This window comes from Falsigemmobacter faecalis (genome assembly GCF_003863335.1).
Taxonomy (GTDB): Bacteria; Pseudomonadota; Alphaproteobacteria; order Rhodobacterales; family Rhodobacteraceae; genus Wagnerdoeblera; species Wagnerdoeblera faecalis.
On record NZ_RRAZ01000002.1, the window covers coordinates 1 to 56,780 of the forward strand.

General features: G+C 65.1%; 49 protein-coding genes (1 of these 49 running past the window's edge). 22 read left to right on the plus strand and 27 right to left on the minus strand.

The window, feature by feature from the left end:
• Window positions 1-112: 112 nt before the first annotated feature.
• From EG244_RS01230 to EG244_RS01285, 11 genes are all read right to left on the minus strand, one after another.
• On the minus strand, window positions 113-3,202 hold the full coding sequence (locus EG244_RS01230) for a multidrug efflux RND transporter permease subunit (RefSeq protein WP_124963190.1): 3,090 nt from the start codon (window positions 3,200-3,202) through the stop codon (window positions 113-115).
• A gap of 4 nt (window positions 3,203-3,206) precedes the next feature.
• On the minus strand, window positions 3,207-4,364 hold the full coding sequence (locus EG244_RS01235) for an efflux RND transporter periplasmic adaptor subunit (protein ID WP_124963191.1): 1,158 nt from the start codon (window positions 4,362-4,364) through the stop codon (window positions 3,207-3,209).
• 103 nt (window positions 4,365-4,467) lie between these two features.
• Window positions 4,468-5,202 carry a MaoC family dehydratase gene (locus tag EG244_RS20795; RefSeq protein WP_233588880.1) on the minus strand — a complete coding sequence of 245 codons (735 nt, stop codon included), beginning with the start codon at window positions 5,200-5,202 and terminating at the stop codon, window positions 4,468-4,470.
• Window positions 5,199-6,644, minus strand: a complete 1,446-nt coding sequence (locus EG244_RS01250; RefSeq protein ID WP_124963192.1) for a class I adenylate-forming enzyme family protein — start codon at window positions 6,642-6,644, stop codon at window positions 5,199-5,201. Before EG244_RS01250 ends, EG244_RS20795 begins: the two co-directional genes overlap by 4 nt.
• A 35-nt stretch (window positions 6,645-6,679) precedes the next feature.
• Window positions 6,680-7,267 (minus strand): TetR/AcrR family transcriptional regulator, encoded by a 588-nt coding sequence (locus EG244_RS01255; protein WP_124963193.1) that lies wholly within the window; start codon window positions 7,265-7,267, stop codon window positions 6,680-6,682.
• Window positions 7,264-8,010, minus strand: a complete 747-nt coding sequence (locus tag EG244_RS01260) for an alpha/beta fold hydrolase (RefSeq protein ID WP_124963194.1) — start codon at window positions 8,008-8,010, stop codon at window positions 7,264-7,266. Before EG244_RS01260 ends, EG244_RS01255 begins: the two co-directional genes overlap by 4 nt.
• Complete coding sequence (locus tag EG244_RS01265) at window positions 8,007-9,062, minus strand: branched-chain amino acid ABC transporter permease (RefSeq protein WP_124963195.1); 1,056 nt, start codon at window positions 9,060-9,062, stop codon at window positions 8,007-8,009. Before EG244_RS01265 ends, EG244_RS01260 begins: the two co-directional genes overlap by 4 nt.
• A 2-nt stretch (window positions 9,063-9,064) precedes the next feature.
• Entirely contained in the window at window positions 9,065-10,093 is a 1,029-nt protein-coding gene (locus tag EG244_RS01270; protein WP_124963196.1) for a branched-chain amino acid ABC transporter permease, read from the minus strand.
• Window positions 10,090-10,815 (minus strand): ABC transporter ATP-binding protein, encoded by a 726-nt coding sequence (locus EG244_RS01275; RefSeq protein WP_124963197.1) that lies wholly within the window; start codon window positions 10,813-10,815, stop codon window positions 10,090-10,092. The genes EG244_RS01270 and EG244_RS01275 overlap by 4 nt, the downstream gene beginning before the upstream one ends.
• On the minus strand, window positions 10,808-11,569 hold the full coding sequence (locus EG244_RS01280) for an ABC transporter ATP-binding protein (protein ID WP_124963198.1): 762 nt from the start codon (window positions 11,567-11,569) through the stop codon (window positions 10,808-10,810). The genes EG244_RS01275 and EG244_RS01280 overlap by 8 nt, the downstream gene beginning before the upstream one ends.
• Before the next feature lie 80 nt (window positions 11,570-11,649).
• Entirely contained in the window at window positions 11,650-12,828 is a 1,179-nt protein-coding gene (locus EG244_RS01285) for a substrate-binding domain-containing protein (RefSeq protein ID WP_124963199.1), read from the minus strand.
• Window positions 12,829-13,006: 178 nt separating this feature from the next.
• Here EG244_RS01285 and EG244_RS01290 point away from each other — a divergent pair, with 178 nt between their 5' ends.
• From EG244_RS01290 to EG244_RS01310, 5 genes are all read left to right on the plus strand, one after another.
• Window positions 13,007-13,624, plus strand: a complete 618-nt coding sequence (locus EG244_RS01290; protein ID WP_124963200.1) for a glutathione S-transferase family protein — start codon at window positions 13,007-13,009, stop codon at window positions 13,622-13,624.
• Between the two features lie 9 nt (window positions 13,625-13,633).
• On the plus strand, window positions 13,634-15,157 hold the full coding sequence (locus EG244_RS01295) for a VOC family protein (protein ID WP_124963201.1): 1,524 nt from the start codon (window positions 13,634-13,636) through the stop codon (window positions 15,155-15,157).
• 138 nt (window positions 15,158-15,295) lie between these two features.
• Window positions 15,296-16,270 carry a tripartite tricarboxylate transporter substrate-binding protein gene (locus EG244_RS01300; RefSeq protein WP_124963202.1) on the plus strand — a complete coding sequence of 325 codons (975 nt, stop codon included), beginning with the start codon at window positions 15,296-15,298 and terminating at the stop codon, window positions 16,268-16,270.
• A gap of 47 nt (window positions 16,271-16,317) precedes the next feature.
• Window positions 16,318-16,779 (plus strand): tripartite tricarboxylate transporter TctB family protein, encoded by a 462-nt coding sequence (locus EG244_RS01305; protein ID WP_124963203.1) that lies wholly within the window; start codon window positions 16,318-16,320, stop codon window positions 16,777-16,779.
• Window positions 16,780-16,788: 9 nt separating this feature from the next.
• Window positions 16,789-18,297, plus strand: a complete 1,509-nt coding sequence (locus EG244_RS01310; protein WP_124963204.1) for a tripartite tricarboxylate transporter permease — start codon at window positions 16,789-16,791, stop codon at window positions 18,295-18,297.
• A gap of 68 nt (window positions 18,298-18,365) precedes the next feature.
• Here the strand turns inward: EG244_RS01310 and EG244_RS01315 are convergent, their stop codons facing one another.
• Both EG244_RS01315 and EG244_RS01320 read right to left on the minus strand, forming a co-directional pair.
• Entirely contained in the window at window positions 18,366-19,772 is a 1,407-nt protein-coding gene (locus EG244_RS01315) for an FAD-binding oxidoreductase (RefSeq protein ID WP_124963205.1), read from the minus strand.
• Complete coding sequence (locus EG244_RS01320; RefSeq protein WP_407644023.1) at window positions 19,769-21,463, minus strand: thiamine pyrophosphate-binding protein; 1,695 nt, start codon at window positions 21,461-21,463, stop codon at window positions 19,769-19,771. The genes EG244_RS01315 and EG244_RS01320 overlap by 4 nt, the downstream gene beginning before the upstream one ends.
• A 181-nt stretch (window positions 21,464-21,644) precedes the next feature.
• On the opposite strand from EG244_RS01320, the gene EG244_RS01325 reads away from it, so the two are divergent.
• From EG244_RS01325 to EG244_RS01340, 4 genes are read left to right on the plus strand one after another with little or no spacing between them, the layout of a single operon-like run.
• Complete coding sequence (locus tag EG244_RS01325; protein ID WP_158617214.1) at window positions 21,645-22,217, plus strand: TetR/AcrR family transcriptional regulator; 573 nt, start codon at window positions 21,645-21,647, stop codon at window positions 22,215-22,217.
• Window positions 22,214-23,278 carry an efflux RND transporter periplasmic adaptor subunit gene (locus EG244_RS01330; RefSeq protein WP_124963207.1) on the plus strand — a complete coding sequence of 355 codons (1,065 nt, stop codon included), beginning with the start codon at window positions 22,214-22,216 and terminating at the stop codon, window positions 23,276-23,278. The genes EG244_RS01325 and EG244_RS01330 overlap by 4 nt, the downstream gene beginning before the upstream one ends.
• Window positions 23,279-23,284: 6 nt before the next feature.
• Entirely contained in the window at window positions 23,285-24,394 is a 1,110-nt protein-coding gene (locus EG244_RS01335; RefSeq protein ID WP_124963208.1) for an efflux RND transporter periplasmic adaptor subunit, read from the plus strand.
• Between the two features lies 1 nt (window position 24,395).
• Complete coding sequence (locus EG244_RS01340) at window positions 24,396-27,446, plus strand: efflux RND transporter permease subunit (RefSeq protein WP_124963209.1); 3,051 nt, start codon at window positions 24,396-24,398, stop codon at window positions 27,444-27,446.
• Here EG244_RS01340 and modC read toward each other — a convergent pair.
• Entirely contained in the window at window positions 27,443-28,504 is a 1,062-nt protein-coding gene (gene modC / locus EG244_RS01345; protein ID WP_124963210.1) for a molybdenum ABC transporter ATP-binding protein, read from the minus strand. The genes EG244_RS01340 and modC overlap by 4 nt on opposite strands.
• Window positions 28,501-29,199, minus strand: coding sequence for a molybdate ABC transporter permease subunit (gene modB / locus EG244_RS01350; protein WP_124963211.1), 699 nt, complete (start codon window positions 29,197-29,199; stop codon window positions 28,501-28,503). Before modB ends, modC begins: the two co-directional genes overlap by 4 nt.
• A 199-nt stretch (window positions 29,200-29,398) precedes the next feature.
• On the opposite strand from modB, the gene EG244_RS01355 reads away from it, so the two are divergent.
• Window positions 29,399-30,163 carry a TSUP family transporter gene (locus tag EG244_RS01355; protein ID WP_124963212.1) on the plus strand — a complete coding sequence of 255 codons (765 nt, stop codon included), beginning with the start codon at window positions 29,399-29,401 and terminating at the stop codon, window positions 30,161-30,163.
• Here EG244_RS01355 and EG244_RS01360 read toward each other — a convergent pair.
• Both EG244_RS01360 and EG244_RS01365 read right to left on the minus strand, forming a co-directional pair.
• The gene (locus EG244_RS01360) at window positions 30,160-30,984 is read right to left on the minus strand and encodes a sugar phosphate isomerase/epimerase family protein (protein WP_124963213.1); all 825 of its coding nucleotides are present in this window, start codon (window positions 30,982-30,984) and stop codon (window positions 30,160-30,162) included. The two genes, EG244_RS01355 and EG244_RS01360, sit on opposite strands and share 4 nt — an antisense overlap.
• A 123-nt stretch (window positions 30,985-31,107) precedes the next feature.
• Window positions 31,108-31,668 carry a cytochrome b gene (locus tag EG244_RS01365; RefSeq protein ID WP_124963214.1) on the minus strand — a complete coding sequence of 187 codons (561 nt, stop codon included), beginning with the start codon at window positions 31,666-31,668 and terminating at the stop codon, window positions 31,108-31,110.
• Between the two features lie 139 nt (window positions 31,669-31,807).
• Here EG244_RS01365 and EG244_RS01370 point away from each other — a divergent pair, with 139 nt between their 5' ends.
• The 3 genes from EG244_RS01370 to EG244_RS01380 are packed head-to-tail and all read left to right on the plus strand — an operon-like array spanning window position 31,808 to window position 37,546.
• Window positions 31,808-33,439 carry a (2,3-dihydroxybenzoyl)adenylate synthase gene (locus tag EG244_RS01370; protein ID WP_124963215.1) on the plus strand — a complete coding sequence of 544 codons (1,632 nt, stop codon included), beginning with the start codon at window positions 31,808-31,810 and terminating at the stop codon, window positions 33,437-33,439.
• 2 nt (window positions 33,440-33,441) lie between these two features.
• A complete protein-coding gene (locus EG244_RS01375; protein ID WP_124963216.1) occupies window positions 33,442-33,678 on the plus strand; it encodes a phosphopantetheine-binding protein in 237 nt (78 codons plus the stop codon).
• A gap of 7 nt (window positions 33,679-33,685) precedes the next feature.
• Window positions 33,686-37,546, plus strand: a complete 3,861-nt coding sequence (locus EG244_RS01380) for a non-ribosomal peptide synthetase (protein WP_233588881.1) — start codon at window positions 33,686-33,688, stop codon at window positions 37,544-37,546.
• Between the two features lie 17 nt (window positions 37,547-37,563).
• On the opposite strand, the gene EG244_RS01385 is transcribed toward EG244_RS01380, so the two are convergent.
• Window positions 37,564-38,400: an alpha/beta hydrolase gene (locus EG244_RS01385; RefSeq protein WP_124963218.1), complete on the minus strand. Its 837-nt coding sequence runs from the start codon at window positions 38,398-38,400 to the stop codon at window positions 37,564-37,566.
• Between the two features lie 103 nt (window positions 38,401-38,503).
• Between EG244_RS01385 and EG244_RS01390 the strand changes: the two genes are divergently transcribed.
• The 7 genes from EG244_RS01390 (at window position 38,504) to EG244_RS01420 (ending at window position 45,679) form a co-directional block, all read left to right on the plus strand.
• Window positions 38,504-39,916 carry a YncE family protein gene (locus tag EG244_RS01390; protein WP_124963219.1) on the plus strand — a complete coding sequence of 471 codons (1,413 nt, stop codon included), beginning with the start codon at window positions 38,504-38,506 and terminating at the stop codon, window positions 39,914-39,916.
• A gap of 79 nt (window positions 39,917-39,995) precedes the next feature.
• Window positions 39,996-41,099: an ABC transporter substrate-binding protein gene (locus tag EG244_RS01395; protein WP_233588890.1), complete on the plus strand. Its 1,104-nt coding sequence runs from the start codon at window positions 39,996-39,998 to the stop codon at window positions 41,097-41,099.
• Window positions 41,092-42,132, plus strand: coding sequence for a FecCD family ABC transporter permease (locus EG244_RS01400; protein WP_124963220.1), 1,041 nt, complete (start codon window positions 41,092-41,094; stop codon window positions 42,130-42,132). The genes EG244_RS01395 and EG244_RS01400 overlap by 8 nt, the downstream gene beginning before the upstream one ends.
• Window positions 42,129-42,908, plus strand: coding sequence for an ABC transporter ATP-binding protein (locus EG244_RS01405; RefSeq protein WP_124963221.1), 780 nt, complete (start codon window positions 42,129-42,131; stop codon window positions 42,906-42,908). The genes EG244_RS01400 and EG244_RS01405 overlap by 4 nt, the downstream gene beginning before the upstream one ends.
• Window positions 42,908-43,432, plus strand: a complete 525-nt coding sequence (locus EG244_RS01410) for a TRAP transporter small permease (RefSeq protein ID WP_124963222.1) — start codon at window positions 42,908-42,910, stop codon at window positions 43,430-43,432. Before EG244_RS01405 ends, EG244_RS01410 begins: the two co-directional genes overlap by 1 nt.
• Window positions 43,429-44,685 (plus strand): TRAP transporter large permease, encoded by a 1,257-nt coding sequence (locus tag EG244_RS01415; RefSeq protein WP_124963223.1) that lies wholly within the window; start codon window positions 43,429-43,431, stop codon window positions 44,683-44,685. Before EG244_RS01410 ends, EG244_RS01415 begins: the two co-directional genes overlap by 4 nt.
• Window positions 44,686-44,698: 13 nt before the next feature.
• A complete protein-coding gene (locus tag EG244_RS01420) occupies window positions 44,699-45,679 on the plus strand; it encodes a TRAP transporter substrate-binding protein (RefSeq protein WP_124963224.1) in 981 nt (326 codons plus the stop codon).
• Between the two features lie 89 nt (window positions 45,680-45,768).
• Here the strand turns inward: EG244_RS01420 and EG244_RS01425 are convergent, their stop codons facing one another.
• The 3 genes from EG244_RS01425 to EG244_RS01435 all read right to left on the minus strand — a co-directional run bounded on the left by EG244_RS01425 (window position 45,769) and on the right by EG244_RS01435 (window position 49,624).
• Window positions 45,769-46,788: an LLM class flavin-dependent oxidoreductase gene (locus EG244_RS01425; RefSeq protein WP_124963225.1), complete on the minus strand. Its 1,020-nt coding sequence runs from the start codon at window positions 46,786-46,788 to the stop codon at window positions 45,769-45,771.
• 121 nt (window positions 46,789-46,909) lie between these two features.
• Window positions 46,910-48,544: an FMN-binding glutamate synthase family protein gene (locus tag EG244_RS01430; protein ID WP_124963373.1), complete on the minus strand. Its 1,635-nt coding sequence runs from the start codon at window positions 48,542-48,544 to the stop codon at window positions 46,910-46,912.
• 117 nt (window positions 48,545-48,661) lie between these two features.
• Window positions 48,662-49,624 (minus strand): D-2-hydroxyacid dehydrogenase, encoded by a 963-nt coding sequence (locus EG244_RS01435; RefSeq protein ID WP_124963226.1) that lies wholly within the window; start codon window positions 49,622-49,624, stop codon window positions 48,662-48,664.
• 422 nt (window positions 49,625-50,046) lie between these two features.
• Between EG244_RS01435 and EG244_RS01440 the strand changes: the two genes are divergently transcribed.
• Together EG244_RS01440 and EG244_RS01445 are read left to right on the plus strand one after the other, a co-directional pair.
• Window positions 50,047-51,030, plus strand: a complete 984-nt coding sequence (locus tag EG244_RS01440) for an MsnO8 family LLM class oxidoreductase (protein ID WP_124963227.1) — start codon at window positions 50,047-50,049, stop codon at window positions 51,028-51,030.
• Window positions 51,031-51,050: 20 nt separating this feature from the next.
• On the plus strand, window positions 51,051-52,385 hold the full coding sequence (locus tag EG244_RS01445; protein ID WP_124963228.1) for an LLM class flavin-dependent oxidoreductase: 1,335 nt from the start codon (window positions 51,051-51,053) through the stop codon (window positions 52,383-52,385).
• A gap of 27 nt (window positions 52,386-52,412) precedes the next feature.
• Here the strand turns inward: EG244_RS01445 and EG244_RS01450 are convergent, their stop codons facing one another.
• The 6 genes in view from EG244_RS01450 to EG244_RS01475 are tightly spaced (at most 10 nt apart) and all read right to left on the minus strand, a layout consistent with a single transcriptional unit that may run on beyond the window.
• On the minus strand, window positions 52,413-53,198 hold the full coding sequence (locus EG244_RS01450) for a hydroxyethylthiazole kinase (RefSeq protein ID WP_124963229.1): 786 nt from the start codon (window positions 53,196-53,198) through the stop codon (window positions 52,413-52,415).
• A gap of 10 nt (window positions 53,199-53,208) precedes the next feature.
• Window positions 53,209-53,589 (minus strand): Rid family hydrolase, encoded by a 381-nt coding sequence (locus tag EG244_RS01455; RefSeq protein ID WP_124963230.1) that lies wholly within the window; start codon window positions 53,587-53,589, stop codon window positions 53,209-53,211.
• 1 nt (window position 53,590) lies between these two features.
• The gene (locus tag EG244_RS01460; RefSeq protein ID WP_158617215.1) at window positions 53,591-54,274 is read right to left on the minus strand and encodes an HAD family hydrolase; all 684 of its coding nucleotides are present in this window, start codon (window positions 54,272-54,274) and stop codon (window positions 53,591-53,593) included.
• Window positions 54,271-55,662 carry an amidase gene (locus EG244_RS01465; RefSeq protein WP_158617216.1) on the minus strand — a complete coding sequence of 464 codons (1,392 nt, stop codon included), beginning with the start codon at window positions 55,660-55,662 and terminating at the stop codon, window positions 54,271-54,273. Before EG244_RS01465 ends, EG244_RS01460 begins: the two co-directional genes overlap by 4 nt.
• Window position 55,663: 1 nt before the next feature.
• Window positions 55,664-56,518: a sulfurtransferase gene (locus EG244_RS01470; protein ID WP_124963233.1), complete on the minus strand. Its 855-nt coding sequence runs from the start codon at window positions 56,516-56,518 to the stop codon at window positions 55,664-55,666.
• Window positions 56,519-56,521: 3 nt separating this feature from the next.
• Window positions 56,522-56,780, minus strand: partial view of an LLM class flavin-dependent oxidoreductase gene (locus tag EG244_RS01475; RefSeq protein WP_124963234.1) — the 3' portion only. It continues 1,091 nt past the right edge of the window; only the last 259 of its 1,350 coding nucleotides appear in the window; the start codon falls outside the window, past its right edge; its stop codon occupies window positions 56,522-56,524.

The following is a 56,780-nucleotide window of genomic DNA, read 5'->3' on the forward strand; positions in this document are numbered from 1 at the left end:
CGTCGGGTGGGCGCGCGGCAGCCCAATAACCCGACCTTTTTCATGATGAGAGGCTGCGAAACAGCAAAAGGTCCCGCGCGGGGGCGGGGCCTTTGCCGTCTTTGGGGTTTTGTCAGGCGCGGCGGGTCATCCGCATCACCAGCACATAAAGCGCGGGCACCATGAAGATCGCGATGACCGTGGTGAAGATCATGCCGCCCAGAACCCCGATCCCGATGGCATGCTGCGCGGCAGAGCCCGCCCCGGTCGCAATGGCCAGCGGCAGAACCCCAAGCGCAAAGGCAAAGGAGGTCATGAGGATCGGGCGCAGACGCAGGGTCGCCGCCTTCATCGCCGCGTCGCGCAGCGCCATGCCCCCCGCCCTCAGGCTTTCGGCGAATTCGACGATCAGAATGGCGTTTCGCGAGGCCAGACCAATCGTCGTCAGCAGGCCCACCTTGAAGTAAACGTCATTCGACTGCCCGAACCACCAGGCCGCGACCAGCGCGCCAAGGATCCCCACCGGAGCCGCGAGCAGCACCGAGAAGGGCACCGACCAGCTTTCATAAAGCGCCGCAAGGCAAAGGAACACCACCAGCGCCGAAAGCGCAAAGAGCATCGGGGCCTGGTTTCCGGCCTCTTTCTCCTGATAGGAAAGCCCGATCCAGCCCACGCCATAGCCGCCCGGCAGCTCTGCCACCAGCCGCTCGATGGTCTCCATGGCCTCGCCGGTGGAAACACCGGGGGTGGGCGAGGCGTTGATCGAAATCGCCCGCGTGCCGCCAAAGCGGTTCAGACTGGGTGAATTCTCGGTCCAGACCTGGTTGATGAAGCTCGAAAACGGCACCATCTCACCCGAGCGGTTGCGGGCATGCCACATCTCAATATCGCCCGGCTGCATCCGCCATTCGGCGGCGCCCTGGACCACCACCGGGCGCAGTTCCGCGCCAAGCTGGAAGTCATTCACCTCGCGGCCCGAGAAGATCACTGACAGCATATTGTTCACTTCGCTGACGGTCAGCCCCATGGCGCGGGCCTTGCGCTGGTCGATCTCCAGCTTCAGGGCCGGGCGCTGGCTCGGCTCATGGCCGCGGAAACCCGTGATCTGTCCGGTGGCTTCGGCCTGACGGGCGATCTCCTGGGCGGCGGCTTCAAGGGCGGACTGACCGTTCCCGGCCTGGTCGATCATATAATAGGAAATCCCCGAACCTGAGCCGAGGCCCTGGATCGCGGGGGGCTGCATGAAGATGATATTGCCCGCGCGATGCCCGGCGAAGCGCTTTTGCCCCTCGGCCTGGATCATCGCGGCTGAGATGCCCGGACGCGCATCAAAGGGCTTCAGCTTGACGTAAAGCAGCGCCCGGTTCTGGCCTGCATTGCCGCCAAAGGCAAAGCCAAGCGCGGTCATCACCGAATCCACCGCTTCAGAATTGTCCTCCAGCAGCCAGTCCTGGACCTCATTGGAAATGGCCTGGGTCTGCGCGCTGGTTGAGCCTTCGGCGAGGTTCAGAATGATCATCAACACGCCCTGATCTTCCTGCGGCACGAAGGACGACGGCAGCTCCTGGAACATCCGGAAGGCCCCGCCGCTGATCCCCAGCAGCACCATCAGCACGAGGAAGGGCACCCGCATAACACCCCAGGTGACTTTGCCATAGCCGCGGGTCAGGCGGTCAAAGTTGCGGTTGAAGAGCCGTGAGAACATATTGCCGCCGCCCGGCTTATGCGGGCGCAGCAGCACCGCACACATCGCCGGCGTCAGGATCAGCGCCACCCCCAGCGACAGGATCATCGCGGTGATGATCGTCACCGAGAACTGCCGGTAAATCACCCCCGTTGAGCCCGACATAAAGGCCATCGGCAAAAACACCGCCGAGAGCACCATCACAATGCCCACCAGCGCCGAGGAGATCTCGGTCATGGATTTGCGCGTGGCCTCCACCGGGCCGATATGCTCTTCGGCCATCACGCGCTCGACGTTTTCCACCACCACGATGGCGTCATCGACCAGCAGGCCAATGGCCAGCACCATGGCGAACATGGTCAGCGTATTGATCGAATAGCCCAGGGTCAGCAGCACCCCGAAGGTGCCCAAAAGCACCACCGGAATCGCGATCACCGGAATGATCGTCGCGCGCCAGGACTGCAGGAAGATCAGGATGACCATGAACACCAGGATCACCGCCTCGATCAGGGTTTTGTAAACCGTGCCGATCGACTGCTCAATAAAGGGCGAGGTGTCATAGGGATAGGCCACCTCAACCCCGTCGGGCAGGGCAGGCTCAATCGAAGACAGAAGGTCCCGCACCCGCCGCGCGGTCTCTACCGCATTGGCCCCGGTGGCCAGCGTCACCGAGAAGCCGGCCGAATTCTGGCCGTTCATAAAGGAGGTGCTGCCGTAGCTTTCCTGGCCGATCTCAACCTTCGCCACATCCGAGAGCACCACTTCAGAGCCATCGGCCTCAACACGCAGCAGGATCTGGGCAAACTGATCGACCCCGGTCATCTGCGTCTGCGCCGAAAGCGGCACCGTCAGCTGCTGCCCCGGCACCACCGGCTGCCCGCCCAGCGAGCCCACCGAGACGGTGGAGTTCTGCTCGGCAATGGCGGAAGTGACCTCCTGGGCGGTGATCTGAAACTCCGCCATCCGCACCGGATCCAGCCAGACCCGCATCGCATAGCCGGGGGTAAAGACGTCAATGCCGCCCACGCCCTCGACGCGCTGAACGGAATCCTCGACCAGCTGTGCGGCCAGATCGCCAAGCTCGACCGAGGTGTAGCGCCCGTCGCGGCTGACCAGCGCGCCGACCAGCAGCGAGCTGTCGCCGGTGCGGCGCACTACAACGCCGCGCTGGCGCACGACCTCGGGCAGCGCCGCCTCAACACGGGCGACCCGGTTCTGCACCTGGATCTGTGCCATATCGCGGTCGACGCTGTCGTCAAAGGTCAGCGAGATCGTCGCGCGGCCGGTGGCCGAAGAGGTCGCGTTCATGAACAAAAGGCCATCCAGCCCGGTCATGGCATCCTCAACCACCGAGGTGACCGAGTTCTCCGTTACCTCTGCTGAGGCACCGGGGTAGGTGGCGACCACATCGACCCTCGTGGGCGCGATATCGGGATATTGCTCAATCGGCAGCCGCGCCATGGAAAAGGCGCCAAAGAGCATGACAACAATGGCCAGCACCCAGGCGAAGACGGGCCGCGTAATAAAATACTGCGCCATGGCCTCAGTTCCCGACCGGGGCAGGCGTGCCGTCGCGCACCACACCGGCTTCGTCGATGGTGGCGGGGGTCAGCTCCAGGGCCTGGCCGTCGCGGATCTGCGCAATGCCGTCGACCAGCAGCCATTCGCCGGCCTCAACCCCGCCGGTGATGACCCAGTGGTTCTTCCAGGTGCCGTTTTCCTCAACCGGGCGGCGGCTGGCCTTGCCGTCCATGGCAATCCAGGCCGTGAGAGATCCGTCGCGCTGGCGCACGGCGGCGCGCTGCGGCACGAGGATCGCCTCGGTGCGGCCAAGGGTCAGCTCGCCCTGCACGAACATCCCCGGTGAAACCCGCCCGGAGGGGTTTTCCATCTCAAAGCGCAGACGGCGGGTGCCGGTGGTGGCCGAAACCGTGGCCCCGGTGCTCAGCAGCTTCGCCTTGCCCTCAATCCGGCTGCCGTCGTTCAGCACAAGCGTCAGGCGCGGGTCTTCCAGCTGCACCCGGCCCTCGGCGGCGGCGGTCTCAAGGCGCAGGCGCGCGGGATAAGGCTCTGTCAGATCGACGAGAATGGGGTCGGTCTGCACAATTTCCGTCAGCGCGGTCTGCGAGGCGGAGACCAGATCCCCCACCGCCACGCTGGAAATCCCGGCAATCCCCGAGGCGGGCGCACGGATCGTCGTCCATTCCAGCTCTGCCTTCGCCAGCGACAGCCGCGCTTCGCTTTCAGCGAGTGAGGCGCGGGCTTTCAGCAGCGTGGTCTCAACGGTTTCAAAAGTCGCGCGACTGGTCGCCTGCTGGCCCTGCAGCTTTTCGGCGCGGTCAAAGGCCGACTGTGCGGTCGAGAGATCGGCCCTGGCCCGTTCAACATTGGCCTCTGCCACCCGCAGAGCGATGTCATAGGTCAGCGGATCAATGGCAAAAAGCGGTGCACCGGCTTCGACATAAGTGCCGGGCGTGTAAAGAATTTCGCGGATCATGCCACTGACCCGGGGACGGATCTGGGCGGTATTGACGGCCACCGCACGCCCGGTCAGGGCCATGCTGACCGGCACCTCAGCGCGCTCCAGCGTCATATATCCGGCTTTGGCGGGCGGACGCTCAGGGGTCTGCGCAACAGCGGCTCCCGCCAGCAGCGGAAGGGCGAGCAGCAGGCTCAGCAGGGGGCGGCCAGGCTTGGTCATGGAGTTCCAGTCGTCGTTTCGGCGTTCCGGGTCTGACAGGCCGGGCCTGCCGGGGCTTACTCATACCTCTTACGCACGGGGGTGCAACTTCCGTCGCAGATTTTTACGGCTCTGAGGAAAACAGCAAGCGATCCCCTGGCGCAAGCAGCATGAGCGCTGATCCGGTGCAGATCATCCGGTCATTTTGCCCGATACAAAGGCATTCAAGGTCCGCAAGCCGCTTTTCCGGCCGGATCCGGCTTAAGCGGACGCTTGCATAAAGCGGCTCATTCACGCGGGCTTTCGCGTGAAAGTGAAGTCGCTGGCGCAACCATCCGGTGCCAGGACCGGGCAGGCGGCTGCCCAGCAGACAGGAGAAAAGCGCCCCGATCAGCGGCTCGGGAACCCCCTCCAGGGCGGGTGCTGCGCCACTCAGCGCGGCGAAGGCGGCGATGTCCGCGGGGCTCAGGCTGCGGCGGATCTCTGCGCTTTGCGGCAAGGCGGGCGGCGGGACCTGGGGGACGGGCTCCTCCCAGCGGATCTCACAAACGGCGGTGCCATCGCTGCGGGTGGCGCGGGCGCTGTCGCGGCTGAGGCTGAGGTCCAGGGGCTCTTTGGCATAGGCCGGGGCGGGGAATTGAAGCGTCAGAGCCGGGGGCAGCGTCACCCCGGCGCTTTTGGTCAGGGCGTGGAGCCTGGCCCAGATCAGCATCCCATGCGAGACCCGCGCCCCAAAGGGATGGCGCGCGGCGTAATCCGCATCGATATGGATCGGATTGTCATCGCCCGAAAGGGCGGCGAAGGCGTCAAACTCGCTTTGCTGTGGCGTCCAGTGGTGCCCGGCCAGGATCCCGCTCACAGGGGGCCAAGCGCCGATTTGCGGATCTTGCCCGAGGGGCTGCGCGGCAGATCGGCGGCAAAGCGAAAGTCGCGGGGCACTTTAAAGGCGGCCAGCCGCTCGCGGCAAAAGCGGGTCAGCGCCTCGGGCTCGGGGGCGGGGCCGGAGGGGATGAGAAAGGCCAGCCCCGCTTCGCCCCAGCGGGCATCGGGCACAGCGATCACCGCCGCCTCGCGCACGCCGGGATGGGCCTGGAGAACCGCCTCAACCTCGGCGGGCCAGACATTTTCGCCGCCCGAGATATACATTTCCTTCACCCGCCCGATGATACGGTAACCCCCCTCGGGGCTGAGCTGCGCCAGATCCCCGGTGCGCAGCCAGCCATCTGCGGTGAAAGCCGCTGCCGTGGCCTCAGGGTTGCGGAAATAGCCGGGGGTGATTGTCTCCCCCGCCATCTGCAATTCACCCAAAGTCCCGCCCTCGATCCGCGCGCGGGTGTGCATCTGTGGCCGCCCGACCGAGACCGGATCGCGCAGCGCCGTGGCGCGGTCGGCCAGAAAGCCGGTCGGCCCGCTTTCGGTCATGCCATAGCCGTTTTGCACCACCACCCCCGCCGCCTGAAGGCTGCGCGCCAGCCCCTCCGGGAAGGGCGCACCGCCCGAGGCACAGCCGCGCAGGTCCGCCAGCGCGCGCAGGGTCTGGCCGCCCTGATCGTGCAGATCCTGCCAGATGGTGGGCACGGCGAAGAGCTGGCTCAGCGCGCCGCTGTGCAGCAGTTCCGCCAGCTTTTCGGGGTCATATTTCGGCAAAATATGGCTCTGCCCGCCCCAGAGAAACAGCGGCAGCGTGAAGAGGTTGATCCCCCCGGTGTGGCACAGCGGCAGATAGCAGACCGAGCGGTCCTCCCGGTTCAGCCCGACCCCTTGGGCGATATTCACCGCCACCGCCTGCGCCATCCGCGCGGTCTGGATCACCGCTCGTGGCGCCCCGGTGCTGCCGGAGGTGAAGAGCAGCGAAAGCGGCTCGCCCGGATCCGCCGGGGCTGCGCGGAAATCCGCGGCGGGGGACAGATCGCCAAAGCCGCCCCCGGCGGCCATCAGGCGGATCTGCGGCCCGAGGGCGCGGGCGGTCTCCAGATGGGCTTCGTCGCAGATCAGGACCGGGGGCGTGGTCAGATCCAGCTGGCCGCGCAACTCCTGCACCGGGGCGCGCCAGTTCAGCGGCACGAAGATCTGGCCCGCTTTTTGCGCGGCAAAAAGGGTGATGAAACTTTCGGCCCGGTTGAAAGCCAGATGCGCAATCCTTGCGCCCCGGCCAAAGCGGCTCAGATCGGCGGCGAGGGTCTCGGCTGCGGCATTGACGGCCGCAAAGCTCCAGATCCGCCCGGTGCTGTGGTCGTGAAAGGCCGGATCATCGCCGGACAAACCGGCGCGGAGGGCAGCAAAATCGGCGGGATCTCTCATCTCGTCGGTCCGTGGCGATGCAGGGCGCAGGCTCGTCAGGGACGCAGGCCCCGTTCCAGCATATCAAACACTTCGGCGACGACGCGGTCGCGGTCCGCCTCAGGGTTGCGCTGACCGTAGCGCTCGCCAAGCGTTACGGCCAGCCCCATCAGCGCCCAGGCGCGGATTTCTGCATCGCCCGCCCGGATCGTGCCCTCGCGCACCGCCGCCTCAAGGTTGCGGGTATAGGCGCGGGCAAAGCCGGTGAAATAGGCGTCATAGGCCTCGGGTGCGACGAAGCGGGCTTCCTCGACGATATTGTAAAGCAAAGGCCGGGTGGCGGCGATCTCAAGGAAGGCGCGCAGGCCCAGCCGCTCGGCCTCCAGCCGGTCCTTTGCGCCCGCCGTCGCCTCTGAGAGGGAGCGGCGGGTGAAGCGGCCCATCTCCTCGACCAGGGTGCGGAAGACCGCCTCTTTGCTGTCGAAATAGATGTAGAAGGTGCCCTGGGCGATGCCAGCGGCGCGGGTGATATCAACGATCGCGGCGCCGCTGTAGCCGCGCCCGCCGATCACCTCTTCGGCGGCGCGCAAAATGGCGTCACGGGTCCGGCGGCCACGGGGGGTGAGGGGGGCAGATTCAGTCATCGCAGCGGCAGGGCCTCCAGAGCGGTCAGAATGGCGGCGGCGGTGTCGGAGGGGGCCTCCAGATGCGGGGCATGGCCGACGCCGGGCAGGATAACCCCTTGCCCCGCGGGGGATTTCTGCGCAAGCCACATCGCGCATGCGGCCGGGCAGACCTGGCTTTGCGCGCCGTGAATGAAGATCTGCGGCACGGTTATGCGGGACATATCCTCACGCAGGTCCTGGGCCAGGATCTCAAGCCAGAGCGCGGCCATGACCGGCCCGCTTTGCGCGGCGATCAGGGGCAGCACCTCTGCGGCCCGCGCGGCAGCCCCCGGCGCAAAGATGCCCTGCGCAATGGCCGGAGCGGCGCTTTGCCAATGGCTGCGGTAGCGCGCGGCGCGCGACAAAAGCGGCCCGGGCTCTGCGCCCATGGCGAAACCCCAGCCGGGTGCGGGCAGCGGCCGCGGGCTCATGTCCAGGCTGATCATCGCCGTGACCGGGGCCTGCGGATGCCGTGCGAGATAGCGCCAGCCGATCAGCGCCCCCATCGACCAGCCGACCAGCACCCGCGGGGCGCCATCGCGCAGCAGATCCCCCAGCATCGCCTCTGCACCATCGAGGGTCGGGGGGTAGTCACCCGGACCATGGCCGGGCAGATCGGGGCACTCTGCCACGCCATGCCCGGCCAGGCGGTCCGCCAGCGGGGCCATGGCCTCCCCCCTGAGCGACCAGCCATGCAGCAGCAAAAAGCGCCGCTCGCTCATTTCACCGCCTTCAGGCGGCCCACGATTCCGGTGGGGAAGAAATAGACCGACAGGATGAACAAAAGCCCCAGCCACAAGAGCCAGCGATCCGGGTTCAGCAGATCCGGGATCAGCGGCAGCGCGGCGGTGGCCGCGGCCCCCTGCGCCATCAGCACCTGCAGATAGCTTTGCGCCAGCACAAAGATCGCCGCCCCCAGCACCGCCCCCCAAAGCGTGCCCATACCGCCGATCACCACCATCAGCAGAATATCAATCATCAGCTCTGCCGAAAGCGTGGTATCGGGGCCAACATAGCGCAGCCAGATCGCAAAAAGCGCCCCCGCCAGCGCCGCAATGGCCGCCGAAAGACAGGTGGCCACGGTGCGGTAGACCACCACGCGGTAGCCAATGGCCTCAGCGCGGAAGGGGTTCTCGCGGATCGCCTGCAAAACGCGGCCAAAGGGTGATGAGACCACCCGCAGCATCAGCAAAAACAGCGCAAAGGCGGAGAAGAACACCAGATAATAATTCAGCACCCGCCCGGTGATCTTGGTGCCGAAAATCTCAAGATCCATGCGGAAAGCCGGGGTCAGCTCGCGCGGGATTTTGATGTTCATCCCGTCCTCGCCCCCGGTGAGCCAGGAAAGTTGCGACACCAGCACCGCAATGGCTGAAGCCACCGCCATAGTGATCATAGCAAAGAAGATCGCCCGGACCCGCAGCGAAAACATCGCCACCCCAAAGGCCAGCACCACCGAAAGCGCAACGCCCCCAAGGGTGCCAAGCGCCAGCGCATCCCAGCCGCTGCCCATGCGCTGCGTGGCCAGCGCCACGCCATAAGCGCCAAAGCCGAAAAAGACGGTATGGGCAAAGCTGACGATGCCGGTATAGCCCAGCAGCAGATCATAGCTCGCCACCAGCACGATGAAGATGGCGATCTTTGCGCCGGTCTCCATCGCCCGGGTGCCCGAGAAGAGAAAGGGCGTCAGCGCAAGGCCGAGGAACACGATCAGCGCCAGCACGATCAGCAGTTTTGACCCCGGTCCGCTGCCGGAAAAGACGGATTTCAGCATCTTTATACCCTGATGACCGGAGACATGCCCTGCGGACGCCACATCAGGATGGCAACCATCAGGCCGATATTGGAAATGAGCGCGGCCTTGGGTTCCAGAAAGGCCACGTAGTTCTGCAAAAGCCCCACCATCAGCGCCCCGATGAAGGCCCCCTCGACGGAGCCAAGGCCCCCGATGATGACGACGATAAAGACCAGGACCATGATTTCATTGCCCATATGGGCGGTGATCATCTCCTGATAAAGCGCCCACATCACGCCGCCGAGGCCCGCAAGCGCCGAGCCTGCGATAAAGACGGCGATGAAAACGCGGTTGATGCGGTAGCCCATGGCCTGAACCATCTCGCGGTTCTCAACGCCCGCGCGCACGATCAGCCCGATCCTGGTGCCGCGCAGCACCGCGCGCATGGCGAGAAAGACCACCAGTCCGGTGGCCACGGCCACGAGGCGGTATTTCTCCAGCGTGGCGCCCATTACGGTGACTGCGCCCTTCAGCATCTCGGGCCGCGCGATATGGATCTCGCGCGGACCCCAGATCACCTGGATGAGTTGCTCGGCCACGATCAGCCCGCCCATGGTGACCAGGATCTGTTTCAGGTGAGAGCCATAGACCGGGCGGATGATCACCCGCTCAAAGCCCCAGCCAAGCGCGCCGGTGAAGGCCATGGCGGCCAGAACCGCCGCCAGCAATGCCAGCAGGTTCAGCAGAAGGGAAGGTGCGCCGGTCAGGGCAGAAAGCCAGATCAGCACCGAGACCCCCGCAAAGGCCCCGAAAGAGATAAAGGCGCCATGGCCGAAGTTGATGATATCCATCAGCCCGAAAATCAGCGTCATCCCTGAGGCGATGACAAAGATCATCATCCCCATGGCCAGCCCCGAGATTGTCAGCGTGAGCCAGCTGGAGGCGGAGGGAATGGCAAGCCAGCCCGCGAGGACCAGAAGCGGCAGCAGCAAAACCGGCAGCCATGGCTCAAGGCGCAGGGCAAGGGGCGGGCGGGTCATGACCGGGGTGTGATCGGGGGCGGCGCTCATGTGTGATCCTCAAGGCTCAGGCCCATCAGGCGCGATTGCAGATCCGGGGCGGAGGCGAGGTCGGCCATAGCGCCGCTCCAGATCACGCGGCCATTGTCCATGACGGCGGCGCGGTCGCCGAGGGCTTTGGCAAGGCGGAAGTTCTGCTCGACCATCAGGATGGTGGCGCCTTCGGATTTCAGCTCGCGCAGCGCTTTGGCGAGGGTGGAGACGATGGCGGGGGCGAGGCCCTTGGAGGGCTCATCGATCAGATAAAGTCTGCGCTCAGAGATCATGGCGCGGGCGACGGAGAGCATCTGTTTCTGCCCGCCCGACAGCGTGCCCGCGCGGCCCTTCCAGAAGGTGCGCAGCGCCGGAAAAGCGGTGAAAATCCGCTCAAGCCTTTTGGGATCGGGGGGGCCGTCCAGCGAGGCGAGGGTGAGATTTTCCTCCACCGTGAGATTGGCGAAAATGCCCATATCTTCGGGCACCAGCGCCACGCCCTGGCGCGCGATCAGGGCAGAGTTGAGACCGGTCACCGCGCGGCCATCGAGGGTGACCGCGCCGCGGTGCGGCGGCAGGATCCCCATGATGGAGCGCAAAGTGGTGGTCTTGCCCGCGCCATTGCGGCCCAGCAGCATGGTGACCTGGCCCCTTGGCACCTCCAGGTCCACGCCGTGCAGGATGTGATACTGGCCGATGTCGGTGTGAAGGTCGCGGAGTTTCAGAAGGAGGTCAGACATCTTCGATCTCCCGGCCCATATAGGCCTCGCGCACCACATCGCTGGCCATGACGGGGCCGGGCGGGCCATCGGCCACGAGGGTGCCGTTGTGCAGCACCACGATGCGGTCGGCGAGCGCGCGGATCACGTCCATCTTATGCTCAACGAGCAGCACCGTGGCGGCGGGGTCTTTGCGGATATCGGCGATGAGCGAGAGGATCACCGGGGCCTCATCCATGCTCATCCCGGCGGTGGGCTCATCGAACATGAAGATTTTCGGTCTGAGTGCGAGCAGAAGGGCGACTTCGACCTTGCGCTGATCGCCATGCGGCAGGGTGCGCACCTCGGCGCGGGCCTGTGCGGTGAGGCGGGTGCGGGTCAGGATCTCTTCGGTCTCAAGGATCAGATCCCTGCGGCTGTCGGCCATGCGAAAGAGGCTGAGACCGGCTTTGCGCCTGGCCTGCACGGTGAGGCGGATGTTTTCAAAGACGCTGAGCGCGGGGAAGAGATTGGTCAGCTGAAAGGCGCGGCCAAGCCCTGCATGGGCGCGGGCAGAGGCGCTGAGCGTGCTGATGTCGCGGCCTTCAAGCAGCACCTTGCCGGAACTGGCGCGGATCTGGCCGGAGATCAGATTGAACCAGGTGGTTTTTCCGGCCCCATTGGGGCCGACGATGGCGGTGAGCGCGCCGGGGTGGAAGGCGCAGCTGACCGCATTGACGGCGATATGGCCGCCGAAACGGACTGTGAGGTCGCGGGTCTCAAGCGATGGGGTCATGGGAGAGGCCGTGCGGTCTGGCAGGAAGCCGGGGGGCGCTGCCCCCCGGACCCCCCGGAGTATTTTGAAAAAGCCAAAGATCAGCGGGTGTTGCGCAGCGGGATCTTCATCTCTTCGGCCGGGATGACGCGGACGAGTTCGGGGATGCCCCAGTCGACGGCCGGGTCCACTTTGATTTTGAAGTGATACATTTCCTGCAGCGCCTGGTGGTCTTCGGGGCGGAAGGTCATGGTGCCTTTGGGGGTTTCAAAGGACATGCCTTCCATGGCGGTGATCAGGGCCTCGGTCTCGGTGGAACCGGCTTTTTTGATCGCCTCGACGGCGGCGATGCCGGCGGACATGCCGCCTGCGGTGAAGAAATCCGGCGGCATATTGTAGCGCGCGAGATGTTCTTTGACGAACCACTGGTTCACCGGGTTCTGCGGGATTTCATAATAGTAATAGGCCGAGCCTTCGAGGCCGGGGAATTCTTTATAGGCTTTCAGCGCCTCAAGAATATTGCCACCGGTGGCGAGTTCAATGCCGTAGCGGCCAGGGTCCATGGCCTGCAGCTTGGACATTGGGTTATTGGCGCCGGCCCAGATGATGAAGATGCGCTTTTCGCCGTCCTGGTCTTTCAGCGCGTTGAACATCCGCTCGGCATAGGCCGTGAAATCGGTGGTGTCGGTCGGGGCATATTCTTCGGCCACCAGCTCGGCTTTGGTGTCGGAAAGCGCTTCTTTGAAGGCGGCAATGCCGTCGCGGCCAAAAGCATAGTCCTGGGCGAAGGTGACGATTTTCACGCCTTCGCGGCCCAGAGCCACGGCGTTGGAGATCGCATCCTGCGAGGAGTTGCGTCCGGTGCGGAAGATATAGCGGTTCCAGGCCGCACCGGTGATGGTATCGGCCACCGCAGGCTCTACGATCAGGATTTTTTCGAATTCTTCCGCGACCGGCAGCATGGCGAGTGCCACGCCCGAGCCGGTGCCGCCGATGGCGAGATCCGCTTCATCATCGCCGAAGGCCTCGGCGAGCATGGCGCGGCCGATATCGGGTTTGAGCTGGCTGTCTTTTTCGATCACGGTGATTTTCTCGCCGTTGATCTCCATGGTGCCGCCGGTGGCATATTCCAGACCCATCATCAGGCCGATCTGGCTTTGGCGGGCATAGGCTTCAAGGCCGCCCGATTTGTCATAGACATGGGCAATTTTGATATCGGCGGCGGCGGGAAGTGCCCAGCCGCAAAGCGCCGTCAGCGCGACGGTCAGTCTGGTCTTCATACTATCCTCCCTCGGAACATGACGTATGATTCATGTCTCAGTAATATGGCTAGCCTGCGGATTTTTGCCGGTCAATCGTTATCTGCTGCGATGGGGGAGGGGATCTGCGCGGGCGCAGGGTGCTTTTGGCGCAAAGCCGGGTTAGTGTCGCGCAAAGCCAGACCGGAAGGACCAGAGCATGACAACACTTTATTATTCACCGGGCGCCTGTTCGCTTGCGGTTCACATCGCGCTGGAGTGGATCGGTGCGCCTTATGAGGCGGTGAAATCGCAGATCGGCTCGGAGGAGCTGAAGGCGGTGAACCCCAATGGCTCGGTGCCGGTGCTGCAGGAAGACGATGGCTGGGTGCTGACCCAGGCGGGGGCGATCCTTGATTATCTGGCGCAGAAGCATCCGGAGGCGGGGCTGAGCGGCGGGGGCAGTCTGCGCCAGAAGGCAGAGGCGCATCGCTGGTCGTCGTTCTTCACTTCGGATGTGCATGCGGCTTTCTGGCCGGTTTTTATGCCGTTCCGCTATACCACCGATGAAAGCGCTGAGGCGCGGGCCAGGGTGAAAGAGGCCGGTCAGGTGATTGCGGGCAAGCAGTTTGCCGCGCTGAACGCGCATCTGAAGGGGCGTGAGTGGATCCTTGAGAGCCGCTCTGTTATCGACGCCTATGCCTTCCCGATGATCCGCTGGGCCCGGGCCATGCTGCCGGGGGGGCTCGCGGATTTCCCGGAAGTTCAGCGTCTTTATGATAAACTCGCCGCGGATCCGGCGGTGCAGAAAGTTCTTGCCCGTGAGGGTGGAAAGTAAGGAGCAGCCATGACGAGCGGCATCCATCACGTCACCTCGATTACGGCCGGTGTTCAGGCCAATGTCGATTTTTATGCGGGCTTTCTGGGTCTGCGGCTGGTCAAACAGACCGGCGGTTATGAGGATGCCGAGCAGCTGCATCTGTTTTACGGCGATGCCGGGGGCAACCCCGGCACGCTTTTAAGCTTTCTGGTCTGGGAGGCGGCCGGGCGCGGGCGCACCGGGCTGGGCCAGGTCTCAGAAGTGGCGCTGTCGGTGCCGCCTGCGCAGATCGGCACCTGGCTGACAAAGGCGCTGCAGGCGGGGATTCCGGCTGAGGGTCCGACCCAGGAATTTGGCGAGCCGGTGCTGCGGCTGAAAGATCCCGACGGCATGATCGTCAAGCTGGTCGGGCATGAGGATGTGACGTCGGATCCGATTGCGGGTGCGCCGATCCGCATCCGGGGGGTCACGCTGCTGACCGATCAGGCCGAAGAGACGGCCGCGTTTATCACCCGTTTCGGCTATGCCCGGGGCGCGCGCTCGGGCGCAGTTGAGCGCATGGTCTCGGAGACGGATGTCGTGGATATCCGGGCTGTGGGCGGCTTTGTGCCGTCGATCCCGGGTGCCGGGGTGCCCGATCATGTGGCGTTCCGCGCTGCGGATATTGATGCGGTGCGCAAAATGCGGCTGTCGCTGCGTGGCTTTGGCGATACGCCGGTGCATGACCGCAAATATTTCGTCTCGCTTTATGTCCGCGAGCCGGGCGGGGCGCTGATCGAATATGCCACCGATGCGCCGGGGATGACGGTGGATGAGGATGCAGAGCACCTCGGCCGTACGCTGATGATCCCGCCCGGTGATGTGGCGCGGGCGGATGATCTGCGGCTGATCCTGCCGCAGTTCGTGATGCCGGACGAAGAGCGCTTTCCGCCGCGCGATCTGCCCTTCATTCACCGCTTTCACCGCCCCGCAGAGGAAGATGGCTCCACGCTGATCCTTTTGCATGGCTCGGGCGGCAATGAGGCGGATCTGATGCCGATCGCGCATCGCATCGCGCCAAAGGCGGCACTTCTCGGTCTGCGGGGGCGCTCTTCGGAAGAGGGGGTGAACCGCTGGTTCCGTCGCCTTGATGCGAACCGGTTTGACCAGGCCGACATCCGCTCAGAGGCAGAGGCCTTTGTGGGCTTTGTCGAAGGGGCAATCCGGGGCTATGGGCTGGATGCCTCAAAGATCACCTTCGCGGGGTTCTCGAACGGCGCGAACCTGCTGGGCGCGGTGATGCAGCTATATCCCGGCGTCGTGCAGCGCGCGATCCTGCTGCGCGCGGTGCAGGTGCTGGATGAGCCGCCGCACCCGGACCTGAGCGCCACCTCGGTGCTGGTGATTGAGGGCGAAAAAGACCCCTGGGGTCTGCGCGCGCCGGCTCTGCTGGAGGCTCTGCGCGCGGGGGGCGCGGATCTGCGGGCAGAGACCCTGGCGGGTGAGGGGCATGAACTCGGCCAGCAGGACCTGAACCTTGCCCGCGACTGGTATAGCGGCGCTGTTGCATAATTCCCGCACCGGGCGTGAGGGGGGCGGTTTTCCGCCCCCCTTCTCTATTTAACGCTTTGTCGAAGCCCCGGGGGGCTGTTTGCTGTCCTCAAGCCGGTCCGGGGAGGGCGGGCAATAAGGTGTTTCGGGAGGACGACGATGCGTTTTAAGACATTGATCGCGGCCATTGGCGCGGCAACGGCACTCTCTTCAGCAGCATTCGCCCAAGGCTATCCTGAGCGGCAGATCACCATGGTGGTGCCCTTCTCGGCCGGGGGGCCGACCGATACCGTGGCCCGCCTTGTGGCCGAGCGGATGTCGGCGGATCTCGGCCAGCAGATCATCGTGGAAAACGTCGGCGGCGCGGGCGGCACCCTCGGTGCGGGCCAGGTCGCCAAGGCGGAGGCCGATGGCTATACCATTCTTCTGCATCACATCGGCATGGCAACGGCGGCGACGCTTTATCGCCAGCTGGCCTATGACACGCTCAATGCCTTTGAATATGTCGGTCTGGTGACCGAAGTGCCGATGGTGATGGTGGCGCGAAAAGACTTTGAAGCCACGGATTTTAAAGACTTTATTGAGAAGGTGAAGGCGCAGAAAGACACCATCAATATGGCCAATGCCGGGATCGGTGCGGCCTCGCATCTGTGCGGGATGCTGTTTCAGTCTTCGATCGACACGCAGTTCACCACCGTGCCTTACAAAGGCACCGGGCCTGCGATGACCGATCTTCTGGGCGGTCAGGTCGATTTTATGTGCGACCAGACCACCAATACCACCCAGCAGATCAAAGGCGGCACAATCAAAGCCTATGCCGCCACCTCGCCCGAGCGGCTGGCGATTTTCCCCGATCTTGAGACGGTGACCGAGGGCGGTCTGCCGCAGATGACGGTGGGGATCTGGCACGGCATCTATGCGCCGAAAGGCACCCCGGCAGAGGCGACCGAGCGGCTGTCGAAAGCGCTGCAGGGGGCGCTGGCGGATGCAAAAATCGCCACGGCTTTCGGGGATCTGGGCACCTCGCCGTCTTCGGCGCAGGAAGCAACCCCCGCCGCGCTGAAAGAGAAGCTTGAGAGCGAGATCGCCCGCTGGAAGCCGGTGATTGAGGCCGCAGGCGTTTATGCCGACTGAACGGGACGGGGCGGGCTATCCCGCCCCGCTTTTCTTAAGGCATTCAGATGACTGATAAAAACAACACTGATATTCTTTGCGGCCTTGCCCTTCTGGCGGTGGCAGGCCTTTTTGGCTGGCAGGTCTTCAGCCTGCCGATCGGCACGGCGACCCGGATGGGTCCGGGGTATTTCCCCATGGTGCTTTCGGCGCTTCTGGCGCTTCTGGGGGTGATTATCCTCTTCAAAGCGCTGCGCAGCCCTGAGCCGGATGAGGCCAAGGGCCCGCTGGCCTGGCGCGGCATGGCCTTTATTCTGCCCGCTCCGGTGTTTTTCGGGCTGACGGTGCGGGGCCTCGGCTTTGTGCCGGCGCTTTTTGTGACCTCGCTGATCGCGGCCTTTGCGTCGGGGCGGATGAAGGTCTGGCAGGCGGTTTTGCTGGCCGCCCTGGTGACCGGCTTTTCCACCCTTGTCTTCAGCTATGCTCTGGGGCTGCCGTTCCGGCGCTTTGGCCCCTGGTGGCCGTTTTAAGAGGCGCGCATGGATCTTATCAGCAATCTCGCGCTTGGCTTTTCCGTGGCGACCTCGCTGGAAAACCTTGTTTTTTGCCTGATCGGGGTGCTTTTGGGCACCCTGATCGGGGTTTTGCCCGGCATCGGGGCTACCGCCACCATTGCCATGCTTTTGCCGATCACCTTTCAGCTGGAGCCGGTGTCTTCGCTGATCATGCTGGCGGGGATCTATTATGGCGCGCAATATGGCGGCTCGACCACGGCAATCCTGATCAATATGCCCGGCGAAAGCTCTTCGGCGGTGACGGCGATTGACGGCTATCAGATGGCGCGCAAGGGCCAGGCGGGGGCGGCGCTGGCGATTGCGGCGCTTGGCTCGTTTTTTGCGGGCACGGTCTCGACCTTTCTGGTGGCGGTTTTTGCGCCGCCGCTGACGGTTGTGGCGCTGAAATTCGGGGCGGCCGAGTATTTCTCGCTGATGGTGCTGGGGCTGGTGATGTCCATCGCGCTGGCGCATGGCTCGGTTATCAAGGCGCTGGCCATGGTGGTTCTGGGGCTTTTGCTGGGCATGGTGGGGACGGATGTCTATACCGGCACGCCGCGCTTTACCTTTGGGATCACCAATTACGCGGATGGCCTGAATTTTGTGGCCCTGGCCGTGGGGGTTTTTGGCATCGCCGAGATTCTGCGCAATCTGGAGAATGAGGGCGACCGCGAGGTTCTGACGAAGAAAGTCGGCCGTCTCTGGCCCTCGCGGGCGCAGATGCGCGAGGCTTTTGGCCCGGTGCTGCGCGGCACGGGGATCGGCTCGGTTTTGGGGATTTTACCGGGCGGCGGCGCGGTTCTGGCGGCTTTTGCCTCTTATACGGTGGAAAAGCGGGTCTCAAAGAACCCGCGCGAATTTGGCCAGGGTGCGATTGCAGGCGTTGCAGGGCCCGAGAGTGCCAATAACGCCGGTGCCCAGACCTCTTTCATTCCGCTGCTGACTTTGGGGATTCCGGCGAACCCTGTGATGGCTTTGATGATCGGCGCGATGATCATTCAGGGCATCGTGCCGGGCCCCGATGTGGCGGTGGAGCAGCCGCGGCTGTTCTGGGGCATCATTGCTTCGATGTGGATCGGCAATCTGATGCTGGTGATCCTCAACCTGCCGTTGATCGGGCTTTGGGTGCGGCTGTTGCAGGTGCCTTATTTTGTGCTCTTTCCGATCATCATGGCGATGTGTGCGGTGGGGGTTTACTCGGTGGCCTCAAATACTTTTGACCTTTATGCGGTCGCGGGATTTGGTCTTCTGGGCTATGTGATGTCGCGGCTGCGGCTGGAGCCGGCGCCCTTGTTGCTGGGTTTCGTGCTGGGGCCGCTGATGGAGGAGAACCTGCGCCGCGCGATGATCCTGGCGCGCGGGGATGCCACGACCTTTGTGACGCGGCCGATCTCGGCGACGCTGCTGGTGCTGACGGTGATCGTGCTGGTGGTGGTGCTGTTGCCCGCCGTGCGGCGCGGGCGGGAGGAAGTTTTCACCGAGAGTGACGGCTGAGAGCGCCGGGGAGGGCTGCCTGCCCTCCCCGCACCCCTCCCGGGAGTATTTTGAAAAAGCCAAAGGCTTCAGAGATTAAGGACCTTGCCGGGGTTCATGATGTTTTGCGGATCGATCGCGCGTTTCAGCGTGGTGCAGAGCGCCAGCGCCACCGGGTCTTTGTAGCGCGGCAGTTCCTCGCGTTTGGCAAGACCAATGCCGTGTTCGGCGGAGATGGAGCCGTTCATTTCGGCGACAAGATCATGGACCGCCTGGTTGAACTGCGGGTAGAGCGCGAGGAATTCCTCATCGCTCATGTCGCGCGGGCGGGTGAGGTTGAAATGCAGATTGCCGTCGCCGAAATGGCCGAAGGGGCAGGGGCGCAGGCCGGGGAGCAGCGCTTCGCAGAGCGCTTTGCCGCGGGTTACGAATTCGGCGACGCGCGAGACCGGCACCGCGATATCATGTTTGATCGAGGCGCCTTCGTATTTCTGCATCTCGGACATGCTTTCGCGCAAAGACCACAGCGCCGCGCGCTGGCCTTCGGAATTTGCGATGACGGCGTCTTCGACGAGGCCGGCCTCCATGGCTTCGGAGAGCGCCTCCTCCAGGCGGGCGTTGAGACCGGCGCTGCCGTCGGCGCTGGTCAGCTCAATCAGCGCATAGGCAGGGTGGGCTGTCTCCAGCGGGTCGCGGGCGCCGGGGAGATGGGTGGTGACGATCTCAATCCCGAAGCGTTCGAGATATTCAAAGGCGACCAGATGTTCGCCCGCGCGGCGGCGCAGGATGTCAAAAGTGGCGAGGGCGTCTTCGGGGGTTTTGAGGCCCGCAAAGGCGGTGGCGCGGCTGAGGGGGGCGGGGAAAAGTTTCACCACGCAGGCGGTGATGATGCCAAGCGTGCCTTCGGCGCCGATCAGCAGGTCTTTGAGCGCATAGCCGGTGTTGTCTTTGCGTAAGGCGGAGAGGAGGTTGAGGATCCGGCCGTCGGGCAGCACCGCCTCAATTCCGAGGGTCAGATCGCGGGTATTGCCGTAGCGCAGCACTGCGGTGCCGCCGGCATTGGTGGAGAGATTGCCGCCGATGGTGCAGCTGCCCTCAGAGGCGAGCGACAGCGGGAAGAGGCGGCCGGCTTCGGCCGCCGCGGTCTGGACCTCTGCGAGGGTGCAGCCTGCTTCCACGGTGAGGGTGCTGTTGAGGGCATCGACCGCGCGGATGCGGTTGAGGCGGCCGAGGGAGAGCACCACGCCGCCAAAGGGCACGCCGCCGCCGACGAGGCCGGTATTGCCGCCCTGGGGGGTGATGGCCACGCTATGCGCTGCGCAGAGTTTGACGCAGGCCGCGACCTCTGCGGTGGTGCCGGGGCGCAGGAGGGCGATGGCCTCGCCCTGCCAGCGGCCGCGGCTTTCGTGGGTGGCCGCGATCAGGCGGTCCGGGTCGGTGATTACATGCGCGCTGCCGATGGCCGCGCGAAGGTCATTGAGAAATGTATCAGTCATCGGGCTTTGGCATTGGCGCGCAGGCGCGTGATGGTGGTTCGGGAGGAGATCTGCTCCGGATCGGTCACAAGTTCAAGGACTGCTGCACGTCCCGAGGCGCGCGCGCGTTCGAGAGCGGCGGGGAAATCGGCCGTCGTGGTCACTTTTTCAGCGTAGCAGCCGTAGCCTTCGGCCATTTTGACAAAGTCATGGCCAGCGAGTTTTGTGCCGGAGACGCGTTCGGGATGTTCACGTTCCTGGTGCATGCGGATGGTGCCATAGATGCCGTTGTTGAAGAGCAGCACAATCGGCGTCGCGCCATATTGGGTGGCGGTGGCGAGTTCCTGGCCCGACATCATGAAGCCGCCGTCGCCGACCATCGCAAGGGTAAGGCGCTCGGGGTGGGTGAGGGCAGCGGCCACGGCGGCGGGGACGGAATAGCCCATCGCCCCGCAGGTGGAACCGATCTCGCGCCCGGGCCTGCCAAAGCGCAGGAAGCGCTGTGCCCAGCCGGTGTGATTTCCCGCATCAAGGGTGACGATGACATCCTCGGGCAGCGCGTCACGCAGCGCGCAGAGCGCCTGTCCCATATCCAGCGCCCAGCCGCCGTCGGCGGGGCTTTCGGTGTCTTTCACCCAGTCCTGGCGCAGGCGCCCCGCCCAGTCACCCCAGGTGTTCTGGCGGCCGAGATCCAGCGCCGACAGCGCCGCGGCCGCCTCGGGCGCGGTGGCGGCAAAGCCGATGTCGGGGCCATAGACGCGGCCGATCTCATCGGGGTCGGGGTGGATGTGGATGAGCTTCTGGCGCAGTTCCGGCGGCACCAGGTTTTCATAGCCATTGGTGGTCATTTCGCCCAGACGCGCGCCGATGACCAGCAGCAGATCCGCCTCGGTCAGGCGCTGGCGCAGCAGCGGCGCGGTGGCGGTGCCGAATTCGCCGACATAGGCGTCCGAGCGGTTGGAGATGCTGTCCTGGCGGCGAAAGGAGGTGGTGACGGGCAGCCGGTTGGCTTCGGCAAAGCGCTGAATGTCGAGCGCGGCCTGATCGGTCCAGCCGGAGCCGCCCAAGAGCAGCAGGGGCTTTTGCGCGGTGGAGAGCAGCGCCGCCACGCGGGCGGTCTCATCCGCGCCAAGGCGGGCTTTGGTGGCGAAATAGGGCCTTGCGTCCCCGACCTCAACCACGGCTGTCAGCATGTCTTCGGGCAGCGCCAGCACCACCGGACCGGGGCGGCCCGAGGTGGCCACGCGGAAGGCGCGGGCGATATATTCCGGCACCCGCCCGGGGCTGTCGATCTGCGCCACCCATTTCGCAAGCCCGCCGAACATCTGGCGATAATCGACCTCCTGAAAGGCCTCACGATCGGTCATTTCGCGGCCGATCTGGCCCACCAGAAGGATCATCGGCGTGCTGTCCTGCTGTGCGATATGCACACCGATCGCGGCATGACAGGCGCCGGGGCCGCGGGTGACCATGCAGATCCCCGGCTGTCCGGTCAGCTTGCCGTAGGCCTCGGCCATATTGGCGGCCCCGGCCTCATGGCGGGCATTGATGAGGGTGAAGCGGTCCTGAACGTCATGCAGCGCATCGAGCACTTCGAGATAGCTTTCGCCGGGGACGCAGAAGGCACGGTCCGCCCCGTGGATCAGCAGCTGATCTACCAGGACCTGCCCGGCTGTGCGGGGGGACGGGCGGCGCATCTCGGTCGGCGTCATCAGAACTCTCCTCCAGGGTTCGGGGAACTGTCGCCGCCGCTTTTGTCGCTGTCAACCAAAGCCAACACGACGAAATGCCTTATTTCCCTGCGAAATTAGTCGGGCTGGGCGCTGCAGAAAAGGAGTGACAAAAAGAATGTCTGTTCTATATGTGGAGTCAGACCCCGGACCGGTGATTCACATGCCGCGACTGACAGACGACCGCCGCCTCAGGCAGCGCCAGCGTGTGCTGGACGCCGCGCGGCTTTGTTTTGCGCGCCAGGGCTTTCAGGCCACCACCATGGCCGACATCATCCGCGAGGCGCAGATGTCAGCGGGGGCGGTTTATGGTTATTTCTCCGGCAAACATGACCTTGGTCTGACGGCGATGGACCAGGAAATGGCGCGGCTGACCACGGCGCTGGAGCCGGTTTTTGCCACCCCGCCCGCGGGCGGGCTGCGCGCGGCGGTGCAGGCGATCCTCGATGGGATCGCGGGCCTTTCTGACGGCAGTGAGACGGATTTCTGCCGCATGGCCATCAATGCGATCTCCGAAGCCCGCCGGGACGCGCTGATGCAGGAGGCGCTGCTGGCGCATCTGTCGCCCTTTCTGGCGCAGCTTGAGGGGCTGGTGCGGATTTATTCTGACACGGCCAGGCCCGATGAGGCCGCAAAGACGCTTTTTGCGCTGATCCTTGGGCAAATTATACGGCAATCTCTTCTTGGCGGGCCTTTGCGCCTGTCTGACCCCGATCTGACGGAGCTGGCCCTATGAGCGCGTGTCGTCTGCTTTTCACTGCTGTTGTGAGCTGCCTTGCGCTGGCCCTGCCGCTGGCGGCTGGCGCGCCTTTGACGGTGACCACGGCTGAGGTGCATTATGATGACACCGGCATCACGCTGGAGCTGACCGGGCTGATCACTGCGCGGGATCTGGTGACGGCGGGCTTTGCCAATGCGGGGCAGGTGCTGGCGGTCTATCCCGAAGCGGGCGCTGAAGTGGCGGTGGGGGATCTTCTGGCCGAACAGGACCCGACCCAGGCGAGAGAGGCTTTACGCGCCGCTGAGGCGGCTCTCGCCGCCGCCGATGCAGCGCTTTTGCGCGAAGAGCGTGAGATCGCCCGCGACCGCGAGCTTTCGCGCCAGGGCTATGTCTCGCAGGCGCAGCTTGATGTGGCAGAAGAGGCGCTGACCAGCGCCAGGGCCACCTCCGCTCAGGCGGCAAGCCGGGTGGATGCGGCGCAAAAGGCCCTGGCCGAAACCCGGCTGACCGCCCGTGTCGCGGCTGTCGTTCTCAGCCGTCAGGCCGAGGCGGGGCAGGTTGTGGGCGCCGCGCAGCCCGTGCTGGAGCTGGCGGGACTTGAGGGGCGCGATGCGGTCTTTGTGGCCCCGGCGCATTACAATCTCACCGCGCTTCCGGGCACGGAGGTGATCTTATCCACCATCGAGCCGCCGAACCGCAGTTTCACAGCCGAGGTGCATCAGGTGGCCCCGATGATCGACAGCAATACCGGCGGTATCCGTGTGACCCTGCGTCTGCCGGACGAGGCTGCGGGTCAGGTCATGCTGAATGAGCCGGTTGAGGGGCATCTGCCGGTGGGCATTGGCCGCGCGGCGGGGATCCCGGCTCAGGCGCTGGTGCGTGGCCAGGGCGGGCCTGCGGTCTGGGTGCTGGGCGCGGATGGTTTTGCCAGCCTGACCCCTGTGCGGGTGGCGCATTACACCTCTGACCGGGTCTTTGTGGCCGAAGGGCTGAGCGAGGGGGCGCGGGTCATCGTCAAAGGCGCTGCGCAGCTCTTTCCGGGCCGCGCGCTGCAGGTTCAGGACGTTCAGGAGTAAGCTGTGATGATCCGTCTTTTGCGCCCCGCTGCTCTGGTTTTGATCGCGCTCAGCGCCCCTCTGGCGGCGCAGGAGGGTGCTTTGCGGCCCGTGGTCAGCGAAATCACCGCGCCGGAGACGGCGCAGGGCGGCAGATTTACCGGCACCGTAGAGGCGACAACCTCTGTGGGCGTCGCCTTTGAGCTGCTGGGCCGTCTGACCTCGCGCAGCGTGGAGGAGGGCGACAGCGTCACCCGCGGCCAGGAACTGGCGCGGATCGACACCCGCGCGCTGACCGATGACCGCGATGCCGCCCGCGCCTCGGTGGAGAGCCTCGACGCCACCCTTGGCACGGTGCAGCGCGCCCGACAGCGCGTGATTGAACTGGCAGGCCGGGGCGTCGCCGCCGCCGCCGCCCTTGAGACCGCCGAGCGCAATGAAGCCGTGGCCCGCGCCAATCTGGAGCAGGCCCGCGCCACGCTGGCCCGCGCCGAAGATGCGCTCAGCCGCGCGGTGCTGCGCGCGCCTTTCGACGGCATTGTCATTCAGACCCGCCACGAGCCGGGGACCACCATCGCCGCCGGAGATCCGGTTTTGATCCTCGCAAGCCCCGGCGGGCGCAATGTGGTTCTGACCCTGCCGCCGGTGCTGTTGCAAAACGCCGAAGCCGGACGCAGCGGCTTTCGCGTTCATGCGCCGAAACTCCCGCCTGAGGGGCTGCGTGGGGTGCTGTTGCGCGTCGATCCGGCCTCGGTCTCTCAGACCCGGATGCGCCGCGCCTGGATTGAACTGGGGCCGGAAGCCGCCGTTCTGGCTTTGGGAGAGCTGGTCAGCGTCACCCCTGAGCGCAGCGATGCGGCCCGTGTGACCCTGCCCGAGGCCGCGATTGTGGCAGGTGATCCGCCCTTCGTCTGGCAGGTGGCGGACGAGGGCGGCGCCCGCGTGCTGCGCCGCCTGGCCGTCACGCCGGCGGGCGCGCCGGAGGCGGGCCGCATCGCGGTGACGGGGGTGCCCCCCGGCATCGAAGTGGTGATCCGCGGCACCGCCGCGCTGCGCGATGGCCAGCGCGTCGGCCCCGCCGTTCAGCCGCCCGGCACCCGCAAAACCCCGCTGCCTCTGACCTTTGGAGAGAACTGAGATGCGCTTCAACCTCTCTGACTGGGCGCTGAAACACCGCTCGCTGGTCTGGTATCTGCTGCTGGTCTCGCTGCTGGCGGGGGCGTTTTCCTATACGCGCCTCGGGCGCGAGGAGGATCCGGCCTTTACCATCCGCACCATGGTCATCCAGGCGGTGCTGCCCGGGGCCACCACCAGCGAAACGGCGGCGCAGGTCACGGACCGCATTGAGAAAAAGCTTCAGGAGCTGGGCTCAAAACTGCACAGCCGCTCGGTGACGCAGCCCGGTCTGGCCATCGTCTATCTTGATCTCTTTGACGAGACGCCCGAGGACAAGGTCGAGGAGACCTGGCTGCGGGTGCGGGCGATGATGTCCGATCTTCAGGCGCAGATGCCGTCCGAGTTCCGCGGCTTTGGCTTTGAAGACAGCTTCGGCGATGTCTATGGCTCGGTCTATGCGCTGACCTCGGACGGCTTTACCCCGCGTGAGATGCGCGATTACGCCGAAGAGATCCGCTCGCAGATCCTGTCGATCCGGCAGGCGGGCAAGGTCAATCTGATCGGGGCTCGCGATCCGGCAATCTATATTGAGTTTTCTGCCCGCAGGCTGGCCGCCAATGGCGTCGACAAAGCGGCGGTGCTTGAAGAGCTTTCGGCGCAAAACACCATTGTCCCGGCGGGCGTGATCGACACCGGCGAAGAGCGCATTCTGGTGCGCAACGACAGCCATTTCCGCTCGGCCGAAGAGATCGCCGGGGTCACCCTGCGCTCAGGCGATGTCTGGTTCCGGCTGAGCGATGTGGCGAGTGTGCGCGAGGGCTATGTGACGCCGCCCGAAAAGCTCTTTCGTTTCAACGGTCAGGAGGCCATTGGCCTTGCTGTCGGCATGCGTGACGGCGAAAACGTCCAGGATTTCGGCGCAGCCCTCGATGAGGTCATGGCGCGGGTCGCCGCCGATCTGCCCCATGGGCTGGAGCTGCACCGCGTGGCCGACCAGCCCCATGTGGTGACCGAGGCCGTGAGCCATTTTATCCAGGCGCTGGTTGAGGCGGTGGTGATCGTTCTGGCGGTGAGCTTCGTTTCGCTGGGGCTGCGGGCGGGGCTGGTGGTGACGCTGTCGATCCCGCTGGTCCTGGCGCTGACCTTTGTCATCATGGATATCTGGGGCTTTACCCTGCAGCGCGTCTCGCTGGGGGCGCTGATTATTGCGCTTGGCCTGCTGGTCGATGATGCGATGATCGCCATTGAGACGATGATCTCGCGGCTGGAGGCCGGGGATAAGATCGAAAAAGCCGCCTCTTTCGCCTGGACCTCGATTGCCTTTCCGATGCTGACCGGCACCCTGGTGACGGTGGCGGGCTTCATTCCGATCGGGCTGAACAGCTCTAAGGCGGGGGAGTTTACCTTTTCGCTTTTCGTGGTGATCGCGGTCTCGCTTATGCTGTCCTGGGTGGTGGCGGTCTTCTTTGCGCCGCTTCTGGGGGCGGCGTTTTTGCCCAAAACCATGGCGCATCACAGCGCCGAACCAAGCCGCCTGCGCCGCGGCTTTGAGCGCGCGCTGGACTGGTCGATGCGCCGCCCGCTGACGGTGGTGGCGGTGACGCTGCTGGCGACCGCCCTCTCCGTGGGGGGTATGCGCTTTGTCGAGCAGCAGTTCTTTCCGCCCTCGGACCGGACCGAGCTGATCGTGGATGTGGCGCTTCCGGCCAGCGCCTCGGTGGATGCCACCGACCGCGCGCTGAAAGTGCTGGAGCGTGAGTTGGCCACCCGCGAAGAGGTGCGCTTCTGGTCCACCCATGTCGGCGAGACGGCGCCGCGCTTTATCCTGTCTTATGATGTTCAGGCCCCGGGTCGCAATCTGGGGCAGATCGTCATTCAGACCGAAGATCTGGATGCCCGCGACCGGCTGCGCAGCCATCTCGACGGCTTTGTGCGCGCGGCACTTCCGGGCACCGATGTGCTGATCAAACTGCTGGAAATCGGCCCGCCGGTGGGCAAGCCGGTGCAATACCGCGTCTCGGGGCCTGATGCCGATCTGCTGCATGAAAAGGCGATGGATCTGGCCGCGCTTTTGAACAGCGACCCAAGGCTGACGAATATCTCGCTCGACTGGGGTGTTCCGGCGCGGATGGTGGAGCTGAAGATCGACCACAGCCGGTTGCGCCGTCTGGGCCTGACGCAAAAGGATATCTCCTCGGCGCTGCAGGTGCTTTTTGCCGGGGCCGAAGTCACGGCGCTGCGCGATGATACCTATCTGGTGCCGGTGATTGCGCGCGGCGATGACAGCGACCGGCGCAGCCTCTCAAGCCTTGCGGCTTTGCAGATCGCCACGCCCTCGGGCGATGCCATTCCGCTGCTGAGTTTCGCGACCCTGGAGTGGTCGTCCGAGCAGCCTTTGATGATGACCCGCGACCGCGCCCTGACGATCACCGTCAAAGCCTCGATCGCGGATAAGACGCAGCCTGCGACCATCGCCAAAGATTTCGCCAAACGCATCACTGAGATGCGTGAGGCGCTGCCGCAGGGCTATCACCTGGCGCTTGGCGGCTCAGAGGAATCGAGTGCGGAGAGCAAGGCGCCGATCATCGCGGTGGTGCCGATCATGCTGCTGATCCTGCTGACCCTGGTCATGCTGCAGATGCAGAGCTTCCGTCTGACCTTTATTGTGATGATGGCGGCCCCTCCCGGGCTGATCGGGGTGGTGGCGGCGCTTTTGCTCTCGGGAAAACCCCTGGGCTTTGTGGCGATCCTCGGGGTGCTGGCGCTGATGGGCATTCTGATCCGCAACTCGGTGATCCTGGTGCATGAGATCTCGGTGCAGCGCGAGGCGGGCGTTGCCCCATGGGAGGCCGTGCGCCATGCCTCGCAAAGCCGGGCGCGGCCGATCCTGCTGACGGCGGCGGCGGCAAGCTTTGCGCTGATCCCGATTGCACGGCAGGTCTTCTGGGGGCCGATGGCCTATGGCATGATGGGGGGCATCATCATCGGCACTCTGGTGACGCTGCTCTTTATTCCCGCGCTCTATTGCCTGGTGATGCGGGTGCGCCCCGGGGACAGCGGGGCGGCGGCTTAAATCCCGCCTGCCAGAGAGGCGGATTTGACGATGGCAAAGACCTGCTGCCCTGGCCCAAGGTCCAGGGCGGCAGCGGAGCGGGCGGTGATCCGGGCCGGGATCACCCCGCCCCCGGCCTCAAGGCGTATCATCACCTCTGCCTCTGAAAGCGGCGTCAGGCTTAAGACCTTTGCGGGCAGGATATTCAGGGCCGAAAGCCCCTGGGGCACCTCGCGTGCGATCATCACATCGCGGGCGGGGATCTGCAGGCGGAAGGCTCCGGCCTTCGGGGCCGATGCCTCCGGCAGCCAGATCGGCGTGCCATCGCTCAGGCGCAGCTCCCTCAGCCCGTCCCGGATTTCCCCGGTGGCGGTGACCTGAAGCACCGCCCCCGCACGGTCAAGCGACAGCCCCGGCCCCACGTCCGACAGCATCTCCTCCAGCGGTCCGGCCCCGATCACCCGGCCCTCGGCCATCAGCACGAGCGTGGTGGCCAGCCGCGTCACCTCAGCCAGCGAATGGCTGATATAAAGGATCGGCAGCCCCGCCTCATCGCGCAGCCGCTCCAGCCAGGGCAGGATCTCGGCCCGCCGCGCCGCATCCAGCGCGGACAGCGGCTCATCCATCAGAAGAAACGCCGGCTGCGACAGCAGCGCCCGCCCGATCGCCACGCGCTGCTGCTCACCGCCCGACAGCGCGCCGGGGCGGCGGTCCAGCAGATGCGAAATGCCCAGCATTCCGCAGATCCGCGGCGCGCTGCGGGAGAAGTTTTCGCCCGCGCCATAGCGCAGGTTCTGCGCCACGCTCAGATGCGGGAAAAGCCGCGGCTCCTGGAAGACGCAGCCCATGCGGCGGTTGCGCGGCGCGATATGCAGGCCCGCCGCGCTGTCAAAGAGCGTCGCTCCCTCGAGGCGGATATGGCCCTCATCGGGTCGCAGCAGACCCGCAATCGCCTGAAAAATCGTGCTTTTCCCCGAGCCTGAGGGGCCGAAAAGCGCGGTGACCCCGGCGGGCGCGGTAAAAGCAGCCTCAAGGTGAAAGCCGCCGAAGCTGTGGCGGATATCGATCTCCAGCGTCATGCCCCTGAGATCCTTTTCTGCATCCGCCGCGCCAGAACCTCTGACAACAGCAGCGCCGCCATCGCCAGCGCAATCGAGATCAGCACCAGCCGCGTGGCCGCCGCGTCAGAGCCTGGCACCTGCAACAGGCTGTAGATCGCCGAGGGCAGGGTCTGGGTCTGGCCGGGAATATTTGAGACAAAGGTGATCGTCGCCCCGAATTCGCCAAGCGCCTTGGCAAAGGCAAGGATGGCCCCCGCCAGCACCCCAGGGGCCGCCAGCGGCAGGGTGATGGTCAGGAAAATCCGCAAAGGCCCCGCGCCAAGGGTCGCGGCAGCGGCCTCCAGCTTCGGGTCTGCGGCCTCAAGGCTGAGGCGGATGGCACGCACCAGCAGCGGAAAGGCCATGACCGCCGCCGCCAGGGCAGCGCCCGTCCACTGAAAGGAGAAGGTAAAGCCGGTCAGCTCATAAAGCGGCGCGCCGATCCAGCCCCTGCGGCCAAAGGCCATCAGCAAAAGCCAGCCCGTCACCACCGGCGGCAGGATCAGCGGCAGATGCACCAGACCGTTCAGGATCTGCCGCCCCGGAAACTCACAGCGCGCCAGTATCCAGGCCACAAAGATCCCCGGCGGCAGGCTGCAGAGCGTGGCCCAGAAGGCGACCTTCAGGCTGAGAAAGACGGCGCTCGCCTGATCGGGCGTCAGCCAGTCGCTCATGGGCGGGGCTCGGGCGGCGGGCGGCAGGCTCTCAAGGATAGGCTCCGGGGTGGGGCAGGGCGCGCGGGATGCGCCGGATTTCCGGGCAACTCTCCGCCAAGGCGGCGGGGCGTGCAAGCGCTTTGCGCCCGCCAGAGTTGCGCACTGGTCTTTTTCGCAGCCGCCTGCAAGAGAGGAGGGCACAGCGAAAGGCCGCGCCATGTTTGAAGTCAGCCTTGAGATTTTGGCTCTGCTGCTGGGTGCGGCGGTGCTGAGCGGCTTTATCGATTCCATCGCCGGGGGCGGCGGGCTGGTCACCATGCCCGCGCTGATGCTGGCCGGGGCCTCTCCGGTCGAGGCTTTGGCCACCAATAAACTGCAGGGCAGTTTTGGCACCGCAACCTCGGCTTTTTCTTATGCGCGGGCGGGCCATGTGAACCCGCGCGCGCAGCTTGGGCTGGCGCTGATTGCGGCGCTCTCCGGCGGGCTGGGGGTGCTGGTGGTGCATCTGGTGCCGGTGATCTGGCTCTCGCGGCTGATGCCGCTGGTGCTGATCGCGGTGGCGGTTTTCTTCGCGCTGCGCCGGGGGCTGAGCGACGAGAGCCGCCCCGCCCGGGTCGGGCCTGCGGTGATCTCGGGACTGATGGTGCCGGTGGTGGGCTTTTATGATGGCTTCTTTGGCCCTGGCACGGGCAGCTTTTTCATGCTCGGCTTTGTGCTTTTGGCGGGCTATGGGATGCTGAAGGCCACGGCGCATACGAAGTTTCTGAACTTCGCCTCCAGTTTCGCGGCGCTTTTGACCTTTATTCCTTTGGGCGGGATCTGGTGGGGCACGGGGCTGGTGATGGCCTGCGGGCAGATCCTGGGCGCAAGGCTGGGCGCGGGACTTGCGATGAAGCGCGGCGCAAAGCTGATCCGGCCGCTGCTGGTCCTCACCTCAGGCGGTCTGGCGCTGCGGCTGCTCTGGCAGTCTCAGGCCGGTTAACGCGCCAGCCCTTTGGCGGCCAGCCAGTCGATGGCGGCGGGGATCTGGCTTTTGTCGCTCAGCTCAAGGATCAGCCGCGGCATGACCTCCAGCTCATGCAAAGCCCGGAAGACGGCGGGCCAGTTGATCCGGCCCTCGCCAGGCGGCCAGTGGCGGTCGGCATAGCCGTCGCTGTCCTGCAGATGCACGTGGCGCAGCTGCGCCCCGGCGCGGCGGATATAATAATCGACCGGGGGCGCACCAAAGCTGCCATGGGCAAATTCGGCATGCCCGGTGTCGAGCGAGACCTGCATGGCCGCAGAGTCAAAGGCCCGCGCCAGGGTGCCGCGAATATCGGGGTCTTTGTCCTGCACATTCTCCAGCACGATCTCAACGCCGAGGGCTTCGGCCCGCCGCACCACCGGATCCATCGAGGCGCGGCAATTGGCAATCAGCCAGTCATAGGCTGAGCGAAAGGCGAAGTGATCGAGCGTGTGATAATCCCAGGGCGTATAGGGCGAATGCACCACCATCTGATCCGCGCCCATGTGATCACAGACATCCAGCGCCTGCATCATCCGGCGCGTCACAATGACGCGCACCTCCGGGTCGGGGGTGGACATATCGATGCCCCAGAAGGGACCGTGGATCCCCAGCCGCCCCCGCCAGCCCGACAGCAGCGCTTTGATGCGCGCAGCCTCCGGGCGCCAGTCGCCGTTCAGCACCTCTGCCATGAAGAAATCCTGCAGCTCGACATCGCGGTGCTCTGCGGTGATCCGCTCGCCCAGCCGTTCCAGATCATCGCCCTGCAGCGCGGCTCCGAGGAGGGGACGATCAGGCATGGCGGGCTCCTTTTGCTGTGCGGCCTTTTCTGGCCTGCGACCGGCGCCGGGGCAAGGGGCAGGCCCCTGAAAAAAGGCCCGGCCTTTGCAGGACGGGCCTTCGGAGTGTGAGGAAGGGGCCTCTCAGCGACCGGCCATGCGGCGCAGGATGTTGTCTTTCCAGGCCAGGTCATGCACCGCCACCATGGCGATATGGCCAAGGATCAGCACCAGCATCAGCCAGCCCATCTCACCATGCCATTCCGCGACATTGACCGCCCATGCCACCGGCGGCTCCTGGGCGGGGAAGATCTCAAAGCCAAAGGGCGCAAAGACGCGCTGGTTGCCCCAGGAGCGGATGAGCGCGGTGAAAGGGATCAGCGCCATCAGCGCATAAAGCGCGGCATGACCCGCCCGCGAGGCCAGACCGACCAGCCCGCTGCCATGCGCGGGACGATTGCTCCGGTTCATCAGCGCCCAGAGGATCCGCACCACCACCAGGGCAAAGATCACAAGGCCCACCGGCTGGTGGCTGCTGACGATGGCGCTGACGGTCGGGCTTTTCTCCAGAGTGACTTTCACAATCATGCCGAAAAGCTGCCAGAGGATCAAAAGCCCGAGCCCCCAGTGCAGGGCGCGGGTGATTTTCCCATAGCGCAGCGCGGTGTCGCGCAGGGGCAGGGCGGCATCATTTGCCTGGGTCAAGGGGAGGCTCCTTCCGTCTGTTTCCGCTGCCGACTAGCAAATTCCGGCGGCTCAGAAAACCGCCCCGCGAAAAGTTGACAATTTTGCTACGGTTGCTTAACCGGGTCCAAGGTCACGTTGCCGTTGAGAAAGTTTTTCCATGTCTGATCCAGCACAAAGTCTGCCCCGCCAGATCTGGCCTGATGATTTTGCGGCGCGCTACCGCGCGGAAGGCTATTGGAGGGGCGAGACCTTCGGGGGTTTTCTGCGCGCCCGTGCGGCGGCCCATCCGGAGCGGATCGCGGTCAGCGATGCGGTGAACCGCTGGAGCTATGGGGAGGTTCTGGCGCGGGCTGAGGCGGCGGCGGGGGGCTATATGGCGCTTGGCCTGCAGCCTGGCGAGCGGGTTCTGGTGCAGATGCCGAATGTCGCCACTTTCCTGCCTGCGGTCTTTGGGTTGTTTCTCGCCGGGCTGATCCCGGTCTATGTGCTGCCCGCGCACCGCAAAACCGAGCTTGAGCATTTCGCCCGCCGCTCGGGCGCGAAGGCGGTGGTGACGCTCGATCAGTTCGACGGATTTGCTTATCCCGCCATGGCGGCAGAGGTGCGTGATCTGGTGCCGGAACTGGCGCATATCATCGTCGCAGGCGAGGCGGGTCCGCATATCTCTTTCGACAGCTTCGGGCAAAAGCCGGAAGCTTTCCCGCAGGTCGATCCTTCGGCGGTGGCGTTTTTGCAGATCTCGGGCGGCTCGACGGGGCTGTCGAAGCTGATCCCGCGCACCCATGATGATTATATCTACAGCTTTGCCGCCTCGGGCCCGATCTGCGGGCTGAGTGAGGCGTCGGTTTATCTGTGTGCGCTGCCGGCGGCGCATAACTTCCCGATGTCCTCGCCGGGGATTTTCGGCACGCTTTATGCGGGCGGCCGGGTGGTCATGGCGCCGAATCCGGCGGCGGAGACCTGTTTTCGCCTGATCGACGAAGAGCGGGTGACGCTCACCGGGCTCGTTCCTCCGCTGGCACTTTTGTGGATGGAAGCCGCACCGAAGAGCCGTCACGATATCTCCAGCCTTGAGGTGCTGCAGGTGGGCGGCGCGAAATTCGTGGCCGAGGCTGCCGCAAGGGTGCGCCCGGTGCTGGGCTGCAGGCTGCAGCAGGTTTTTGGCATGGCTGAGGGCCTGGTGAATTACACCCGCCTTGATGACGCGGAAGAGATCATCGTGCAGACCCAGGGCCGTCCGATCAGCCCCGCCGATGAGGTGCTGATCCTTGATGATGAGGGCAATCCCGTCGCCGAGGGCACGCCGGGCCATCTGCTGACGCGCGGGCCCTATACGATCCGCGGCTATCACAATGAGCCCGCCGCCAATGCGCGCAGCTTCACCCCCGACGGTTTCTACCGCACCGGCGATATCGTGAAGCGGCTGGAGGGCGGCTATCTCTCGGTTCAGGGCCGCGCAGGCGATCACATCAACCGCGCGGGCGAAAAGATCTCGGCCGAAGAGGTGGAAGAGCATCTGCTGGCCCATGGCTCGGTCTTTGATGCGGCGGTGGTCTCAATCCCGGATGACTTTCTGGGCGAGCGGATCTGCGCCTTTATCGTGCCGCGTGGTGAAAAGCCAAAAGGCAGCGAGATCAAAGCCTTTATGCGCAAGCGGGGTCTGGCGGAATTCAAAGTCCCCGATCAGGTGGTCTTTGTGCCCGAGTTTGAAACCACCGCCGTCGGCAAGGTCTCGCGCAAAGTGCTGCGCGCGCGGCTGCGCGAAGAGTTTATGAAGAAGGAGGCCTGAGAATGGCACTCACCCTTGAGCAGATGCGCGCCGATATCGCGCGGATGATCCACCTTGATGCCGATGAAATCGGCGATGACGACAGCCTGCCCGATCTCGGCCTCGACAGCCTGCGGTTGATGCGGCTGGCGGTGATCTGGGAAGAGGCGGGTCTCAGGGCCGATTTCTCGATGTTTGCCGAAAGCACCACGCTGGGGGAATGGTGGGCGGAAATCGAAGAACGGGGCCTTGTGAACTGAGATGACGATGACGGACGGCCCGGGCGCGGCATCCTTTGCGCTTACGGAGGCACAGGAAGGTCTTTGGTACTTTCAGGCGCTGGATGTCGAAAATCCGATCCTGAACACCGGGCAATATCTGGAACTCAGCGGCCGTCCGGATCTCTCTGCGCTGCGCGAAGCCATGGCGCGCATGATCGCCGAGACAGAGGCTCTGCGGCTGCGGTTCCGCCGCGGCCCGCGCGGCCCTGAGCAGTGGCTCTCTGACAACGCGCCGGTCCTGGCGGAGGCGGATCTGACGCAAAGCGCCGATCCTGCCGCCGAGGCCATGGCTTTGATGCAGGCCGATACCGCGCGGGCGCTGGATCTGCGGCGCGATCAGATCGCGGCCTTCACGCTGTACCGCCTCAGCGCGGAGCGGTTTTTCCTGTATCAGCGCATCCATCATCTTGGGATTGATGGCTATGGCTTTGTGCTGCTGACCAACCGCATTGCCGAGCATTACAACCATCTGACCGCAGGCGGTCCCGCGCCGCTGCCCTTCCGCCCGATTGAGACCGCGTCAGCGGAGGATCAGGCTTACCGCAACGGGCCAAAGCGCAGCGAGGATGCCGCCTGGTGGAAGGCCGCCATGGCAGGTCTGCCGGAGGTGCAGGGCCCGACGCCGGGGCGTGCGGTCTCGGGCAGTGGGTTTTTGCGCCATTCGGTCTGGATGCCGCAGGATCTGCGCGCGGCGCTGGCCGCTTTCTCAGAGCATCACGATCTGAACTGGACCGATGTGCTGACCGGGCTGACCGGGGCTTACCTTGCGCGCTGGACGGGGGGCGAAGTGGTGGCGGGTCTGCCCTTCATGGCCCGGATGGGGCGCAAAGTCGCGCGTCTGCCCTGCATGGTGATGAATGTGCTGCCGCAGCGCATCCGCCCTGACGAAGAGGCACCGCTGCCGGACTGGCTGCGCGGCTTTACCGTTGAGATGCGTGAGGCGCGCAAACACGGGCTTTACCGCTCTGAGCAGCTGCGCCGTGATCTTGGTCTTGTTGGCGGGGCGCGGCGGCTTTACGGCCCGCTTATCAATATCCAGCCCTTTGACCGCCCGCCGGTTTTCGCCGGGATTGATGTGAAGCTGCATATCTTAGGTGCAGGCGCGGTCGATGATCTGACGCTGACCTTCCGGGGCGATCCCGACAGCGGCATGCTCTTTGAGGTCGATGCCAATCCCGCGCTTTATGATGAAAAGGCGATTGCCGGCCATTCCGCGCGGCTGATCGCCTTTTTGCGCGCGGCGCTGGCGGCGGAAAACCTGGCGCGGGTGCCGACTGCCTCGCCCGAAGAAGTGGCGCAGATTGACGCCCGCAATGCCGCCACCGCCCATGAGATCCCCGGGACCACGCTGATCGCGCTGATTGAGGCGCAGATGAAAGCCAGCCCCGGGGCCCCGGCGCTGTCCTTTCGGGGGGAGGTGCTGACCTATGCCGAAGTTGACCGCCGCTCTGCGGCGCTGGCTTTGCAGTTGCAGGCCATGGGGGCCGGGCCGGGGCAGATCATCGCCGTGGCGCTGGAACGCTCATTTGAGCTGTCGATCGCGCTTTTGGCCATTCAGCGGGCGGGGGCGGCCTATCTGCCGCTCGATCCCGATCATCCGGCCGACCGCATTGCCACGATCCTGCGCCTTGCCACCCCGCTGCGGGTGATCACTTCGCCGGATCTGACCGGGCTTTTTGCGCCCGATGCGCCGCTGCTGCTGAGCCCGGATTTCGCCACCTCGGGCCAGCCCGCGCCCTCGGGGGCGGGGCCGGAAGATATGGCCTATATCATCTTCACCTCCGGCTCGACCGGAGAGCCGAAGGGCGTGGTGATTGAGCATCGCGCCATCGTCAATCGCCTGCTGTGGATGCGCGAATTCTATGGCTTCCACGCGGGTGACCGCATTTTGCAAAAGACGCCCGCGACCTTTGACGTCTCGGTCTGGGAGCTGTTTTTGCCCTATCTGACCGGGGCGACCCTCATCATGGCCGAGCCGGGGGTGCACCGCGATCCGGTGGCCCTGGCGCGGGTGATCCGGCAGGAACGGGTCAGCACGCTGCATTTCGTGCCCTCGATGCTTTCGGCTTTCCTTGCGGCTCCGGCCAGCCAGGGGCTTGAGATTGCACGCACCTTCTGCTCGGGAGAAGAGCTGACCGCCGATCACCGCGACCGCTTTCATGCCCGCATCCGGGGCGAGCTGCACAATCTTTACGGCCCCACAGAGGCGGCGGTGGATGTGAGCTACTGGCCTGCGACGCCTGAGGACCGCTCCAACCCGCTGCCCATTGGCTTTGCGGTCTGGAACACCCGTCTGGAGGTGCTGGATGAGCGTATGCGCCCGCTGCCGCCCGGTCTGCCGGGGCATCTTTACCTGGGCGGTGTGCAACTCGCGCGCGGCTATCTGGGCCGCCCCGATCTGACCGCCGAGCGGTTCATCCCCGACCCGCGCCAGCCCGGCGCGCGGCTTTATCAGGCCGGCGATCTGGCGCGGCTGCGCGAAGATGGCGCGGTGGTCTATCTGGGCCGCTCGGATCATCAGGTGAAAATCCGCGGCCTGCGGATTGAGCTCGGTGAGATCGAAGCCGCGATCATGGCCACGGGTCTGGCCCGCGAAGCCGTGGTGATCGCCCGCGAAGACCGCGCCGGAGAAAAGCGCATCGTGAGCTATGTGGTGCCGTTGGGCGCGCATCAGCCCGGAGCGATTGCGGCGGCAATCTCGCGCAGCCTTCCGGCCTATATGCTGCCCTCAGCGGAAGTGCCGATGAGCGCGCTGCCGGTGACTTCGAACGGCAAGCTGGACCGTAAGGCCCTGCCTGCGCCGGAATTTTCGGCCACGGGGCGGCCTGCCTCCACCCCGGCAGAGGTGATGCTGGCCGGGCTTTACGCCGAGATCCTGCATCTGCCCAGCCCCCCGCCTGCTGAGGCGGATTTCTTCGCGCTCGGCGGCGACAGCCTTTCTGCTGTGACCCTTGCCCTGCGCATTGAGCAGAGCACCGGGCGCGATCCGGGCATCGGCGCGATCTTTGAGCAGCCGGTGCTGGCCGGTCTGGCGCGGATCATTGGCGGCGAAGAGACCAGCGAAAACGGCCTTGGCACGCTTTTGCTGCTGGCGGAGGGCGATGCGGCAGAGGTGCCGCTGATCCTTCTGCATCCCGCAGGCGGGCTGGGCTGGGGCTACCGCACGCTGGCACGCGCGCTTGCGCCGCAGCGCCGGGTCTGGGCCCTGCAGCACCCCTGTCTTGATCCCGCTGAGGCGCTGCCGCGCAGCCTCTCGGATCTGGCGGCGCGCTATCTGCAGGTGCTGGAGGCCGCGGGGATCACCGGCAGGGTGCATCTTGCGGGCTGGTCGGTGGGCGGGCTGATCGCCCAGGAAATGGCGGTTCAGGCGGGCGCGCGTGCGGGCATGGTGGCGCTTCTCGACAGCTACCCCGCCGATGTCTGGCGCGAGGAGCCCGACCCCGATCCGGTCGCCGCCCTCAGGGCGCTTCTGGCCATCGCCGGGCATGATCCCGAGGGGCACCAGGACCTCGACACCCGTGCCAAAGTCGTGGCCTTCCTGCGCGAGGGCGACAGCGCCCTTGGGGCGCTGCCCGAAGAGGTGCTTGATGCCGTGGTGCGGCTGGTGACCGACACCAACCGCCTGGTGCGCAGCCAGTATCACCGCGCCATGGCGGGGGATCTGTTGCACATCCGCGCCGGGCGCGATCACGCGGGCCGCGGACTGACCGCGGATCTGTGGCAGCCCTGGGCTGCGCGGGTGCGGACGGCAGAGGTGCCCTTCCTGCACGCGCAGATGATCTCGCCCGAGGCGGTGACGGAGATCGCCCCGATCCTGAACGCGGCCATGCGGGGAACGGGGGGCTGAGGCCCCCCGCGCCGTCCTCAACGGGCGGCGAAGGGCAGCACCAGCGGATAGGACCCGGCAAGGGTCTGGATATGCACGTGATCTTTCAAAACATGCAGATCTGTCTGCAGGCCGGGATGGGCGGCGATCTGCGTCACGAAAGAGAGGGTCGCCGGGGCGGGGCCATCGGGGGCCGGCCCGTCTGAGCCCGAGCGCTTCTCTTTATCGCCCAGGGCCAGCAGGACCTCCGGCAACAGCCCGGGCACCCGCGCTTCGGATGCGATGCGCCGGATCAGGGCCTCATCCCACCAGATTGAGGGGCTGATCGGCGCGAAACGCGCGAAGCTCTCAGGCTGCGCGAGCAGCGCGTAAAGCACGAAAAGCCCGCCAAAGCTGTGGCCCCAAAGGGTGCGGCGCGCGCCATCTATCGCCAGCCCGGCCTCTGCGGCGGCGCGGATCTCGGTGGTCAGGCGCTGGTGGAAGATCTCTGCGCCCCCGGCCATGCGTCCGTCATGCACGTGATCGGGCCGCAGCCCGGCCCCGGGGCTAAGGGGGGCGGTGAAATCGGTCGTGCGCAACTCACGCGCGAACTGCCGGTCGGTGTCATAGCCGATGGCGGCGATCACCAGGCCTGGCACCTGCGACAGATGGTCCGCGCTGAGATAGTCAAACGCCGCATTGCCATCGAGCATATAAAGGATCGGCCAGCCGCCCTCAGGGGCCGGATTTTTCGGCACTGCAAGAAAAATACGGTAGCCCGGCCCAAGCTTTACGGTCTTTTGCGTCAGATCATGGCTGTCGCATCCGGTTTCAAACAAACGCATTTCAGCCGGACGGCGGGCGTGATCGGGGCCAACCTTTCCTGTCGCGGACATCAGGCAGTTCCTTATAGTTGACAATCCTGATCAGGATTATACTGATGCGGCAGGATCTGCCAGCCCGACCACACCGGCAGGCATCACATGTGGAGCGTCTCTCATGATACACCCCATCCGCAGCCGGTCTTTGCGGCGCTGGCTTGGAGCCTCGGCCCTGCTCGTGCTGAGCGCGGGTGTGCCCGCTGTGGCCGAGACGGTGTTCACGCCCACCGCCAATGGCTTTCAGGGCACGGTCAGCGCCGCTGCGCCCGAGCGCGGTGGCCCCATTGTGGCGGGCGGACAGGCGGTCATCCGCGGCCAGGGGCTGATCCCGGGCCAGCAGATCACCCTGATGCGCGGCAGCCATGTGCTGAACGACGCGCCCCTGACGGCGGATGCCGAGGGCAAATTCAGCTTTGATCTGAAGATCGATGCAGAGGCGGCGCGGGGCCTGCACCCCATTGTGGTCATTGCGGAAAATCCGGCTGCGGCCAGCGTGATTGATCTGAAAGTCTCGCCGGATCTGCCCCTTTCGGGTGCTGAGAACTTCATCATTGAAAGCGCCAAAGTCGCCCCCGGCCTCTATCAGGTGGCCTTTGGAGAGGCCGCAGGCGCGATCTTTGTGACCGCAGCCTCCGGCCGCCCGCCGGTGAAAGATTCCGCGCTCTACCGCCTTGATCCGCAAAGCCTTCAGATCATCGCCCGCGGTGCCGCGGGCGAGGCTCCGGCACTTGCAGATGGTCGCGAGGGCGGCGTTTTCGCGGTCTATGGTCTCGGGCTTGATGAGGCCAATGGCACCATCTGGACCACCAATACCCGGCAGAACACCGTGGCGATTTATCGCCAGAATGATCTTTCGCTGGTGAAACAGTTTGAGCCCGGTCTGGTCGATCATGGCCGCGATGTGGTGATCGACCAGGCCCGCGGCCGCGCCTATATCAGCACCTCGGTTGAGCCGAAGATTGAGGTTTTCACCACCGGCCCGAACCAGAAGATCGACACGATCACCATTCAAAGCCTGCAGCGCGGCGCGAAATTCGCCGTCATGAGTCTCGCGCTCGATGCAAAGGCGGGGCGGCTTTACACGGTCTCGATGAGCACCGCTGAATATGCCACCGTCAATCTTGAGGATCACAGCGTTAAGGTTTTCCCGCTGCCGGGGGCAAAGGGCGCCTCGGGCGTTGCCTTTGATCCCGAGGAGGGGCTTTTGTTCGTGGCCTCGCAGCAAAGCGATAACCTGCTGATCGTAAAGGCCGAAGACGGCACGGTGCTGCAGGATGCCCCGGTGGGCGCAGGGGCGCTGAATGTCACCTTCGAGCCGAAATCGCGCCAGGCCTTTGTTGCGAACCGCGGCGCGGGCACGATCACCGTGGTGGATACCAGCGGTGAGGTGAAGGCCGTTCTCGATGCGGGCAGCTTTCCGAACCATCTGCAGGCCGACGGGCAGGGCAATGTCTGGGCGGTGAACAAATCGCGCGGCGCTGAGGATGAAGCGGGCGACCGTCTGTGGCGCATCACGCCGAAAGCACAGTGAAAACGACAGTGAACTGAGACCGTGGCGGGGGGCGTCCCCCTCGCGCCACACAGGAAGAAAGAGGCCGGCCTTGGCGGATATGATGACCTGGGCGCGCGGGGGGATCCTTGCGCTTGCTGCGACGCTCGCTGCGGCACTTCCGCTCGCGGCAGAGGTGCGGGCGCTGGATATTCTGGGTCGTGAGGTGGTACTGCCCGCGCCCGCATCGCGGATCGTGCTGGGCGAGGGCCGCCATATGGCGGTGCTGGGTCTGATGCATGACGACCCGGTCGCAAAGGTCGTGGGCTGGCGTCTCGACAAGGCGATGGACCCGCCCACCCTTCAGGCCTACCGCGCGAAATTCCCGCAGATCGGGGCCATAAAACCCGTGGGCTCGGGCAACCGCGATCTCTCGGTTGAGGCGGTGATTGCGCTGGATCCCGATCTTCTGGTGCTCTCGCTGATGGATGCCAAAGACCCCGGCATGGAGCAGGCGCGCAGCCAGGTGGAGGCCGCGGGCATTCCGGTCGTCTATGTCGATTTCTTCTCGCATCCGCAGGAAAATTCACTGCCCTCGCTGCAAATCCTTGGCGCGCTGACGGGTGGCGAGGCGAAAGCCGCAGAATTCGCCGCCCTTTACACCGAGCGGCTGGAGCGCATCACCTCGCGGCTGAGCGATCCGTCGATCACGCGTCCGGATGTGTTTTTCCACGTTCATGCCGCCCCCAAGGGCTGTTGTTCGACCGTCGGGCAGGGGGTTTTTCACGACTTCATCACCACCGCCGGCGGCCATAACATCGGCAATACCGCCGTGGGCGGCGTTCTGGGCAATGTGAGCCTGGAGTTCCTGCTGGGCGCCGATCCCGATATTTATGTCGCGACCGGCGGCGCGCATATGGCGGCGCGCGGCGGTCTGGTGCTGGGCTCTGGCATCACGCCGGGTGAGGCAGAGCTGAGCTTTGCGGCCCTTCTGAAAGCCCCGGGCTTTTCGGCGCTGAGTGCCGTTGAAAGCGGTCGCGCCGCAGGGGTCTGGCATCTTTTCAACGACAGCCCCGTCCATATCGCGCTGATCGAATATCTGGCAAAGCTCTTCCATCCCGATCTCTTCGCGGATGTCGATCCCGAGGCCACGCTGCGCGAGATTGAGGCGCGGTTCTCTCCGGTGACGGTGCCTGGCACCTGGTGGGTGCGCGCGCATGACTGAGGCCGTTCTTGCCGCGTATCACCGCCGCAACCGCCGGCGCGCGGTGCTGGTGGGGGTGATGGCTGTCGCGGCCCTTCTGGCGCTGCTGACCGATCTGATGACCGGGCCTTCGGGTCTGCCGCTGTCGCAGGTCTGGGGCGCATTGACGGGGGCGGAGGATATTTCCCGCGGCACCCGGGTGATCGTCTGGGATGTGCGCCTGCCGGTTGCGGTTATGGCGCTTCTGGTGGGGGCGGCCCTGGCCATGGCGGGGGCGGAGATGCAGACCGTGCTGGAGAACCCGCTGGCCGAGCCCTTTACCCTTGGCGTCTCGGCTGCGGCGGCGCTTGGCGCGGCCACGGCGATTGTTCTGGGGCTGACGCTGCCGTTTTTGCCGCCGGTCTGGTCGGTTTCGGTCAATGCGTTTTTGTTCGCGCTTGGCGCGCTGGCGCTGTTGCAGCTTCTCGGGCGGCTGCGCGGCGGCGGCACGGAGGTGCTGATCCTTTTCGGCATCGCGCTGAACTTTGCTGCCGGGGCCTTTTTGTCGCTGCTGCAGTTCGTGTCCTCCGCTGATGCTTTGCAGCAGCTGGTGTTCTGGACCATGGGGAGCCTTGCCTCGGCCAATTGGGCTTCGGCGGCCATTCTGGCGGCGGTGCTGATCTGTACCCTTCCCTTTGCCTTCCGCGCCTCCTGGCAGCTGACGGCGCTTAGGATGGGCGAAGATCAGGCGCGCTCTTATGGGGTGGATGTCACGGCTTTGCGCCGCTGGGCGCTGCTGCGGGTCAGCCTTCTGGCGGCGACAGCGGTTTCAATGGTGGGGATCATCGGCTTTGTGGGTCTGGCAGGTCCGCATATCGCGCGGATGCTGGTCGGCGAGGATCACAGGTTTCTGCTGCCCGCGTCGGTGCTGACCGGGGCGCTGGTGATGTCGCTGGCCTCTGTGCTGGCCAAACTGGTGGTGCCGGGGGTTCTTCTGCCGGTGGGGCTGGTGACCTCGCTTATTGGTCTGCCGATATTCTTTGCGCTGATCCTGCGCGGGAGGGGGCGGGCATGAGGGAAGGTCTGATCCTGCGCGATGCGGCGGTGCGCTTTGGTGGCCGCGATGTTCTGAAGGGCTTTTCGCTGGCGCCGCTGAAACCTGGCGAAGTGACGGTGCTGGCGGGTCCCAATGGCGCGGGAAAATCCACGCTGCTCAAGGGCATCGCCCGTCTTGCCCCGGTTGCGGGCGAGATGATCCTCGACGGAGAGGCGCTGTCGGCCATGCCCGCGCCGCAGCGCGCGCGCAAAATCGGCTTCATGCCGCAGAGCCTGCCCTCGGCGGCCTCGCTCTCGGTTTTGGAATGTGTGATTGCCGCGCTGCGGGCCGGGGGGGCGCATCACGGCCCCGATGCGGCCGAAAAGGCCATGGCGGTGCTGGTGCGGCTGGGGATCTCGCATCTCGCGCTGGATGCGCTGGAGAAGCTTTCCGGCGGGCAGCGGCAGATGGTGAGCCTCGCGCAGGCGACGGTGCGGGATCCGCGCCTGCTGCTGCTCGATGAGCCGACCTCGGCGCTGGATCTGGCGCGTCAGGTGCGGCTGCTGTCTGAGGTGCGCCGCATTGCATCAGAAGGGCGTATCGTGCTGGCCGTGCTGCATGATCTGGCGCTGGCGGCCCGCTGGGCGGACCGGATTGCGGTGCTGCATCAGGGCCGTCTTTACGCCGAAGGCCCGCCCGCTGAAGTCGTCACCCCCGCCATGCTGGCCGAGGTCTACGGCGTTGAGGCCCGGGTCGAGCGCTGCTCAAAAGGCGCGCTGACGGTGCTGATTGACCGGGAACTGGAGCGGAGCTGATGCAGGGGCTGAGCCGATCGCTGCTGCGGCTGGAAAAGGGCCTCGCGGGGCTTTTGACCTTTGCCATCCTGGTGCTGGTGGGCTTTGGCTCCGTGGCGCGGGGCCTTGGCTATCCGCAGGTCTGGACCGATGAGCTGGCGGTGCATCTGATGGTGATGCTGGCCTTTATCGCCGCCTCCATGGGGGTGGCGCTGCAAAACCATATGGCCATGGGGCTGATGCCCGAAAGCCTGGGGCCGCGCGGGCGACGGGTGCTGGCGCGGGTGAACCAGGGGCTGATCCTCGCGTTCATGGCGCTGATGGCGGTGCTGGTCTGGATCTGGCTCGATCTGCCGGGGCTGATCGCGGCCGGCAGCGGTGAGGCCCTGGCCGAGGCCAGCTTCAACTTTGCCTGGACTGATCCCACGCTGACCCTGGGGATGCGCAAGATCTGGTTCTGGCTGGTGGTCCCGGCCTCGGTTCTGGCGGGCAGCCTGCATGTTCTGGCGCAGATTGTCACGCCGCTTCCGGAGGCAGAGGCGTGATTGCATCGCTTGGGTTTCTGATTTTCATGGCGCTTGGTGCGCCGCTGGCCTTTGTGCTGATCGCCGCCGCCGTCATTCTGGTGCTGGAGGGCGGCAATACCGCGCTTCTCTCGGCCTTTCCGCAGCAGCTTTTTGCGGGGATGGAAAGCCCGGCCATGCTGACGCTGCCGCTGTTCATCCTGCTGGGAGAGCTGATGGGCGCGGGGGGCATCGGGCGCAGGCTCTTTGCTTTTGCCGCAGCGCTGCTGCCGCCGCTGCGGGCGGGGCTGGCGCAGGTGAACCTGTTGACCAATCTGATGATGGCCTCGGTGCTGGGCTCAACGGTGGCGCAGCTGACGGTGATGTCGCGCCTTGCGGTGCCAGAGATGGAGCGGGCGGGCTATCCGCGCGATATCTCGGCCACGGTGACGGCGGCGGGCGGGCTTCTGGCGCCGCTGCTGCCGCCCTCGATGAATTTGATCGTCTTTGCGGCTGTGGCGCAGCTGCCGGTGGGCGATCTCTTTGCGGCTTCGATCCTGCCGGGGCTGGCCATGGCCTTTGCCTTTATGCTGGTGATTGCCCTGATCGGCTGGCGCTCTGATCTTCCCGTCTCGGGCAGGCTGCCACTGGCGGCGCGGGGACGGGATCTGCTGATGGGGCTTCCGGCGCTGGCGGTTCCGCTGGCGGCCGTCGGCACGATCCTGAGCGGGATTGCCACGCCCACGGAATCGGCGGCCATGGCCTCGGTTGCGGCGCTGCTGATCGGCGCGCTGGTCTATCGGGAGCTGACCTGGGCCGCGCTGCCGGGCATCTTTATACGCAGCGGCATCACGGCAGGGATCGTGCTTTATCTGGTCGGTGCCGCGCAGATCATGGGCTGGGTGATGACCTTTGCCAATGTTCCGGCCATGGCGGCGGACTTCATTCAGGAGATGGCGGGATCGCCGCTGATGTTCCTGATTATGCTCAATATTTTTCTGCTTTTGCTGGGCACCGTGCTGGAGCCTGTTCCCGCGATCATTCTGACCGCGCCGGTGCTTTTGCCGGTGGCGGTGACTTCCTTCGGCATTGATCCGGTGCAGTTCGGGCTGATCCTCTGCGCCAATCTGGCCCTCGGCCTTCTGACGCCGCCGGTGGGGGCCGGGCTTTATACCGCTGCCCTGATGACCGGGGTTTCTGCGGGCCGGTTGTCGCGACTTTTACTGCCGTTTTTCGGCGCAATGCTTGCGGTGATCGCGGGCATGACCATTCACGCTGCCCTGAGCGCAGGCTGAGGAGAAACCTTCCATGTCACTTCTGAAAAAGATCACCGCGGTGGCCGTTCTGGCGCTCGGGTTTGGGGCGGCGCCGAGCCTGGCGCAGGACCTGAAGATCGGTCTGATCACCCCGCCGCCGCATCAATGGACCCGCTCTGCGGGGCATCTGGCGGAGCGTCTGGCGACCGAAAGCGAGGGGCGGCTGAAGCTCTCGGTTTTCCCGGCCGGTCAGCTGGGCTCTGAGGCGCAGATGCTGCAGCAGCTGCAGTCCGGCGCCCTGGATCTGGCCTTTATGACGGTCGGAGAATTGGCGAACCGCGATGAAGAGTTCAACATCCTGGTCGCGCCCTATCTGGTCGAGACCGCGGAGCAGGCGGCAAAGCTGCTGGAGGGACCGACGGCGGCGGCGCTGCAGGGCAAACTTGGTAAACTGGGGCTGAAGGGCCTTGGGTTTGGCATGGCGGGGATGCGGATTGTGCTGCTGTCGCAACCGCTGGGGGCGGATGGCACCGTGAAGGGGCGCAAAATCCGCACCGTGCCTCTGGCCTCTGAGCTCGACTTCTGGTCGATGGCCGGGGCCGCCCCCACGCCGCTGCCGCTTCCCGACCTCTTTGACGCCTATGCCAATGGCCAGATCGACGGGATGCAACTCGACCTCGAGGGGACATTCAACACGCGCTATTACGATTATTCGAAAGCCGTGCTGAACAGCCGCCACATGATTTTCCCCATGGTGGCCGTGGCTTCGGGCCGCAAATGGCAGAGCCTGCCGGACGCCGACCGCGCGCTGATTGAGCAGCTGGTGGCGGAAGAAACGGCAGCGATTCGTGCGGCCTATCCGAAGATCGATGCGGATTACGGCGCCAAACTCACCGAGGCCGGTGTGGTGGTAGCGGAGGCCGGCCCGGAGATTTTCGGCGATGCGGTCGCGACCTGGTATGAAGCCTGGCGGGCCCGGACCCCGCGCCTGATTGAGCTTGAAGCCGAGGCGAAAGCTCTGCGCGGCAACTGAAGCCGGGCAGCGAAGCACAGGCGGAAAGAAACATGGCCGGGGGGCCTTCGCCCCCCGGACCCCCCGGCGCCCTCAGGTGAGGGTCGGGATTAACGCCAGCCCATCGCCGGTGCGATATGGGTCATGATGCTTTCCATGACATGGGCGTTATAGGCGACCCCGAGGGTGTTCGGGATCGTCAGCAGGAGCGTATCGGCCTCGGCGATGGCCTGATCCTGTTTCAGCTCTTCGATCAGCTTCTCGGGCTCATTGGCATAGCCACGGCCAAAGACGGCGCGCAGATCCTGCTCAATATAGCCGACCTGATCGCGCTCAGGGCGGCCGCCGAAATAGGCGCGGTCCTGATCGTTGACGATCGCAAAGATCGAGCGGCTGACCGAAGTGCGCGGGGTGTGAGCGTGGCCGGCTTCTTTCCAGGCCTCTTTAAAGACGCGGATCTGGCGTGCCTGCTGGACGTGGAAAGGCTCGCCGGTTTCATCCTCTTTCAGCGTCGAGCTTTGCAGATGCATGCCCATTTTCGCCGCCCAGACCGCCGTGGCATCGGAGACCGAGCCCCACCAGATCCGGTTGCGCAGCCCCTCAGAATGCGGCTCAAGGCGCAGCAGGCCCGGCGGGTTCGGGAACATCGGCTTCGGGTTCGGTTTGGCAAAACCCTTACCTTCCAGCAGCTTCAGGAAGGTCTCGCCGTGGCGGCGCGCCATATCGCCATCGGTCTCACCCTCTTCGGGGATATGGCCGAAGTGACGAAAACCGTCGATGACCTGTTCGGGCGAGCCGCGGGAGATGCCCAGTTGCAACCGGCCCTGCGAGATCAGATCTGCCGCACCCGCGTCTTCGGCCATATAATAGGGGTTCTCATAGCGCATATCGATGACGCCGGTGCCCAGCTCAATCCGTTTGGTGCGCGCCCCGGCGGCGGCCAGAAGCGGGAAGGGCGACGCCAGTTGGCGGGCGAAATGGTGCACGCGGAAATAGGCGCCGTCGAGGCCCAGATCTTCAGCAGCTTCGGCCAGTTCGATCGATTGCAGCAGGACGTCCGATGCCGAGCGGACCTCGGAATGCGGCGTGTTCTGCCAATGGCCGAAAGAAAGAAATCCGATCTTTTTCATATCAGTGGTTCCCAGGCGCCTCTGCGGTATGCGGCGCGTTGGACCCTATGTAGGTGACATCACCGCACAGACCAAGGGTTGATACTGTGCGGTGGTGCACGGTGGACTGTGCAGCCGGGGATCAGCGGAAGGGCCCGAGCGGGATCTCTTTGGCCTGGAAAGTCTCAGCGCTGGCGCGTTTCCAGCGGGAACGCCACTCTTTCAGTTCCGGCTCATCCCCCTCGGTCAGAAGGAAACCTTCGGGCAGATAGGGGAAGGCCTGGTTGCCATCTTCAAAGCCGGAATCGTTGAGGCGGAACATGAAGTGATAGGGCATGAAGTCCGACGGATCATTCAGCCCTGCCGCTCCGGTAATTTCTGCCAAAGATTTCAGCGTATTGCGGTGGAACCGGGCGACGCGTTGATATTTGTCATCAACGTCGAGCGCGCGCATCCGCAGCGGGTCCTGGGTCGCGATACCGACCGGGCAGCGGTTGGTGTGGCAGGACTGCGCCTGAATGCAGCCGAGCGCAAACATGAACCCCCGCGCGGAGTTACACCAATCCGCCCCAAGCGCCAGCGCGCGGGCGATATCAAAGGCCGAGATCACTTTTCCGGCCGCCCCCACACGAACGCGGTCGCGCAGGCCCGCGCCCCGCAGAGTGTTGTGCACGAAGTGCAGCCCTTCGAGCATGGGCATGCCGACGCGGTTCACAAATTCCAGTGGCGCGGCGCCGGTGCCGCCCTCAGTTCCGTCGACCACGATGAAATCCGGCGTGATCCCGGTTTCAAGCATGGCTTTGACAACGCACATAAATTCGCGCCTATGCCCGATGCAGAGCTTAAAACCCACCGGTTTGCCGCCGGAGAGATCGCGCAGCGTCCGGATGAACTGCAGCATCTCAATCGGGGTTGAGAAACTGGAATGACGCGAGGGCGAGATGCAGTCCTGGCCCATCGGAATGCCGCGGGCCGCCGCAATCTCGGCGGTGATCTTGGCTGCGGGAAGCATACCGCCCTGACCAGGCTTGGCGCCCTGGCTGATCTTCAGCTCGACCATTTTGACCTGCGGATCCGCCACCTGCCGCGCAAAGGCCTGCGGATCAAAGCTGCCGTCCTCGTGGCGGCAGCCGAAATAGCCTGAGGCCACCTGATAGATCAGATCGCCGCCGCCCTCGCGGTGAAAGCGGGAAATCCCGCCCTCTCCGGTGTCATGGGCGAATTTCCCAAGTGCCGCCCCGCGGTTCAGCGCCGCGATGGCATTGGCCGAAAGCGCGCCGAAACTCATGGCCGAGATGTTGTAGATCGACGCGCTGTAAGGCTGCAGGCAATCCGGACCGCCAATGGAGATGCGAAAATCGCTGTTGGTCAGCGTCAGCGGCGCCATGGAATGGGTGAGCCAGGTGTAGCCCGCGGCATAGACCTTCTCCATGGTGCCGAAGGGGCGTTTGTCTTCGACCCCCTTGGCGCGCTGATAAACCAGCGAGCGCGCCTCACGGGTAAAGGGGATCTCATCCTGATCGCTTTCAAAGAAATACTGCCGCATTTCGGGGCGGATATCTTCGAACATGAAGCGCAGATGCCCAAAGAGCGGGTAGTTGCGCAAAATGGCATGGTGGGTCTGGGTGACATCGCGGATCCCAAGACCCGCCAGCGCGGTGCAGATCACCGCCGGAAGCACCGCCCATTCGGTGCCATTGACCACATTCCACACCGACCAGATGGCCAGCAGCACCGCGAGCCAGAGGCCCGAGTAGCGAAGGAGGGACGAATGCATCATCGTAAGCTTTCCACTCAGAAAAGCCGGTTCTCCCGGCCATCTGCGACATTTCATCGGAGTGAACCATAGCCCCATTAACAGAGGCTTTCACCCATACCTTGCAAAGATCGCGCCTCAGTGACCCCGGATCACATGCGACGGGCGTTCACCCTGCAGCAAAAGCCGCAGATTTGCCACCACATGGGCCGCAAGTTTCGCGCCCGCGCGGTCGCTGCCCCCGGCAATATGCGGCGAAATCAGCACATTGGGCGCCGACCACAGCGGGTGGTTGTCGGGCAGCGGCTCAGGCGCTGTGACATCAAGGCAGGCGCCCCCCAGATGACCGCTCTCCAGCGCTTTTTGCAGCGCCTCCGAGCAAATCAGATCGCCGCGCCCGACATTGACCACCACTGCGCCCGGTTTCAGCCAGGAGAGCGTGGTCTCATTGACGATGCGGAAGGTCTCATCGGTCAGCGGCGCGGCCAGAAACAGCACATCCGTCGCCGCAAAGGCGCTTTGCATCTCTTCATAGCTGTAGACGTGATCGGCCTCAGGATCGCTGCCGCCGCCACGACGCAGCGCGGCCACCTCCATATCGAAGGCCCGGGCGCGTTTCGCCGCCGCCCGCCCGATAGAGCCAAAGCCAAGGATCGTCATGCGGCGGTCGCCCAGCGTCAGGACCTGGGGCAGACCTTTGCGCAGCCAGGTTTTCTGCTGCTGCGCAAGGACCGCATAATCAAGACGGCGCATCAGGGTAAGCAGCATGGCCAACCCATGCTCCGCAACCGGAGCGCCTAAGACGCCGCCATTGCCGTAGACGGCGATTCCCGGCAGCTCATAAAGGTCGATGCCGTCATAACCGGCGGTCATATTCTGAATGAACCGCAGCCCCGAGGCCTGCACCGCTGCGGCAAAGGCAGGGGTCCAGAGGTCTTTTGCGCCTGCGGTGACGATCCCGTCACAGCCCTCAAGCCCGCCTGCGATCGCTTCATCAGCACTCAGCACCACGGTCTGCGTGCCGTCCAGGCCCTGCAATGCGGGGATCAGCTCGGCATCGGCAAAGCGGCGGATATAGGCGATGCGAAGGGGCGGGGTCATCGGAGGGGCCTTCCTGTCTTCCTGTCCGCACCTGAGCGCGGACCATGGGTGTCGTTTTGGGCGCAGTCTGGCGCGGCGGTCTCTTAAGGCCAAGGCCAAAGCGTAAGGCGTAGCCGCTTTTCCTTTCTAAGGCCCCGGGGGGTCTCACAGGCCCCGCAGACAGAGCGGCCCGCGGACGGCAGGGATCACAGGGCGGCCTGGTCCGCACAGGTCTGCGCGACTCACCGGGTGGGGAAAAATTCCCCCGCGCGGTGGGGCGGGGAGAGAACCGGGTTCTCCGGGGGAATTTCCTGCCATGACCTGCGGCCTTCGTGAGAATATTCCGCCTGCCAGGGCGCGAAAATCGACCGCTCCCGTTCATTTACGCGACGCCCGGCGGCGCGGCAGACTGCCCCTGACACAGATCACGCCGGAGTGCCGCCATGTCCTATCGCCTGAGCCTTCTTGATAAATCGCCCGTGGCCGAGGGGATGAGCGGCGCAGAGGCGCTGCAGGTGACCCTGCAGGCGGCGGCGCTGGCCGATCGGCTGGGCTATCACCGCTATTGGCTGGCTGAGCATCACGGGCTTCCCGGTCTGGCCTCTGCCGCGCCCGAGGTGATGATCGCGCAGATCCTCGCGGTGACCCGCAGGATCCGCGTGGGCTCAGGCGGGATCCTTTTGCAAAACTACGGCGCCTGGAAAGTGGCCGAGATCTTCTCGGTTCTGGCGGCGCTCTATCCGGGGCGGGTGGATCTGGGGATCGGCAAATCTCCGGGCGGGCTGCCGCAGGTGACGCGGGCTTTGCAGCGCGAGCTGCGCGGGGGCTCGGCCGCAGAGGTGGGGCGCAAGCTCGCGGAGCTTTCTGCCTGGCTGCAGGGCGCGCATGAGGGGGCCGAGATCCTGCCCCGTCCGGCCACCGGCCCGCAGCCCTTTCTGCTCGGGGGCTCGCTGGCGAGTGCCGAACAGGCGCTGGCGCTTGGCTGGGCCTATGTCCATGCCGGGCATCAGGACGGCAATCCCGAGCTGACCGCCAAAGTCGCGGCGCTGCTCCATCATGCGACCGGCGAAGGCCCGGTGCTGGCCGTGGCCGCCTTTGCCGCCCCCACGCGGGAGGAGGCAGAGGCCCGGATCGGCGGTCTGACCTTCGTGAAAGTGAGCTTCGCCGATGGTCACAGTGTTAATCTGACCTCTGAGGCGGGTGCGCGGGAATATGCCCGCCAATATGGCCCGGTGGATTATGAGATTTCTCAACGAACCCCGGTGATCGTGGCCGGGACGGCGGATGATATTCACGACCGCCTCTCCACCCTCAGCCAGCGCTACGGCATCCGTGACTTCGTGCTCGACCAGCCGGTGGCGGAAGCCCAGGCGCGGCTTAATTCCATTTCCCTCATCGCGCGGCCCGTGGCCCGTGCGGTGGCCTGACCTTCAGCAGGAGAGTTCCGATGACAGGCGCACCCATTCGTTTTGGCCTTATGCTGCACGGGGCCGGGGGGCATATGAACTCCTGGAAGCATCCCTCGGGTCCGGCCGATGCCTCTGTGAACCTTGAGTTCTACATCAGCCAGACCCGCAAAGCGGAAGCGGCGGGCATTGCCTTTGTCTTTGTGGCAGACGGGCTTTACATCAATGAAAAATCGATCCCGCATTTCCTGAACCGCTTTGAGCCGATGACGATCCTGTCGGCCCTGGCAACCCAGACCCGTAAAATCGGTCTCGCGGGGACGATTTCGACCTCTTATTCCGATCCTTTCACCGTGGCGCGGCAACTCGCCTCACTGGATCTGATCTCGGGCGGGCGGGCGGCCTGGAATGTGGTGACAACCCCCCTTGAGGGCACGGCGCTGAACTATTCGCGCCCGCATCCTGAACATGCGCAGCGTTATGAAATCGCGGATGAATATCTGGAGGTGACCCAGGGGCTCTGGGACAGCTGGGATGAAGATGCGGTGCTGCGCGACCGCGAAACGGGGCAGTTCTTTGACCCCGCAAAGCTGCATACCCTGAACCACAAGGGCGCCTTCTTCCAGGTCGCAGGCCCGCTCAATGCGCCGCGCTCGGCCCAGGGGCAGCCGGTGATTTTCCAGGCAGGGTCTTCTGATCCGGGGATTGCGCTGGCGGGCAAATATGCCGACGGCGTCTTTATGAACCCGATGTCGCGCGAGGAGACCGCAAAATTCACCGCCCGTATCAAGGATGCGGCCGAGGCCCATGGCCGCGCGCGCTCAGATGTGAAGACCTTTCCTGGCTTTTCGCCCATCGTCGGTCGCAGCCGCGAGGAGGCTGAGGCGAAATATGAAGCGATCCGCGCGCTGATCACCCTGCCGGAAGCTCTGGCCTATCTGGGGCGCTATTTCGACCACCATGACTTCAGCCAATATGACCCCGATGCGCCCTTCCCGGATCTGGGCGAGATCGGGCGGAATTCCTTCCGCTCGACCACCGACCGCATCAAGGCCGAAGCCGCGGCAGGGGGCCTGAGCCTGCGCCAGGTGGCGCTGGCCGCAGCCACGCCGAAGCCCGCCTTTATCGGCACCGGGGCCGAGATTGCGGAAAAGATTATCGACTGGGTCGACAGCGGCGCCTCGGATGGCTTTATCCTCAGCTTCCCGGTCTCGGCCGAGGGGCTGGAGGATTTCGTGACCCTGGTGATTCCGGAACTCGAAGCCCGCGGCCGCTACAGCCGCGATCTGCCAGGGGCGACTTTGCGCGATCATCTGGGGCTGCCCTATAAGGAAAGCCGCTATCAGACGGCGCGGCTCGATCTGGCTGCGGAATGAAAAAAGGGGGCCAGCGGCCCCCTTTGCTCACTCTGCCGGATCGATCAGCGACAGCTCATCCAGAAAGCGGATCGCGAAGCTGCCGGTTCCGCGCGCGCCCGAGGCGCGCTCCGCCGCACGGGCATAGATCGCATGGGCCGCGGCCACGGCGTTCAGCGGGCTCTCCGCCCCCGCCAGCATCCCCGCCATCAGCGCGCCAAGCGAGCAGCCCGCCCCGGTCACCTGGGTCAGTCTTGCGTCGCCACCGGGCACGGCGATCACCTCACGGCCATCGGTGATATAGTCAACCGGGCCTGAGACAGCGGCGATGGTGCCCAGATCGGCTGCGACTTTTTGCAGGAAGGGCAGAGCCTTGTCTGACGACAGCGTGGTATCAACGCCCTGGGCCCCGCCCTCGCCGCCCGCCAGCGCCACCAGTTCAGAGGCATTGCCGCGAATGGCGGTGGGGCGGAATTCCAGCAGGCTTTTGATCACGGCGTCATACTCTGCCGCTCCCGCGCCAACCGCGACCGGATCGAGCACCCAGGGCACACCCGCTTCATGGGCGGCACGCGCAGCGGTGCGCAGCTGCTCATACGAGACGGCGCTCATCAGGGCCGCGCCATTGATCCAGACCGCAGAGGCATGGGTCGCAAAGACCTTTGGCCAGTCCATCGCCGCACCAATCGCCGGGCCCGCGCCCACCGCCAGCAGCACATTGGCCGAGAGATTGGCCGCGACGAAATTCGTCAGCCCATAGCAAAAGGGCTTCAGCCGCTTCAGCCGCGCAAGCTCAGCGCGGGCTTCTGCGCTGTCCCAGGTGACCTCTTTCATGCTCATCTCCTTATGCGCCCGCCACGACGGCGGTCACTTCCAGCTCAATCTTCATCCGCGTATCGATCAGACGCACGACCTGGATCATGCTTGCCGCCGGATAAATACCGCCAAAGGCCTTGCCATGGGCCTCTGCGAGGGCGTCCCATTCGGTCTCATCGGTCAGATAGATCCGGGTGCGCACCACGTCTTTCAGCGAGGCCCCGGCTTTGGCGAGAATGCCCTCAACCTTGGTCACGGCGCGGGCGAATTGCTCGGGGCCGGTGCCCGGCGCGCCCTCAGCAGGCAGGCCCGAGCAGCCCGAGACAAAGATCTGGCCCGCGCCCAGGGCGGCGCGGCTATAGCCCATCAGCTCTTCGTAATGGCTGCCGGTGCGGATGCGGTTTTCCATGTTACACTCTCTCACTGAAGGTCACCGGACGGGCGAGGGCGAGAAGCGCCCCGGCGCTCAGGGTGCTGAAATCTTTCACGGTCAGAACGGGTTGGTCGTCAAAGACATGGGTCCCGGTCGCAAGCGCCACGAAGGGGATGCCCAGCAACTCTGCCGTGCGCTGGTCCCAGATGCCGTCGCCCAGGATCACGGCGCGAACCGCCTCATCGCCGCAGGCCAGCGCCGCGGCGCGGGTGACGATCTCTTCGCGGCTCAGATATTCGCCCCCCGTGGCCAGGGCCGCGGCCTCAGGATCCACGCCCAGAAGCCCGAGCTTGACCTTTGCCATGCCGCGCAGACTGCCCGTGGCATAGGCCAGGGCCACATCCGGCATCCCGGAAAGATCCCGGATCAGCGCGGCGGCCCCCGCCACTTCCGGCACGCTGCTGTGGCTGAGGTGCTCGCGCAGCGCAGCTTCATAGGCGGCGTCATAGCGGGCAAGGTCCTCAGCGGTCAGCTCGCGCTGGTGGAAGTGGCGGTAAAGCTCTGAGATCACACCGATATCGGTGTAATGTGGATAGGCGGGCCAGGGCTGAAAGGTGACATCCAGCCCGTCATCGGCCAGGATTTTGGTAATCAGACGGTGGTGCAGATCCGCCGTCTGCAACAGCGTGCCGTCGATGTCGAAAATAACCAATGTCTTCACGACTGAGCCTCCGGCCAGCGAATGTCAAAACTGCGCGCGACTTCAAGATGCCGCGCAAGCCCCAGAACCCCGGCGTCATTAAAGCGCTTTCCGGCGATCTGCACCGAGACCGGCACGCCACCGTCCAGCGGATCAAAGACCGGCACCGTTGCCGCAGGCCAGCCCAATTGGTTGAACCAACAGGCAAAGGCCTGATGGCTGGCCATGCCAGGGCCTGGGTCCGGGCAAGGCAGATCGGCGGCAAAACGGCGGACCGGCAGCACCGGCGAAAGCACATAATCAAAGCGGTTTAAGAACGCATTCACCCGGGCTGAGGCGACCAGAAGCTGGTGCTGCACCTCTGCCGCAAAGATCGCGCTTTTGCCCAGCAGCTGGTCATATTGCGCGCCGATCAGCGGATGCACCCGGCCCCGGTCTGCGGGCGGCAGGCCAAAGTAATCGGCGGCGCCGATCAGCAGCATATTCCAATGCACCGCCTCATAATCTGCGGGGTTGAGGGGCAGGTCCTCGATCTCGGTGATGTCGGCGCCCGCGGCCTCCAGCAGATCGGCGGCGTGGTTGACAGCTGTCATCGTGGCGCTGTCGGTGGCATCGCCCCAGGCCGCCTCGCGCCAAAGGGCGATCTTTTTGCCCTGGATCCCCGCGTCGGGCGCGGCGCGATAGGCCCCCTCGGCCGAGAAGTGATCGCCCTCGGCATAGCGCCCAAGGGCGGCAAGGGTCAGCTCCACCGCCTCCACATCCGCCGCCATCGGCCCGGCTGAGCGGAAGCTGCCTGCCGGATCATAGGCGATGCGCCCCTGGGTCGGCTTGATCGAGGCCAGCCCCGAAAGCGCAGCCGGAATGCGGACCGAGCCCACCATATCGGTGCCAAGCGCCACCGTCGCGGCCCCCAGCACCACCGATGGACCGGCCCCTGAAGAGGAGCCACCGGGGCTGTCGCCGGCTTCCCAAGGGTTACCGATCTGCCCGTGATGCGAACTCAGGCCCGACATCAGCATGGCAAAATCCGGCATGGCGGTTTTGCACAGCGCCATCATGCCGACATCGCGGGCCCGGATCACCGGCAGCGCATCATAGGTTGAGACCTTGCCCGGATGGCAGGAGGTGCCATGCCAGCGCGGCAGGCCCTTGATATGAAAGCTGTCTTTAAAGCTGATCGGCACCCCGTCGAGCGCGGACAGCGGCACCCGCCCGGCCCAGCGGCGGCTGGAGGCCGCAGCCTCAGCCAGCACCATGGCGCGGTCGAGCGACGACAGACCATTCAGCGCCGCCAGCGGCCCCTCAGCCCGGTTCAGCGCAAATTCCGCCACATCGAGCGGCGTAAACTCGCCGCTGCGATAGCCCCGCCGCAGGGTGGCGAGATCGGGAAGCCCTTGGGTAAACGCCATTTTACGCTCCGGCCTGAACGGGCAGGGCGGGATCGGCGCGCCAGCCCGACATGCTGTCGTCATAGATCACCACATCCTCCTGGCCGATCAGATGAAAGGCCAGCGCCAGCCCCGCCGCATTGATGCCGCCGCCGCAATAAAGCACCGGGGCGATATCGCGGCTGAGGCCCAGATCCGCCAGTTTCTGCGGCAGGATCGCCGGATCAAGCCGCCCGTCCGCGCCCAGAAGTGAGGGCCAGGGCAGGTTCAGCGAGGTGGGGATATGGCCGCGCCGCGGATCGCTGCTGCCGTCGCCGCGAAACTGCTCTGGCCTGAGGGCGCAAAGAAGCGGGCGGGCGGGATCGGCCCCTTTGTTGACCAGGGCCAGCACCTCATCGGCACCGACGAACAGCCCCTCAGCGGCCTGCAGCGTGAAATTACCGGGGGCGATTTCTGCCCCCATGCTGGTCTCAACCGGATGACCTGCCGCCACCCAGGCCTGCAGCCCGCCGTTCAGCACCGAGACCTTCGCCAGCCCATAGCCGCGCAGCAGATACCAGAGCCGCGCCGCATAGGCACCACCAAGGCTGTCATAGATGACCACATGGCTGTCGCCCCTGATCCCGACCGCCCGCGCCGCCGCCTGCAGCTGTTCGGCGGAGGGCGCGGTAAAGGAGAACCGCGCGGCCGGGTCGGAAAACGCCTGCATCAGATCGGCAAACCGCGCGCCGGGGATATGACCTTTGGCATAACCCTCTGGCCCCGGGGCAAATTCCGTCACCCCGGTGCCGCGGTCAATTCGCGTGACCGAAGCGTCGAGCAGCACGACCTGATCCGCATGGGCGGCAAGCCAGTCAACCTCAAGCAATGCGGACATGGCTCAACCCTCCCGCTTTTGCGCGCGGTTCATCCATTCGTCCCGCGCGGGGCGGTGCAGGCCAAGGTTTTCGCGGGTGGTGCGCCCCTCATAGTCGGTACGGAAGAGGCCGCGGCGCTGCAATTCCGGCACGATATGTTCGGCGAAATCTTCAAAAGCGGCGGGCAGATGGGTGGCCTGGATCATAAAGCCATCGGCGGCCCCGGCGGCCATCCAGCGCTCCATCTCATCGACGATGGTGCGCGGCGCGCCGATCATATTG

Coding starts and splice junctions, on each gene's coding strand:
- EG244_RS01230 (WP_124963190.1), bottom strand. CDS start 3,202: ATGGCGCAGTATTTTATTACGCGGCCCGTCTTCGCCTGGGTGCTGGCC.
- EG244_RS01235 (WP_124963191.1), bottom strand. CDS start 4,364: ATGACCAAGCCTGGCCGCCCCCTGCTGAGCCTGCTGCTCGCCCTTCCG.
- EG244_RS01250 (WP_124963192.1), bottom strand. CDS start 6,644: ATGAGAGATCCCGCCGATTTTGCTGCCCTCCGCGCCGGTTTGTCCGGC.
- EG244_RS01255 (WP_124963193.1), bottom strand. CDS start 7,267: ATGACTGAATCTGCCCCCCTCACCCCCCGTGGCCGCCGGACCCGTGAC.
- EG244_RS01260 (WP_124963194.1), bottom strand. CDS start 8,010: ATGAGCGAGCGGCGCTTTTTGCTGCTGCATGGCTGGTCGCTCAGGGGG.
- EG244_RS01265 (WP_124963195.1), bottom strand. CDS start 9,062: ATGCTGAAATCCGTCTTTTCCGGCAGCGGACCGGGGTCAAAACTGCTG.
- EG244_RS01270 (WP_124963196.1), bottom strand. CDS start 10,093: ATGAGCGCCGCCCCCGATCACACCCCGGTCATGACCCGCCCGCCCCTT.
- EG244_RS01275 (WP_124963197.1), bottom strand. CDS start 10,815: ATGTCTGACCTCCTTCTGAAACTCCGCGACCTTCACACCGACATCGGC.
- EG244_RS01280 (WP_124963198.1), bottom strand. CDS start 11,569: ATGACCCCATCGCTTGAGACCCGCGACCTCACAGTCCGTTTCGGCGGC.
- EG244_RS01285 (WP_124963199.1), bottom strand. CDS start 12,828: ATGAAGACCAGACTGACCGTCGCGCTGACGGCGCTTTGCGGCTGGGCA.
- EG244_RS01290 (WP_124963200.1), top strand. CDS start 13,007: ATGACAACACTTTATTATTCACCGGGCGCCTGTTCGCTTGCGGTTCAC.
- EG244_RS01295 (WP_124963201.1), top strand. CDS start 13,634: ATGACGAGCGGCATCCATCACGTCACCTCGATTACGGCCGGTGTTCAG.
- EG244_RS01300 (WP_124963202.1), top strand. CDS start 15,296: ATGCGTTTTAAGACATTGATCGCGGCCATTGGCGCGGCAACGGCACTC.
- EG244_RS01305 (WP_124963203.1), top strand. CDS start 16,318: ATGACTGATAAAAACAACACTGATATTCTTTGCGGCCTTGCCCTTCTG.
- EG244_RS01310 (WP_124963204.1), top strand. CDS start 16,789: ATGGATCTTATCAGCAATCTCGCGCTTGGCTTTTCCGTGGCGACCTCG.
- EG244_RS01315 (WP_124963205.1), bottom strand. CDS start 19,772: ATGACTGATACATTTCTCAATGACCTTCGCGCGGCCATCGGCAGCGCG.
- EG244_RS01320 (WP_407644023.1), bottom strand. CDS start 21,463: ATGACGCCGACCGAGATGCGCCGCCCGTCCCCCCGCACAGCCGGGCAG.
- EG244_RS01325 (WP_158617214.1), top strand. CDS start 21,645: ATGCCGCGACTGACAGACGACCGCCGCCTCAGGCAGCGCCAGCGTGTG.
- EG244_RS01330 (WP_124963207.1), top strand. CDS start 22,214: ATGAGCGCGTGTCGTCTGCTTTTCACTGCTGTTGTGAGCTGCCTTGCG.
- EG244_RS01335 (WP_124963208.1), top strand. CDS start 23,285: ATGATCCGTCTTTTGCGCCCCGCTGCTCTGGTTTTGATCGCGCTCAGC.
- EG244_RS01340 (WP_124963209.1), top strand. CDS start 24,396: ATGCGCTTCAACCTCTCTGACTGGGCGCTGAAACACCGCTCGCTGGTC.
- modC (WP_124963210.1), bottom strand. CDS start 28,504: ATGACGCTGGAGATCGATATCCGCCACAGCTTCGGCGGCTTTCACCTT.
- modB (WP_124963211.1), bottom strand. CDS start 29,199: ATGAGCGACTGGCTGACGCCCGATCAGGCGAGCGCCGTCTTTCTCAGC.
- EG244_RS01355 (WP_124963212.1), top strand. CDS start 29,399: ATGTTTGAAGTCAGCCTTGAGATTTTGGCTCTGCTGCTGGGTGCGGCG.
- EG244_RS01360 (WP_124963213.1), bottom strand. CDS start 30,984: ATGCCTGATCGTCCCCTCCTCGGAGCCGCGCTGCAGGGCGATGATCTG.
- EG244_RS01370 (WP_124963215.1), top strand. CDS start 31,808: ATGTCTGATCCAGCACAAAGTCTGCCCCGCCAGATCTGGCCTGATGAT.
- EG244_RS01375 (WP_124963216.1), top strand. CDS start 33,442: ATGGCACTCACCCTTGAGCAGATGCGCGCCGATATCGCGCGGATGATC.
- EG244_RS01380 (WP_233588881.1), top strand. CDS start 33,686: ATGACGGACGGCCCGGGCGCGGCATCCTTTGCGCTTACGGAGGCACAG.
- EG244_RS01385 (WP_124963218.1), bottom strand. CDS start 38,400: ATGTCCGCGACAGGAAAGGTTGGCCCCGATCACGCCCGCCGTCCGGCT.
- EG244_RS01390 (WP_124963219.1), top strand. CDS start 38,504: ATGATACACCCCATCCGCAGCCGGTCTTTGCGGCGCTGGCTTGGAGCC.
- EG244_RS01395 (WP_233588890.1), top strand. CDS start 39,996: ATGATGACCTGGGCGCGCGGGGGGATCCTTGCGCTTGCTGCGACGCTC.
- EG244_RS01400 (WP_124963220.1), top strand. CDS start 41,092: ATGACTGAGGCCGTTCTTGCCGCGTATCACCGCCGCAACCGCCGGCGC.
- EG244_RS01405 (WP_124963221.1), top strand. CDS start 42,129: ATGAGGGAAGGTCTGATCCTGCGCGATGCGGCGGTGCGCTTTGGTGGC.
- EG244_RS01410 (WP_124963222.1), top strand. CDS start 42,908: ATGCAGGGGCTGAGCCGATCGCTGCTGCGGCTGGAAAAGGGCCTCGCG.
- EG244_RS01420 (WP_124963224.1), top strand. CDS start 44,699: ATGTCACTTCTGAAAAAGATCACCGCGGTGGCCGTTCTGGCGCTCGGG.
- EG244_RS01425 (WP_124963225.1), bottom strand. CDS start 46,788: ATGAAAAAGATCGGATTTCTTTCTTTCGGCCATTGGCAGAACACGCCG.
- EG244_RS01430 (WP_124963373.1), bottom strand. CDS start 48,544: ATGCATTCGTCCCTCCTTCGCTACTCGGGCCTCTGGCTCGCGGTGCTG.
- EG244_RS01435 (WP_124963226.1), bottom strand. CDS start 49,624: ATGACCCCGCCCCTTCGCATCGCCTATATCCGCCGCTTTGCCGATGCC.
- EG244_RS01440 (WP_124963227.1), top strand. CDS start 50,047: ATGTCCTATCGCCTGAGCCTTCTTGATAAATCGCCCGTGGCCGAGGGG.
- EG244_RS01445 (WP_124963228.1), top strand. CDS start 51,051: ATGACAGGCGCACCCATTCGTTTTGGCCTTATGCTGCACGGGGCCGGG.
- EG244_RS01450 (WP_124963229.1), bottom strand. CDS start 53,198: ATGAAAGAGGTCACCTGGGACAGCGCAGAAGCCCGCGCTGAGCTTGCG.
- EG244_RS01455 (WP_124963230.1), bottom strand. CDS start 53,589: ATGGAAAACCGCATCCGCACCGGCAGCCATTACGAAGAGCTGATGGGC.
- EG244_RS01465 (WP_158617216.1), bottom strand. CDS start 55,662: ATGGCGTTTACCCAAGGGCTTCCCGATCTCGCCACCCTGCGGCGGGGC.
- EG244_RS01470 (WP_124963233.1), bottom strand. CDS start 56,518: ATGTCCGCATTGCTTGAGGTTGACTGGCTTGCCGCCCATGCGGATCAG.